Source organism: Serratia sp. LACPHL-BACT-2024-00286 (assembly GCF_043109535.1).
Taxonomy (GTDB): domain Bacteria; phylum Pseudomonadota; class Gammaproteobacteria; order Enterobacterales; family Enterobacteriaceae; genus Serratia; species Serratia sarumanii.
Genome location: NZ_JBICNA010000001.1, coordinates 1,237,324 through 1,293,040, shown reverse-complemented (window position 1 = coordinate 1,293,040; position 55,717 = coordinate 1,237,324). Strand labels below are relative to the sequence as shown.

Sequence of the window (55,717 nt, the reverse complement as noted above, 5' to 3'; positions counted from 1 at the left end):
TTAATCTAGCGTTCGATACTGCTAATTCGAACATTGTTAATATTGATAAATCATTCCGTGGTCGCTTATTGGCGGGTATAAACGGAAATCCAGAAGGTAAGAATGTAAATGCTGTAAATAATGATGACGTATCAAACCTTAACGATATGAGTTACCCATCATACCGCCAAGGTAATATCCTCCCAATGTACAATAAACTCATGTCCAAGGGTGTTGGAAATATTATTTATATCCATGCTGGATTTGCGGCTGGTGGTCGCTCATTCATACAAATCAGCAGGGGGACTGTGCCATATGAAAACGGCCTGAAATTTGTTCGAATGGCTAAGAGTGCTGCGGACGGTGTCGGTAAGCAATATATATTTAAGTTTCTGTCTCATGAGCATGGAGAAACTGATTCCGATAATGGTGATTGCCGAAATCCGGGAGACTATCTCGCAAAAGAAAACGTCTATTTCCCCGGCATTCAAATCGACTTTAAAGGCATTACCGGCCAGACAGACGATTTCCTGATTGTTATCGGGCAGGTCGGCAGTCGCAGCAACACCAAAGCTGGAGCCGTTGATGAAGAGGGTAACCCGACGGGCGAAAGCATCGTGGTTCAACCGTATTCAGTTCCAGCGGTTGACCAACTCGCATACGTGCGCCAAAACCCCGACACGGCGATTATGTACGGCCCTAAATACATGCTGAACTGGCTCTATAACGACAACTCGCTCAGTCATCTGAACGCAAAAGGGAAAGTGCTACAGGGGGAATATACTGCACAGGCCATTCACTGGCATCTGTACAACGCAGAGAAAAAAGGCACGTGGACTGGGCTGAAAGTAAAAAGTCTTTCCGTCTCAGGAAATATTGTTGATTTGCTCTGTGATGTCCCATATACGCCGATCGTCATTGATACCAACTTCATCGCTGATTGTTTGAATCAAGGAATTAGTCTCGAGAAAAACTCCGCATCAGTTCAGAGCGTCACCGTCGTCGACGGTAACATTATTCGCGTTGAGTTTGATAAAGCTCCCGCGCCTGACGATTACATGCTGATCGGCTTTACTAATACCGCGCTAAGTTCAAGCGGCTATGTTTATCCATTGACGTGTTTTCGTGATTCATCCCCAATTAAATCACGATAGATCACCCGAAATAACGAACCTTTCCCCCTTTACAACTGGCTGTGCCTCGATCGCCTGCCTATTTCCGGAGGATTTTAAAAATGACAGCAGCTATTAATACTGGGAAAAGTTATTCTGGTTTCCGCCCAGCCCTGGACTTATCAGCTTCCATTCTTGATCCGTCGGCGCTATTTAGCGCCTATAAAACTCGCGTGGTGGCCGATGGTGGCTCTATTCCAGACGAGCCGGGTTGTCTTACGCGGTTTGAGTTCCTTGTGAATAACGGGATGTATAGTCGAGCGACGTTCTGTGCAGCGCCGGCGTTTGGTTTAAAAGTCGATGGTGCTGGAAATGTCCAAACCGTTTATAACCTGCTTGGCTCTGCTGGGGATTTGATCGCGGGTTCCCAAGGAACTCCACCGCTACCCATGACCTACGATGCCACTGCGCGCGCGGTTATCATTCAGGTCACATCGGGTGGGGGCTGGTATCTCAAAAGCCGCACGAATCTTGTTATCCAGAAAAGTTCGACTTATTTGATTGCAGGCCGCATGAGCGACCTCAATCGTGCCGACAATAACGGAATTACTGCCGGATACAATCTGACAGGTTTACCGATGGCGTATCTTCGGACGATGATAACGAACAACAGCGCAGTTACTGAGGCGTGGCGATATGGGTCACGCGATAGCGCATGGCCTGCGGGTAGTGGTGGCGCGCTCAATGCCGCAACGAATATCTATGCTGACTACGTGCCATCTGCGGGCCTGTTCAAAGTGGCTCAAGGGGTTATTGAGGGGTACGAGAAAGGGAAGTTGCTTGCGACCTCCGCGCCGGCGGCGACGGGAAAACTGGCTGATTTGAGCAGCTACACTACGCCGATGTTGATCGGTGGTACACAGTTGGCGAATAACATCGTCAGCGCGTGCTACGGGGCATTCCAAGACATGCTTTGTCTTCACACTGCCGACGAATCCGACGCGATTCTTGCTTCACGCTTGGGTATGTAACGCTGGGCCGGGTGGAAACCCGGCTATTCATAGAAACTATCTTTCTTTACCGATCAATATCCTACCGTTCTAACAAAAATCCGAACTTTCCCCCGTCAAAATCTTGCGCATATACTGTATAAAAACACAGTAACAAGGCAACATTATGACTTTCTTTTATCCAACACCAAACCCAACCAAGCTCAAAATCCCGCTGTTCGCCGATAAGGTGCCGGCGGGGTTTCCCAGTCCTGCGGCAGATTACGTCAGTTCGCGCATCGATCTGAACGAATATTGTATTAGCCATCCCAATGCGACCTATTTTCTCTATGCGACAGGTGATTCAATGCTTGAGGCCGGGATCACTGAGGGCTCTATGCTTGTGGTTGACCGTAGCATCAGCCCTGCACATGGCGATATTGTGATTGCCAGCATAGCCGGCGAGTTCACAGTGAAGCGCCTCTGTTTGCACCCCCGCGCACAATTGGAACCCATGAACCCGAAGTATGAGCCGATCTTGCTCCATGACGGCGGCGACGATCTGGAGGTGATGGGCGTTGTTGTGTCTTCGATAACGAGGCTCAAGTGATGTATGCGCTTGCTGATGTGAACAGCTTCTACGCGAGTTGTGAAACGTTGTGGCGCCCAGATCTGCGAGGGCGTCCTGTTGTCGTTCTGTCGAATAATGACGGATGCGTCGTAGCAAGAAGCAAGGAGGCGAAGGCGTTAGGGCTAAAAATGGGAGAGCCCTATTTCAAAATTAAGCGTGAATTTGAGCGCGCGGGAGGCATCGCGTTTAGCAGTAATTATGAGCTATACGCCGACATGTCTCAGCGTGTGATGGCTGTTTTAGAAGAGATGGCACCACGCGTAGAAGTATATTCAATTGACGAAAGTTTCCTCGATCTGACTGGCGTTCGTAACTGTATCGATCTGGATACTTTTGGCCGCCAGGTGAGAGCGAAAGTGTTTCGCAATACAGGGCTAACTGTGGGCGTTGGCATAGCCCAAACCAAGACGTTAGCAAAGCTGGCAAACTTCGCGGCGAAAAAGTGGGACAAGACTGGCGGAGTAGTGGATCTGTCCAATGAAGGGCGCCAGCGCAAATTGATGGACCTCGTGTCTGTCGATGAGGTCTGGGGTATCGGGCGCCGGATATCGAAAAAGCTCAACATGATGGGGATTGAAACGGCACTACAACTGGCCGATGCAAGCACAACGATGATCCGCAAGCATTTCAGCGTTGTGATAGAGCGAACGGTGCGAGAGTTACGCGGCCAGCCTTGTCTTGAGCTGGAGGAGTTTGCGCCGACAAAACAACAGATCATCTGCAGCCGCAGCTTCGGTGACCGGATCACCGAGTATGATCAGATGCATCAGGCAATTTGCATGTATGCGACGCGTGCCGCTGAGAAGTTGAGGGAAGAGCACCAGTATTGTCGGCATGTCAGCGCGTGGCTCAAAACCAGCCCATTCGCCATCAATGAGGAATACTATGGCAACACCGCAAGCATAAAATTGAGCACACCAACGCAGGATACTCGGGACATTATCGCTGCGGCTATGCGTTGCCTTGATGCGATTTGGCAACCCGGCCATCGGTATCAAAAAGGCGGGGTGATGCTGCAGGATTTTTATAGTCAAGGAGTGGCTCAGTTAGGGCTGTTCGATGAGTACAAACCACGGCATAACAGTGAACAACTTATGGGCGTGATTGATCGGATCAACAATTCGGGCAGGTCGAAACTGTGGTTTGCTGGTCAAGGGGCGCACCAGGCGTGGTCAATGAAACGTGAGCTACTGTCGCCGGCATACACGACACGGCTGAGTGATCTTCCGCGAGCGCGAGTATATTAGCCTTTGTGATTGAGAGTTTTAGTACCTAAATTATTCCGAATTGCTCCGAGGGTTCTGGTAACTATTTGAAATTAAAGGCAGGGAATGCAAGGTATAGCAAGGGATTGCAAAGACTAAATGCTTGGTAACACATTGTTAAAAAAGGATATTTTCATTCTCTTTCGTATAAAGGAATCGTATTCGGTCTTTTTTTGTGTGATTGATTTATAAGGGAATTCCACTTAAAGCGCCAATAAAACTTCGGTTTCTCTTTCCAGTCGTAACACCTCAGCTCCTCACTCCCCATCCGCACATATCGCTAATTTAGCCGCACCAAAAGTCATTACGTCATTTATGGCACTGATAAGCTCCGGTCATTGCTCCCATCACCGGTTAAATGAGAGTGGCATTATGGGGAATATCAAGGCATTAGGCGTTATAAAAGGAAACCTGTGTTGAACGATCGGTTGAGCCAGTTGAAGAGGGCGCTGCCCGGTTATCTCGAGGCGTGGCGTGAGGGGGCTTTACCCTCTGACTGGGGGCAGATGGCCAACCCCGAAGTGGTTGCCGCCCTGTTGGCGGAGTGGGAGGCGCTAAGCGAATTGGCGTCGCTGTTCGAAACCGCGACTGAAACCCCAACCGATCCCGCCGCGTTTTGGCAGGCGCGCGCCGAGCTGATGGCGCAGCGCAATCGTGAGCTCAATGACCAACTGGCGACGCCAATCCGTTTGCCCGGCGCACGGGTAGCCTTCTTTGGCTATGTGAAAACGGCGGTGATGGACGCCAGGCAGGTGAAGGCGGCAATTCGCGATGCCGGTTTTACCATTGCGGGCGACAGCCAAAATGAGAACACGGCTTAACGCGGCTTCTTCTCAAATTTCTCGGCAAAAAAGAACCGCAGCAATTTATGGGTCCACAGCAGGATGGCGCCGACCACCACCAGCGAGACGACGAAATGCGACAGGTTTTTCGGCGCGGCGTAGCCGTGAGTAAAAGAGACCCCTGCGCCGCTGAGCAGCAGGGTGGCGATCCAAAAGCCGAGCAGCAGGCACAAGGTACGGAACAGTTTAAACATTGTTATCACCGAAATGCTGAAAGCGCCGACTGAACGGAAAGACTCAGCCGGAGCTCTGATTAGTTAAAACAGCTGAGCGTGAGCAGGTATTGCCGCCTTTATTGCTGTGCTGCTGCTGTTGTTCTTGTTGCCACCGTTGTTGTTGACGCGTCCATTGCTGCCGCGGTTGTTGGCAAAGTTACCTGCGCCGGCGATCAGGTGAAAATATTTAGCCTCGATCTCTTGCATAAAACTCCCTCTTTATCGATTCGGTTAAATGGCGTATAGCTTGCGCAAGCCAGCTGTTTTTAACAGAAAAAACGGCGGGGATAATTACCGGTTCGGATAAGAACAGGGGATTTATTTGCAGGTATTTACCAGGCTGATAAGCGTGCCGGAGATTGATATTCCTGCGTGAGTCATTTCGCTTAACAAGACGTTCTTTACGATGAATGGCGCCGCCACCGGCGCGCAGCAAGGTTCAATTCACCCGGCCAATTTGTTAGGATCGCCCGACCTACATGACTATTGGTGCAGTACATTGAAAATTAAAGCGTTGTTATTTGTTGCGTTGGCCGCACTGGCCGGCTGCAGCCAGGAGGGAACCTCGATGAATCAGCCCGCAAACGAGAAAGGCGGCCAAACGGAAGTGTTGCTGGTGAACAGTGCGCTGGTGGACTGCGTGGGCGTCGCCCCGATGAAGTGCATGCAGGTGCGCCGCTCCGCGCAGCAGCCGTGGGAGTTGTTCTATACCGGCATCGAAGGTTTCACCTTCGAACCGGGCTATCAGTATCGGCTGAAAGTGCGCGTTACTCCGGTAAAGAACGTGCCGGCCGATGCCTCATCGCTGCGTTACACGCTGATTGAGCAGTTGGAAAAGAACAAGGCGTGACCCTCGACAGGCCGGGTAATCGCAATCCGGCCTGCCATGATTATCCCTTTACCATCATGACATGCCTCGGCGGCGGGCTTGCCGACTGGTCTGTTCACTGCGCTTGTTTTCGCACTTTCTTAAGTATATTGAGAAAATCAGGTATATTGTCCTTCGGTTTTTAGCTACCAAGAAAAAATTACTATGATTATCAAACCTAAAATTCGTGGTTTTATCTGCACCACCGCTCACCCGGCAGGCTGTGAAGCCAACGTCCGTGAGCAAATCGCCTACGTTAAGTCGCGCGGCGAACTGAAAAACGGGCCTAAAAAGGTGCTGGTCATTGGTGCATCCACCGGTTACGGTCTGGCCTCGCGCATCAATGCCGCTTTCGGCAGCGGTGCGGCCACCATCGGCGTATTTTTCGAGAAGCCTGGCAGTGAAGGCAAAACCGGTTCCGCCGGTTGGTACAACTCCGCCGGTTTCGACAAGGCAGCTAAAGAAGAAGGCCTGTACGCGAAAAGCATCAACGGCGACGCATTCTCCAACGAGTGCCGTCAGACCGTGATCGATCTGATCAAAAAAGACCTGGGTCAGGTTGACCTGGTGGTTTACTCGCTGGCTTCGCCGGTGCGTAAGATGCCGGAAACCGGCGAAGTGGTGCGTTCCGCACTGAAGCCGATCGGCGAACCGTACAAATCCGTCGCGCTGGACACCAACAAAGACGTGCTGGTTGAAGCCGTGGTCGAGCCGGCCAACGAGCAAGAAATCGCCGACACCGTGAAGGTGATGGGCGGCCAGGACTGGCAGCTGTGGATGGACGCGCTGGACGAAGCGGGCGTGCTGGCGGATAACGCGCAGTCTGTCGCTTACTCCTACATCGGTACCAATCTGACCTGGCCAATCTACTGGCACGGCACGCTGGGCAAGGCGAAAGAAGATCTGGATCGCGCGGCGCACGCCATCAACCAGAAGCTGCAGGCCAAAGGCGGCGCGGCTTACGTTGCGGTGCTCAAGTCGGTGGTGACTCAGGCTTCCTCTGCCATTCCGGTGATGCCGCTGTATATCTCCATCGTGTTCAAAATCATGAAGGAGCAGGGCATTCACGAAGGCTGCATCGAGCAGATCCAGCGTCTGTTCGCCACCAAGCTGTACAGCGGCGCGGCGCCGGACACCGACGAGAAACACCGCCTGCGTCTGGATGACTGGGAACTGCGCGACGAAGTGCAGGAAACCTGCCGTGCCATCTGGCAGCAGCTGAACGACAACAACATCAACGAACTGACCGATTACCAGGGCTACAAGGCGGAATTCCTGCGCCTGTTCGGCTTTGGCCTGCAGGGCGTTGACTACGACGCCGATCTGAGCGGCGAAGCCAACTTCGACGTGATCGAGCTGGTCTAAGCGCGTCGAGCGGTCAAACAAGGTCGGGTTAGCCCGGCCTTTTTTATTGCCTGCGAATTATCGGGTGGCTAAGCGAAAATGTTTATTTTGGGTTAACAGACGAACCGGGTGATTGACATCGGCAGTCGGATGGTGAAATAACGGCGGTTATTAAACTAAAGAAAGTCATTTTTTTATTTACCCTTGCCGCCGGCTGCGGGTATTTTATTTCCTTTAAGGAGGAAATTATGACATGGCGTTATTGTGCCACGGTATCGTTGTTTTTGTTGAGCGGCTGCAGCGCGATTCAGCCGACGTCGACGTCCCCAGACTGGTCTCAGCCGCAGCCTGCCACGCGGGAGCAGCGGCAACGCATCATGGCGGGTGAGTCCGCCTCCTCGGTATTACATGAAGGAAACGTCGGCATTGGCGGCACCTTTGATGGGGCGAAAATATTCGATCGTTAATCCGCTAAATATATTCAGCCAAATTAATGCGCGCATTCTGCCGATATTGTCGGAGGGTTTACCTTTCCTGCGTTATTCTGCCGTGGCCCAACCATTCATTGCGTTAACAGACAATTCGTTTTCCTTATAGGGAGCCGCCGGTTTATTTCGGCGTAATCAAAGGAGTTGCCCATGGCGAAGGAGATGGCCGCGATCTTTCTCTTGCTGTTATTGCCGCTAAGCCAAAGCGCCGGCGCGGCGCGTTACGACAGGCCGTGCGAAGGCGTGTCGCCGGTGCTGTTTCAAAAGCGCCTGAAAGCGTTGGCGCAGGATCTGCGGCAGGAAATGAGTGAGGAAGCGACGCCGACAGAGCGCGATGCGGAGGAGTTGGCGCGCTTGGCGGAGTGCGGTATCGAGCCCGGCAAAGCGCCCGTCACCGGCGGGCAGCGCGCGCCCCGTTCAGAGGAAAAGCCGCCGGCATCGCCAAACGGTTGTTGAACCGGCGTGCGCGCAGAGTCAAGCGATGTAAAAGGAGTCATTGATGAAAAGGATTGTGTTGGCCGGCGTGGCCTTGTGTAGCTGCTGCTTCGCGCAGGCGCGGGTGGATTTGGAATACCATGCGGCGCCGCCGAAGGACAGTAAGGTCACCGAGGAGTACCAGAAAAAGCGCGACGCATTGCGCCACAAGGTGTGGAATGTCGATAACCTGACGCTGGCCAACGAGCAGGCGATTGCGCGCGAACAGCAGCGCGAGGCGGCAGAGACCGCCGAGCGGCAGCAGCGGAACCTGGAGCAGCAGCAGAAAAAGCAGCGCTGCCTGCGGAGACACTCGAAAGATCCTCACCGCGAGGCGAAGTGTTACACGCACAGCTTCTAACATTAATCGTCCGGGCGCCATCAGCGCCCGGCGTCGTTTAGGCCGGGCGGCAATGCTCCTTCAGCATGGCGATCGCGTCCGGTTTCAGCTGATACAGATAGACCGGGCGGCCGGTGGCGCCGTACAGAATACGGGTGCCGAGAATACCGCTCTCCGCCAGATAGATGAGGTACTTGCGGCAGGACACCCGCGAAATGCCGATGGCGTTGGCCAGATTGTCGGTGGAAAACTCGTTATCGTGCTGCTGTTCGATCCACTCGCAGACCGTGCTCAGGGTGATGCTGGTCAGCCCCTTCGGCAGCTTTTTGCTCTCCTGGCCGCCGGGCTGGCGGCGCAGCAGGCTGTCGACGTCGGCCTGCGAAAACTCGCGCTGCGCCAACAGCTGCGACTGCTGCCGGTAGTGGCTCAGCGCCTCCTTGAAGCGGCTGAACTGGAACGGTTTGATCAGATAATCCACCACCCCGTAGTGCAGCGCTTTTTGCACCGTGTTCACGTCGCTGGCGGAGGAGATGATGATCACGTCGGTCTTCTCGCCCAGTTCGCGCAGGCCGGGCAGCAGATCCAGCCCGTTCTCCTGCTGCATGTAGATATCCAACAGCACCAAATCGATGCTGACGCCGGCATCGGCCAGCAGCGCGCGCGCCTGGCTCAGAGTGGCGACCGTCGCCTGGCAGTGAAAACCGCCGACCTGGCTCAGGTAGTATTTGTTCAGCTCCGCCACCATCGGGTCGTCGTCGACAATCAGTACGTTAATCATGGGTTCTGCTCTTGGCCTGATAGGGAAGGTGCACGAAAAATTGGGTCAGCTCGCCCGGTTCGGACTCGAAATCGATGTTGCCGCCCAGTTTCTCCAGATGGCTGCGGATCAGCGCCAGGCCGATGCCGCGTCCGGTTCCCTTGGTGGAAAATCCGTGTTCGAAGATGCGCGCGCCGATCGCCGGATCGATGCCGGGGCCGTCGTCGCTGACGATACAGTGTAATTGATCGTCGTGATGATGGAAGCTCAGGCCGATCTCGTGGCCCTCAACGCCGTCGATGGCGTCGATGGCGTTTTCGATCAGGTTGCCGAGCACGCTGATCAGCACGTGGGTGGTTTCCGCATCGTCGGTTTCCGGCAGCAGGCTGGTTTCCTCGATGGTCAGCTCAACACCGGCTTCGTGGGCGCGGCTGATTTTGCCGATGAAGAAGCCCGCCACTTCCGGCGAGTGGATCTTGCGCAGCAGCGCGCCGATCTCTTCCTGATAGTTGCTGGCGGTATTGATGATGTAGTTTTCCAACTGCTGGTAGGCCTTCATGTGCAGCATGCCGAGTATCACGTGCAGCTTGTTCATAAATTCGTGCGACTGCACCCGCAGCGCATCGGCGTAGTGCGCCATGCCGCTCAGGCGCTGCAGCAGGCGGCTGACCTCGGTCTTGTCGCGGAAGGTGGCGATGGCGCCGGTCACCTGGCCGTTGACGATCACCGGGACGGTATTGGTCAGCAGTTCGCTGCCGTTGAAGCCGATCTGCCGATCGCGCAGCGGTTTGCCGCTGGCCAGCACCTCCGCCAGATGCAGCTGCGCCGGCCAATGCTTGCTGGCGGCTTCCAGCAGCAGGTTTTCCACCGGGCCGCTCTGGCGCAGCAGGCGCTTGGCCTCGTCGTTGACGATGGTGATGCGGGATTCATTATCGACCGCGATCACGCCTTCTTTAATCGATTGCAGCATGGCGTTGCGCTGTTCGAACAGGTTGGAGATTTCGTAAGGCTCGAAACCCAGCATGATGCGCTTGAGTGCGGAGACCAGGAAGAAGGTGCCCAGGCTGCCGACCAGGGCGGCGAAGGCGATGGTCCAATAGATGATCCAGCGGCTTTCCGCCACCACCCGCTGCACGGTGTCCAGCGCGATGCCGAGCGCCACCACGCCGATTTGCTGTTTCTGCGCGTCATACACCGGCACGAACACCCGCAGCGCCGGGGCCAGCGTGCCGCGGTTGATGGCGCTGTTGACGGTGCCTTGCAGCGCGGGCGCCAGATCGTCGCCGATAAAATGCTGGCCGATCAGCCAGGGTTTGGGGTGCGAATAGCGGATGCCCTGCATATCCACCACCACCACGAACAGCAGCTCGTTTTGATGGCGCACCTGCTCGGCGAAGCGTTGAATGGCGCCGCTTTGATCGCGCCGCTGCAGGCCGTCAACCACGGTGCTGGAGAGCGCCAGCGTATTGGCGACGGCGATGGCTTTCTGCTGCAGCTGATCTTGCCCCTCGCGGCTCATCTGCACGAAAAACAGTGCGAACACCACCAGCAGCACCGAAGCGATGATGGCGGATACCATCAGCGTGATGGAGGTGCTCAGCTTGAGCGGCACCCGTTGTTTTGGCATGGCGGTTCTCCGAATGGCGATATCACGGCGTATTCTAGCGAGGAATGAGGCAAGCTGCAGTTACCGGCAGCAGGTTATAGCATGCTGCCGGGGAGCGGGGGGCTTATTTTAGTTACAAAAGCGGGTCACTGCTGGTGGTAGATCTCCAGCGCCTGTTGGCCGCTGGCGCCCTGATGGATGATTGCCATCAACGCGCGCACCACCTGCGACGGATTGCTGTGTTGATAGACGTTGCGGCCGTAAACCATGCCGGAGGCACCCTGGGCCATCAGCGCGGCGGATTTCTCCAGCACCGGCCCCAGCTCCCCCTTGCCGCCGCCGCGCACCAGCGTCGGGCAGCGCGCCGCTTCCACCACGCGGTGAAAATCTTCCACCCGCTCGGTTGGATCGGCCTTGATGATGTCGGCACCCAGTTCGCGCGCCAGCCGCACCAGCGGCACGATCTTCTCCACGTCGCCGAGCGAGCCGTAGGCGGCGCCCTGGCCGGCCGGGGCCATCACCAGCGGTTCGATCATCAGCGGCATGGCGTATTGGTCGCAGGCGTGGCGCAGGCGGCCGATGTTCTCCACGCACTGGCGGAAAATGCCGGGCTCATCCGGGATCATATACAGATTGACCACCACCGCGGCGGCGTCCATTTGCAGCGCCGCCAGGATTGGCGCCTCCGGATTGTGCAGCACTGCCCACATCTCGCGGTGGCGGGCGGCGTTATAGGCGTTGCCGACGTCGGTGCGCATCACCAGCGCCGGTTTTTCGCGCTGCGGCGCGCGCTGCAGCAGATCCGCCTGGCCGTAGTTGACCTGAATGGCGTCGGGGCGCGCGGCGATCAGGTTGCCCATCACCCGTTCGATATCTTCCAGGCCGATCAAGAAATCCGGTTCGTTGGCGATGCCGTGATCGATCGCCACGTCCAGGCACTTGCCGTTGTTGAACAGGCGGTTCATCCGCACCTTGCTGCTGAGCTGCATGTCAGGTCCTCTTGAGATAGGGATATGTCCATTATTGCCGAGTAAGGATGGTCGGGAAACGCGGAAACCGCAAACTGCGCGGCCGCTCGCAGTTTTTGCCGGCGCACGAAAGGGGCACGCTCGCCGGCGGCTTGCACTTCATTTGTTAGATCCGTGTCATGTTTTTGTTAATAAGCCATTCCAAAATGCATGTTTCGCTTGTTTGGGTTAAAAAGTTTCAATAATCTCAATTATGAAATAAACATTTAAAAAAGCGGTAAGGACGCCGTTTGTTGTGCCAGGGGTTTATTTCAATTGGTTGTTTTTAATCTGTTTTGAGACATCGATCACCATTTTTACAACGGCCTTGATACGGCGATAACGCGGTAAATTCGCCGTATCAAAGGGATAACACCGACCGTATTGTTGTTTGAATGTAAAAAATATTTTTCATTAGCTGTCAACCAACAGACCTCTTCATTCTAACGATTAAAGGGTAACGAACATGAAGCTGAAGAAACTGATCGCCGCCTCGGTACTGATGTGCATGCTGCCGGCCAGCGTGCTGGCGAAAGACATCAAGATCGGCGTTTCCATGGCTTACTTCGATGACAACTTCCTCACCATTCTGCGCCAGTCGATGCAAAACAAAATGAAGGCCGACGGCAACGTCAGCGGCCAGTTCGAAGACGCCAAGGGCGACATCGCGCAGCAAATTCAACAAATCGAAAACTTCGTCAGCCAGGGCGTCGACGCCATCATCCTCAACCCGGTGGATACCCAGGGCGTCAAGCCGATGATCAAGCTGGCCGAGAAGGCCAAGATCCCGCTGGTGTTCGTCAACCGCAAGCCGGAAGTGGCGCTGCCGGCCGGCATGGCCTACGTCGGCTCCGACTCCAAGCTGGCCGGCAAGCTGCAGATGGAGGAACTGGCCAAGCTGATGAACGGCAAGGGCAACGTGATGATCCTGATGGGCGAGCTGTCGAGCGAAGCCACGCGCGACCGCACCCGCGGCGTGGAAGAGGTGGCGGCCAACTACCCCGGCATCAAGATTATCGATAAGCAAACCGCCAAATTCTTCCGCAAAGAGGCGGTAGACGTCACCACCGACTGGATTTTGTCCGGCCAGCAGATCGACGCCATCGCCTCCAACAACGACGAAATGGCCATCGGCGCTATTTTGGCGCTGAAGCAAGCCAAGAAATCCGGCGTGCTGGTGGCCGGCGTTGACGGCACGCCCGACGCGCTGGAGTTCATCAAGAAGGGCGATCTGGCGCTGAGCGTGTTCCAGGACGCCAAAGGCCAGGGCGAAGGCGCGGTGCAGACCGCCGTTCAACTGGTGAAAGGCGAGAAAGTGGAGAGCAACGTGCTGATCCCTTACCAACTGATCACCCAGGCCAATTACCAGCAATTCGCCGATAAAAACAAGAAATAAGCCTTGAAGCCCGCCGCGGGCGCCGGTGTGGGGCGAGCGCGGCGGAAAACGTGGGTCAGTGCGGAGGTAAGCGGTATGTACCCTTATGTTCTTGAGGCCGAAGGCATCAGCAAGCAGTTCCCCGGCGTCAAAGCGCTGGATAAGGTCTCGATTAAAATCAAACCCGGCAGCGTGCACGCGCTGATGGGGGAAAACGGCGCGGGCAAATCGACGCTGATGAAATGCCTGATCGGCATCTACCACCCGGACGAAGGCTCGATAAAAATCAAAGGCCGGCCGGTCACCTTCAGCGACACGCTGCAGGCGCTGCATTCGGGCATTTCCATGATCCACCAGGAGCTGAACCTGGTGCCTTACATGACGGTGGCGGAAAACATCTGGCTGGGGCGCGAGCCGGCGCGGCTGGGGTTCGTCAACCACGAACAGCTGAACGAACAGACCCGCGAACTGCTGGCGCGGCTGAACATCAAACTGCAGCCGGACACGCTGGTGGGCGAGCTGAGCATCGCCAATCAGCAGATGGTGGAGATCGCCAAGGCGGTGTCCTACAACGCCGACGTGCTGATCATGGACGAACCGACCTCGGCGCTGACCGAAGGCGAAGTGGTGCACCTGTTCGCCATCATTCGCGAGCTGCGCGAGCAGGGCAAAGGCATCATCTATATCAGCCACAAGATGGACGAGATCTTCGCCATTACCGACGAAGTGAGCATTTTCCGCGACGGCACCTTCATCGCCTGCGACAAAACCGAAAACCTGACCAAACAGTCGCTGATCACCATGATGGTGGGGCGCGAACTGACGCAGATGTTCCCCAAATTCAACAACAATATCGGCGAGGAAGTGCTGCGGGTGGCGGGGCTGCGCCGCAGCGGCTGGTTCCATGACGTGTCGTTCAGCGTCAAGCGCGGCGAGATCCTCGGCGTCGCCGGGCTGGTGGGCGCCGGGCGCAGCGAAGTGATGGAAAGCCTGTTCGGCATGCACCCGGCGGACGGCGGCGAGATCTTTATCGAAGGCCAGGCGGTGAAGGTGGATTCCCCGGCGAAGGCGATCGAGAGCGGGCTGGCGTTCCTCACCGAAGACCGCAAGAAATCCGGCCTGTTTCTGGTGCTGTCGGTGGTCGAGAACATGAGCATCGTCAACCTGTCGGAATACATCGGCAAGAACGGTTTCGTCAGCCATGTGCAGATGGCCAAAGACTGCATGGAGCAGATTAAAAAGCTCAACATCAAAACGCCGACCATGGATCAGATCATCAATAACCTCAGCGGCGGCAACCAGCAGAAGGTGCTGATCGCGCGCTGGCTGCTGGCGCAGCCGAAAATCCTGATCCTCGACGAACCGACGCGCGGCATCGACGTGGGGGCGAAAGCGGAAATCTACCGCCTGATCAGCGAGCTGGCCAACCGCGGCGTCGCCATCATTCTGGTCTCCTCCGAGCTGCCGGAGATCCTCGGCATGAGCGACCGGGTAATGGTGATGCACGGCGGCCGCATCACCGGCATTTTGGACAAAGACGACGCGGACCAGGAGAAGATCCTGGCGCTGGCCTCAGAATAACGAAGGGTGAACATCATGAGTAACGTAAAGATTGAGAAGCCGCTCTCCGCCGATTCAACGGGCAAGGGAACGCTGTTCTCCGGGCTGAGCGGCAAAATGCCGAAGGATACCGGCATCTTCATCGTGATGATCGGCATCGCGCTGATCTTCGAAATCCTCGGCTGGTACATGCGCGATCAGTCGTTCCTGCTGAATCCGAACCGCCTGCTGCTGATCGTGCTGCAGGTGGCGATCATCGGCATCATCGCGGTGGGCGTCACCCAGGTGATCATCACCACCGGCATCGATCTCTCCTCCGGCTCGCTGATTGCGCTGACCGCGGTGGTGGCGGCCAGCCTGGCGCAGACCTCGGACAGCATCTCGCCGATGTATCCGGGGCTGCTCGATCTGCCGGCGGCGATCCCGATCGGCGCGGGGATCGGGGTGGGCATCGTCTGCGGCTTTATCAACGGCTTCCTGATCACCCGCACCGGCATTCCGCCGTTCATCGCCACGCTGGGGATGATGGTGTCGGCGCGCGGCCTGGCGCAGTACTACACCAAGGGTAACCCGGTCAGCTTCCTGTCGGACGGCTTCACGTCGATCGGCCAGGGGGCGATGCCGGTGATCATCTTCCTGGTGATTGCGGTGATCTTCCATATCGCGCTCAAGCATACCCGCTACGGCAAATACATCTACGCCATCGGCGGCAACATGACCTCGGCGCGGGTTTCCGGCATCAACGTCAACAAGTACCTGGTGACGGTTTACACCATCGCCGGCGGCCTGGCGGGGTTGGCGGGTGTGGTGCTGGCGGCGCGCGTCAGCAGCGGCCAGTCGAGCATGGGGATGTCGTATGAGCTGGACGTCATCGCCGCGGCGGTGATCGGCGGCAGCAGCCTGATGGGCGGCGTCGGGCGCATCACCGGCACGCTGATCGGCGCGGTGATCCTGGGCCTTATCAAAAGCGGCTTCACCTTTATCGGCGTCGACTCTTACATTCAGGACATCATCAAGGGCGTGATTATCGTCGCCGCCGTGTCGATCGACATGAGGCGCAACCGTAAAAAACACTGATTGCCGTGAATTGCCGCCGGCGTCAGGGTTGGCCGGCGGCGTTTTTTTTACCTGGGGGGCACATCATGAACTACCTGAAAGGGCTGTGGCTGGCGGTGGCGCTGTGCGCGTCTACCCCGGCATGGGCGCAAACCATCGGCGTGTCGATGGCCTATTTCGACCAGAATTTCCTCACCATCATCCGCCAGGCGATCGACAAGGAGGCCAAGGCGCGCGGCATCACCGTGCAGTTCGAGGACGCGCGCGGCGACGTCGGCCGCCAGACCGATCAGGTGCAGAGCTTTATCAGCGCCGGGGTGGACGCGATTATCGTCGATCCGGTCAACTCGGCCAGCACGCCGGTGATGACCAAAATGGTGCAGGCCGCCGGCGTGCCGCTGGTGTACGTGAACCGCACGCCGGGCGATGCCAAACTACCGCAGGGCGTGGTGCTCGTCGGCTCCGACGAGCGGGAATCCGGCACGCTGCAGATGGAAGAGCTGGCGCGGCTGGCCGGCTATCAGGGCAACGTGGCGGTGATGATCGGCAACCTGACCGACGCCGGCGCGCTGCAGCGCACCAAAGACGTGGAGCAGGTGGTGAGCAAGTACCCGAAAATGAAGGTGGTGCAGAAGCAGAGCGCCAACTATTCACGCAGTGAAGGCATGGATCTGATGATGAACTGGCTGACCAACGGCGAAGCGATCGACATCGTCGCCGCCAACAACGACGAGATGGCGATCGGCGCAATCATGGCGCTGCAGCAGGCGGGCAAGGCGGACAGGAAAGTGCTGATCGGCGGCATCGACGCCACGCCGGACGGCCTCAAGGCGCTAGCCTCCGGCAAGATGCAGGTCACGGTGTTCCAGGACGCGGTCGGCCAGGGCAAAGCCTCGGTCGATGTGGCGCAGCGCATGATCAACGGGGAAAAGCTCGAACCGTATTACTGGATCCCGTTCGAGCTGGTGACGCCGGCCACGATGCAGAAGTATGCGGCCAGGCCGTGAGTTAACCGTCAGATTCGCGTTGCCGGGGCGCTGCTTGCAGCGCCTTTTTTATTGGCGTCAGTTATATGTCCGCTTGCGGCCAGCGCGGCGCCGGATCTTGCTTCACACTGAGGATCTTTAAACCGTGTGAGGATGAGCGATGAACGCATTAAACGGCAAGGTGGCGGTGATCGGCGGCGCCAGTTCGGGGATCGGCAAAGCGGCGGCGCTGCTGTTCGCCCGCCAGGGCGCAGCGCTGGTGTTGGGCGCGCGGCGCGAGCCGCTGTTGGCGGAGCTGGTGGAGGACATTCGGCGCGAGGGTGGCCGGGCGCTTGCGGTGGCGGGCGACGTGCGCGACGAAGCCTTCGCCGAACGGCTGACGGCGACGGCGGTCGACGAATTCGGCGGGCTGGATATCGCCTTCAACAACGCCGGCACCTTAGGGCCGCTGGGGCCGTCGCTGGCGTTGAGTGCCTCAGAGTGGCGCGAGGTGCTGGAAACCAACCTGTCCAGCGCCTACTACGGCGCCAAATATCAAATCCCCGCCATGCTGGCGCGCGGCGCGGGCTCGGTGATTTTCACCTCCACCTTCGTCGGCCACACCGCGGCGTTTCCCGGTACGGCGGCCTATGCGGCCGGCAAGTCGGGGCTGATCGGCCTGACGCAGGCGCTGGCGGTGGAATTCGGCGGGCGCGGCATTCGGGTGAACGCGCTGCTGCCGGGCGGCACCGATACGGCAATGGGCCGGCAGATGAGCAATACTCCGGAGGCGTTGGCGCAGGTGGCCGAACTGCACGCGCTGAAGCGGCTGGCGGTGCCGGAGGAGATCGCGCAGGCGGCGCTGTATCTGGCGTCTGACGCAGCTTCATTTGTCACCGGCACCGCGATGCTGGTGGATGGCGGGGTGTCCATCCAGCGCGGCTGAGACCACGGGCGCCGTGGCCTCAGTGGGCGTCAGAAAGCGGACAGATGGCGGCGCACGATCTCGCGGCCGATCTCCAGCGAGGCGGTCGCTGCCGGAGAGGGAGCATTGCACACGTGCAGCGAGCGTTTACCCTGCACGAAATGGAAGTCGTCCACCAGCTTGCCGTCGGCGGTCAGCGCCTGGGCGCGCACGCCGGCCGGGCCGGGGCGAATATCCTGCTCCTGCAGCGCCGGGATCAGCCGACGGGCGTTCTCGGCAAAGCGGCGGCGCGACAGCGAACGGCGCATTTCCGCCAGCCCTTCGCCGAGGTAGTTGCCGGCGATTTTCCAAAAGCCGCGATAGCCGAGCACCTCGCTCAGATCGCACAGGCTGAAGTCGCATTTGCGGTAGCCTTCGCGTTTGAAGGCCAGCACCGCATTGGGGCCGACGTCGCGCTTGCCGTTATACATACGGGTAAAATGCACGCCGAGGAAAGGGAAATCCGGGTTGGGCACCGGGTAGATCAGATGGTTGACCAGGTGGTTTTTCGCGTCGTCCAGCACATAGTATTCACCGCGGAACGGCACGATCTTCATGCCGGTTTCGTAACCGGCCAGTTTGGCGATGCGATCGCTGAACAGCCCCGCGCAGTTGATCAGCAGTTTTCCCTCGAAGGTATCGCCGGCGGCGGTGACGGTGACGCCGCCGGCGTGTTCGCGGATGGCCTCAACCTGATGGCCGTAGGCGATCTCGCCGCCGCGCCGCACGATGATCTCCGCCAGCTTGGCGGCCACCTCCGCGTAGTTGACGATACCGGCATCGGGCACCAGCAGCGCTTCAAGGCCATTGACGTGCGGTTCGCGCTCCCGCAGCTGCGCCTGCGACAGCCGGGTGACCTGCAGGCCGTTTTGCAGGCCGCGCTGATAGATGTTCTCCAGCCGATCCAGTTCGTTTAGCTGGGTGGCGACAATCACCTTGCCGCATTGGTCGTGATACAGGTCGTGTTCGCGGCAGAAGGCGAACATGCTGCGGTTGCCCTGTTTTGCCAACTGCGCTTTCAGGCTGCCGGGCGTGTAGTAGATGCCGGAATGCACCACGTTGCTGTTGTGGCCGCTTTGGTGCGCCGCCGGGCCGCGCTCTTTTTCCAGGATCAGAATGCGCCGCTGCGGATCCGCTTCCTGCAGCGCATTCACCACGCCGAGCCCCACCAGGCCGGCACCGATAACGATCGCGTCGTACATCACGGCTCTTGCTCCTCGTTTTCCAGGCGGCGTAATTTGCCGCGTACGTTGTTCAGATGGCTTTGCATGGCGGCGGTGGCCGCCGCCGCATCGCCGTCGCGAATGGCGATAAATACCCGCTCATGTTCGTCGATCACCCGCTGGCGCTCGGCCTGCCGCCCTAGGTTTTTGCTGAGCGAGTACACCAGCACCCCCAGATACAGCTCGTGCATGTTATCGAGGATCTGCACGAAAAACGGGTTATGCGAAGCCTGCATGATGGCGCGGTGGAACAGGTAGTCCTGCCGATAGCCGATCTGGCCGTCGTTCAGCGTACAGTCACGAAAGGCGAGGTGCGCCTGTTCGATCGCCTGCAACTCCTGTTCGGTGCGGCGCTCGGCGGCCATGCGCGCCGCCTGTTGTTCCATGACTTCGCGCATTTCCAGCAGCGCTTCCACCTCGCGGCGGTCGGCTACCTCCATCACCAGCGGTTCGTATTTGCTCAGCAGCGAATGCTGTTCCACCCGGTGGCCGCCGCCCTGGCGTGAGGAGATGATGCCGCTGACCTCCAGCACGCCGAGCGCCTCGCGCACCGGCACCCGGCTGACGCCGAACGCGTCTGCCAACACGTTTTCCGACGGCAGTTTCTCGCCGACCGGAAAGGTGCCGTCGTTGATGCCGGCTTTCAGCTGCGCCAGCACCTGATGAGAGGCTTTCTGGCGCGTGACCTTGCGGATCATGACGCGCCTCCCGGCAGTGCGGCGCGCTGTTTATAGCGCAGCAGGTGCATGGCGGCGGCGGCGGCGATCAGGGCCGCGCCGCCCAGATCGGTCATCAGGCCCGGTTTGATCAGTAAAATCGCCGCCGCGGTAAACAGCACCCGCTCCAGCCAGTGGGTCTTCATCAGCCAGAAATTGGCGCTGGCGATCGACAGGGCGTAGATCCCCACCAGCGCGCTGATCACCATATGCAGCACCGACAGCGGGTTGAGATCGTCGCCCTGCATCAACAGCATCGGGTTGTAGACCAGAATGAACGGGATGATAAAGCCCGGCAGCGCCAGGCGCACCGCGTCCCACGAGGTTTGCATCGGATCGGCGCGGGCGATGCTGGCGGCGGTGTAGCTTGCCAGCGCCACCGGCGGCGTGATGTTGGACAACGCGCCGAACCAGAACACGAAGAAGTGCGCCGCCAGCGGCAGCACGCCGGCTTTGATCAGGATCGGCGACACGGTCACCGCCACCACGATGTAGAGCGCGGTCGAGGGTAGCCCCATGCTGAGCACGATGCACACCAGCATCACCACCAGCAGGATCATCCACAGGGTGTTGTCGGTCATGGCGACGATGTTGAACGCCAGCGTGGAGCCGATGCCGGTCATGGTCACCACGCAGATGATCACGCCGATGGCGGCGCAGGCGATGGTGACCTGGATCGAGCCGCGCGCCGCGTCGTTCAAGGCCAGCGCGATTTTTTTCGGCGTCATGCGCACCGAACTGTCGGGGGTGAGCCAGCTGGCGACGATGATAGAAATGATGCCGAGGAAGCCGGCATAGATCGGCGTTTTACCCAGCAGCAGCGTGCCGATGACGATGACGAGCGGCAGCAGCAACAGCCCGCGCGCCTTCAGCACCGCGCGCACCTGAGGGATGTTCTCCTTGTTGATGCCCTTCAGGCCCTGTTTCTTGGCCTCCAGGTCGATAGCCATGATCAGCGCGGCGTAATAGAGCAGCGCCGGCACGATGGCGGCGATGACGATGGTGGTGTACGAGATGCCGAGGAAGCCGGCCATGATAAACGCCGCCGCGCCCATGATGGGGGGCATGATCATGCCGCCGGTGGAGGCGGTGGCTTCCACGGCGCCGGCGAAGCGGGACGACAGCCCGATGCTTTTCATCAGTGGAATGGTGAAGGTGCCGGTGGTGGCGACGTTGGCCACCGCGCTGCCGCTCAATGAGCCGGTCAGTGCCGACGAGATCACCGCCACCTGGGCCGGGCCGCCGCGGCGGCGTCCGGCGGCGGCCAGCGCCAGATCGTTGAACAGCGCGGTTGCGCCGCTGACGCTGAGAAAGGCGCCGAACAGAATAAACACCACGATGGCGGTGGAGGCGGTGGACAGGGTGATGCCGAAAATCCCCTCGCTGGTCATGAACAGCCGATACAGCAGGCGTTCCACCGAGAAGCCCCCGTGGCCGAAAATGCCCATGAAGTACTGCCCGAACAGCGCATAGAGGATGGCGAAAGTCGCCAGGCCGGGGATGAAATAGCCGGTGGTGCGCCGCGCGGCTTCGAACAGCACGCCGATACCGATCGCCGCCATCACATAATCGGTGGCGTTGGGGATGCTCTTGCGCACCACGTGCAGATCGACGTAGTTAACGTAGAAATAGCCGTAGCTGACCAGCGTCAGGATGATGAACAGATAGTCCCAGCGGTTGAAACTGCGGGTGGCGTGCCGGGCCGAGAAGGGGAACAGGATAAAGCCCAGGATCAGAATGCCGCTCAGGAACGTGGTGTTGCGGTAGAACTCCTGCGTGTTGGACAGCGCGTTGGCGTAGATGGCATAGGCGGAAATGGCGATCGCCAGGACGGTTGCCAGCTGCAAATAGATGCCGCTCAGCGGCCGGTTGCCGGCGCCGGCTTCCTTGTCCAGATCGACGGCGGGCTGCGGTGAAGAAGGGTGAGTGCTCATACGTCCTCCTGGGTTAGGGGTTGGCGGCCAGCGCGGCGGCTTCCGGCGGGATCAGATAATCGGGTATCTCGACGCCGGCTTCGCGGTAGTAGCGATAGGCGCCGAGGTGCAGCGGCACGGAAACGCCTTTCAGCGCATTCTCCAGCGAGATGTATTTGGCCGAGCTGTGTACCTGGTGCACTTCCGGCAGGTTCTCGAACATCGTTTTGGTCAGGTCGTACACCAGCTTTTCATCGAGCCGGCTGAGGGCCACCAGAATATTGGGCTGCGCGATGGTGGCGACCGCTTTGGGCTGGCGGGGGTAGGTCTCCGCCTTGATGTCGAAGCGGAACCAGGAGTTGGCGATGGCGTTGATGCTGGCCAGCTGTTCGTCGGTGACTTCCAGGATGCGTGCCGGCACGCCGCTGGCATACATGTCGGTGACGGCGGCGGCCGGCACCCCGGCGGGCAGGGCGCCGCCGTCCAGGCGCCCGTCGCGCATCGCGGAAACCGTGTCGCCGTAGCCGAGGTATTCCGCCGACAGCGACTTCTTGGTCAGGTTGACGCCCTGTAGGATGATCATCGTCGACTGTTCGGTGCCGCTGGCCTGCGGCCCGACGGAAAAGCGCGTGCCGGCGATATCGTTCAGCGTGCCGTCTTTGACCCGGCTTTCCAGCATTACGAAGTGTTCGACGTTGGGCCACAGCATGGAGATGGAGCGCAGATCGCCGTAGGCGCGGCCGTCGAAGTTGCGCACGCCCTGATAGGCTTCGACGGCGATCAGGCTCTGCAAAATCGCCAGCTGCGCCTCGTCTTTTTGCAGCAGGTCGATATTCTCGATCGAACCGGCGGAGGATTGGCCGGTGACCTGTATCCCCTGGCGTTTCAGCCGGTTGCTCCAGACGTTGGCCAACCCGACGCCCATCGGGTAGTAGGTGCCGCCGGTGGAGGCGGTGGCGACGGAGAGGAAGGTTTTATCGGCGTTCTCCGCTTTACCGGCGATGGCCAGCAACGCGGCGCCGACCACGGCGCAGGTAACAAGCAACGCTTTGATTTTTCTATTTTTCATTATTTTCCCCAGCGGTTTTTTGAAACAAATAGAAAACATTTGCGCAAACTTGTATACAACATGGCAGCTTTATTCACCTAAAGCGCCGTGCTTGATTTGTGATCTGAGTGGGCGAAAATTGAACGGCGCGGCGGAGGGCGGAAATGAAAAACCCGCGGCGGGCGCCACGGGCATGCGGGGGAGGGTTACCAGCCTTTGACGGCGTCGCCCTTGTAGATGTCGGCGGCGCTGGCCGCCACTTCATCGGTCTGATAGGCCTTGACCAGATCCTTCACTTTCTCGCTGTCTTTGTTGTCGATGCGGCTGGCGAAAATGTTGACGTACGGCGAGTTTTTGTCTTCGACAAACAGCCCGTCCTTGGCCGGCGACAGGCCGATCTGGCTGGAATAGTTGGTGTTGATGATCGCCAGCGTCACTTTCTGATCGTCCAGCGCGCGCGGCAGCTGCGGCGCTTCAATCTCGACGATCTTCAGCTTTTTCGGGTTGCCGACGATGTCCAGCGCGGTCGGCAGCAGGCCGACGCCGTCTTTCAGGGTGATCAGCCCCTGTTTTTGCAACAGCAGCAGCGAGCGGCCCAGATTGGTCGGATCGTTCGGCACCGCCACCTGCGCGCCGTCCGGCAGCTGGCTGAGTGCGGTTATCTTCTTCGAATAGCCGGCGATCGGGTAGACGAAGGTGTTGCCCACCGCGGCCAGCTTGTAGCCGCGCTCCTGCATCTGCTTGTCGAGATACGGCTTGTGCTGGAAGGCGTTGACGTCCAGATCGCCGTTATTCAGCGCTTCGTTCGGCAGCACGTAGTCGTTGAAGGTCACCACCTCCACGTCCAGATCGTATTTCTGCTTGGCGACCTTTTGCACCACCGCCCACAGCGACTGATCGATGCCGGCGCTGATGCCGACCTTGATGTGGTGATCGTCCTGTGCGGTTGGGCCACAGGCGGTCAGCAGCAGCGTGCCGGCGGCGGCCAGCGCCAGGGTGAGGTTTTTCAGCGTAAATGTCATTTTCCCAGGGTCCTTGTCAACATTGCCTGCTAATTTTGGCTGGCAGAATAGTGGCAGTGACTGTAGGTAATCGCTGGGATAAAACAAAATACTGATTCACTATGACTCATAGCGATTAGCTATGAGCGGCCGCCGCCTGGCGCGGTGCGGATTGTTTTGACGGCGAATCGGCGGGCTTATTATGATAGCCGTTGGCCCGCGAGGGCAGACTAGGTACTGAAACGAAGGAAAAAACAATGCGATTGAACACTTGGAGCAAGGCGCTGCTGCCGCTGGTGGTGTTGGCCTGCGTCTCGGCGACTCAGGTTCGGGCGGCGGAGAGCGATACCGGGCCGATCCCCAAACAGCTGCTGGGCAACTGGCGCGTCAGTAAAATTGTGCCGACGCAGACCACCGGCTGCTGGGATCAACAGCAGGCGCAGAGCCTGATCGGCGGTAAAATCAGCTATAAGGCGGATGCATTCAGCTGGAACGGCACGGCGCTGAAAAGCGAAGGCGCCACCGTCAGCACCGTAGAAGCGCAGGAGTTCGTCGAGGACAATTCCGGCAGCAGTTCTTACATCGATTTCCCGATGCTGGGCATCAGCACGCCGTCGGTCGAGCGCGTGGCCATTCAGCACGCGGATACCGTCATCAAAGGCATCACCGATCAGGGCACCGATGGGGTGCCCGGCGATAACGTGCTGGTGAAAGACGCCAACACGCTGATCCTGTCTCTGTGCAACGTCTGGTTTGAGGCGCAGCGCGAGAAGTAATTTTTGCCTTCCGCCCCGGCAACGGGGCCTTCCCGCCGTTGTCTCTCCCGCCGCGCGCGCCGTTTCTGAACTAAAATTAACCATAACGATATGACTCTGACGTGATATCGGAGCCTCGGCTCTACCGAGTCCATGACAGGAGGCGCTATGTGTTACCACCATATTGTCATCGCCACCGATCTGAGCGATGACGGCAAACGATTGGTCGAAAAGGGGGCGCTGTTAGCGGAGGCGCTGAAGGCCAAACTCTCGCTGATCTATGTGGACGTCCACTATGACACTTACCATGCGGCGATCGGCTTTTCGGAGCACAGCTATGAGGGCGCGTCGTTCGAAGAGAAGATCCGCAAAGAGCTGGAACCCACCACGCAAAACGTCAATTATCCGATCGCGGAAGTGATTATCGGGCGCGGCGGCTTTGTTGACGAACTGCGCACGGCAGTGGTGGACAAGAATATCGATCTGCTGGTGTTCGGCCACCACCACGATTTGTGGAGCAACCTGTTTTCTTCCACCCGCAACGCCATCAACCAGCTGAATATCGACGTGCTGGTGATCCCGATCCGCTCATAAACGCGGGCCACCGCCGGGCAACGATGGCGGTGGCCGCTGCGGCTTATTGCGTGAAGAAGTCGTTATACAGCATGTACAGGTGCGCCGCGCTCCAGGAGAAGTTCGGCGCGCCCTGTTGCTTGCCGGTGAGTGGGTTGTAGTTCTCGCGGATCGGCCCGTCGGCGACCAGGCCGTCGGCGTGGCGGAAGAAAGCTTGCGCCATCGCCACCGCATCGTCGCGATAGCCGTAGCGTTCCATGCCCTTGAGGCCGAAATACAACTGATCGACCCACACGCGGCCGCGCCAGTAGATGTCCGCGCCGAACGCCGGATTGGTCAGCGCCGCGGTGCCGAGCGGCACGTAGGTATTGAACTCGCGCGGATCCTTCATCACCCTGACCACCGCATCGGCGTGCGGCTGGCTGGCGGCGCCGTTGAACAGCGGCGACCAGCCTTCCGGCCCTTTGCCGCGTTCGACGATCGGTTTGCCGGCGCAGCCGTTGGCCAATGGCCGCTTTTCGATGCGGATGTCATAGAAGAAACCGCTGTGCTTGTCGAACATGCAGGTGTTGATGTAGGCCGCCAGCCGGTCGGCTTTGGCGCGGAAGGCGGCGGCCTCGGCGCCGTGGCCGAGAATATCGGCCATCTCCGCCAGATAGCGGTTGTCGCTGTACATGTAGCTGGCCTGATCCACCGATTCCTGCAGCAGCGAGTAGCCGAGCAGCGTGCCGTCCGGCGCGCGGTTTTCGGCGAATTTTACCTGCCAGTCTTCGCGTTTGCCGGCCTGCGCCAGGTAGCGCGCCAATTGATCCGGATCGATAAAGCCGAATACCGCCGCGTCGTCGCGGCCCGACTCCCAGGAGGCGGCGGTCTGCGCCGGGATCTCGATGCTGTCGTACTGCCCCTCGCGCACGATGCGATCGTAATTGTCGAGGCCGGCCAGCGTTTGCTCGCGCTGCCCACGTTTGACGGTGAACAACATGCGTCCGTCGGGGGTATTGTGCGCTTTGTCGCGGGTGGCGCCGTACTCCGGCACGCCGTTGCCGTTGTGGTCACGGTTGCGCAGCCACCAGTCATGGTAGGCCACCAGCTTCGGGTACATCTCCGCCAGCCAGCCCTTATCGCCGGTGACGCGATACACCTCCATCACCGCCCAGGCCGCCAGGCTCGGCTTGGTGTTGCGCTCGTTCCAGTTGCCGCCGTCGCCGCCGCGCTCCGGGCTGGGGTTGTAGGCGATAAGATCGGGCAGGAAACCGGCGTCCCACGGGCGCAGGGCATCGCCCGGCCGGATCTGGAAGGCGAACACCGCGCGGATGTTGTCCTTGGCCACGTCCGGGTTGAAGTGCGCCATGGCGTAGGCCTGTTTCCAGGTGTCCCACGGCCAGGTCTGGTTGCCGGAGAACCAGCGTCCGGTCACCGAGGGGGTGACCGAGTCGAACTTCATCGCCCCGGCGGCACCGCGCCAGTTGCCGTTGAGCGTTTCCATCGCTTTGACCGCCACGCGGGTTTGTTCCGCCGTGGCGTGCGGGTTGCTGAGCCCTGTGGCGAGATAGCGTTCCCAACGCTGGGCCGACGCGGCCATATAGCGCTGCGGGTGAGCGAGGATGTCGGCGATGGCGCGTTGTTCGCGCCGCGCTTCTTCGGCGGTAAGCAGGTGCGAGTAGGTGGTGTACAGGGTGGTGGAGCCGGCGATGCGCGCCGTGGCGCGGAAGCGATGGCCGTCGACCGTGGTGCGCTGCGGCAGCGATTTGTGGATCTGGTACTCGGACTGGCCGGAGGTCATCAGCTGCGACGGCGCGCGCACTTTGCCGAAGTTGACGCGCAGGCCGTCAGCCGTTGGCACAATGCGGCGCGTGTAGTCAGGAAATGCCTGCGCGAGGGTCGCCGGCGGCTGCGGCTTCTGCTCTTTGGCCGCGTAGCGCTCCAGCAATTCACCGTCCCACACCAGCTCCAGCGGCGTGTCGGTCAGGATTTGGGTTTCCAGCAGCGAGGTGCGCGCGCCAGCGAAGCGCAGCGTCAGGTTGACGGTTACGCCCGGCGCGCTGAGCCGCTGCACCAGCGCGCCGGGCAGGCTGTAGGCCGTCATGGTGAAATGCACCGGCTTACCGTCTCGATAGACGCTGAGCCGATCGAAATTGTTGGCCATAAAGTTGATGTACTCTTCGGTCAGCAGCGCCGGGCCGGGGAAGCCGCCCATGCCCTCCGGCCCGCTCGGCAACAGGTGGCCGTGCCAGGCGCCGAGATCGAAGAACGGATTGAAGCGCTGGTGATCGTCGAAATCATAATCGAGCATAAAGTGCGGCGCGCCGCGGCGGTCGATGACGTTTTTATAGCGCTCGGCCAACGGGGCGTCGGCGTCGGGCGTTTTCGGCGCGCAGCCCGTCAGCGTCAGCGCGAGGGTGAGGGCAGTGGCCAGCGGGGTCAGGGGAGTCATGTTCATCGTAGGAGCCTCAACGGTTACCAATAGAAATATTGCATCAGGAACACCGAGTTGCTGGCGCCGGTGCTGTCGTTGCGCATGAAGAATTTGCTGTCCAGCGCGGTGGCCAGCTTGCCGCCGGCGTATTCATACCAGACGCCGAACTGGGCGTATGAGGTGGCGGTATCCGCCGTATTATCAAACCGGTGGCGGGCGTAGCTGTAGGCGGTGGAGAGATACAGCCCTTTGGCGGTTTCCGTCATCGCGCTGAGCATCAGGCCCGATTCGCTGCCGGGATGGCCGCCGCTGTCGCCTTTGCCGGTGTGGTGCCAGACGCGGCCGGCCAGGTGTTGGCCGCGCAGCCCCAGCAAAAACAGCTGCCCCAGGCCGTCGGTCACTTCCAGACCGTTCAGCAGCGTCAGATTGTCCTGCAGGTCGTACTGGGTGTAGCCGTTGATCATCGCCCGATAGGTGTACTTGTCGGAATAGCGATCGTATTTGCCGAAGTGCAGCAGCGCCTTGCTCTCGTCGATGCGGCTTTCCGGCGCCGCCGTCACGCTGTAGCGAAAGCGCCCGGTCAGGTTTTGCAGCTTGGCGGCGTAGCTGAGATCGCGGGTGTTGGGGATCACGTAGCCGTATTCCGGCGTGAAGTCGCCCCACCATTGCAGGTCGTCGAGCGACGAGTCGTTGCGCACGCTGAGCATCATCTCGGTGCCGTCGTCGGTGCGGTAACCGCCGTAAAAGCGGTTCAACCCGCCCTCGAAGCCGCCCCAGCCATGGCCCGGCGTCCAGGCGTGGCCCTGGCTGTCCGCCTGCACGGTCCAGCCTTCGCCGTAAATCAGGCCGAACCAGTGGCCCCGTTTGATCTCCAGGCCGCCTTCGATATAGGTGCCGTCGCTGTATTTATGTTGATGTTCGCCGTTCAAATAGACGCTGCCGCCGATGCCGAGCTCGCCGTAAAAACGCAGGGCGGTCGCGGCGCTATCGGGTAGCGGCGGCGGTGGGAGCTGATTGCGCTCCGCCGGGGTCACCGGTTCCTGCGCCGCCCAGGCGGGCGCGTTAACGAGCAGCAACAAGGGCAACAGGGCGTGATGGCTTAGTGGTTTCATGGGGCATAGGCCTGATGTTGGATGGATCGGAACGTCAGCCGAGCGGCGGCTCACGCGAGGTCGCTCCCGGCTCCCTGGGAGAAGAGAAAAAGTCCGCCTTCACGGGGCGGTAAACGGCAGGTATATTAGTAAAATTTTTAGTAAAAAATATGCTTTAATCAGTAAATCGTTAACTTGATCACAGCGGGTGAAATGGGTATCTTTCGCTGCAGGCGCCCGGCAACGGCTGGCATGAGCGTGTTCTGGCCCGGTCTGGGAAGGAGAGGAGGCGGGCGGCGCTGTACGCCGCGGCGCTATCCGATTAAGCTACCGTTTTTCGTCTGTGCATTGGGACTCTATGGCCACACTGAAGGAAATTGCTGAAGCCGCTAATGTGTCCGTCGCCACCGTTTCGCGCGTGTTGAATGACGACCCCACCCTGAGCGTGAAGGCGCAAACCCGCCAGAAGATCCTGGAAGCGGCGGAACGCCTCGAATACAAGATCGCGCCTTCCAAACGGCAAAGCGGGCAACGCCTGCATTTCGCCGCGCTGTTCACCTATACGCAGGGCGTGGAGATCAACGATCCCTATTACCTGGCGATGCGCTACGGCATCGAGACGCAGTGCGAAAAGCTGGGCGTGGCGCTGAGCGCCGGTTACGACTTCAACGGCGACAAGGCGCTGCCGGCGGCCGACGGCCTGCTGGTGATCGGCCGGCCACAGCCCGCGCTGTATGAGCAGCTCAGGCAGCAGGAAACGCCGGTGGTGTTCATCGACGGCGTGGTGGAGGATGAGCGGTTTGACTGCGTCAATGTCGACCTGTACAAGATCAGCCGCAAGGTGATCGACTACTTCATCGGCCGCGGCTATCAGCGCATCGGCTTTATCGGCGGGCGTGACCATCCGGCCGGCATCGACCAGCGCGAGCAGGCATTCGTCGAGTATGGCCGGCAGCAAAATGTGGTGCGAGCGCAGGACATTTACCACGGCGATTTCAGCAGCCAGTCGGGCTACCAGTGCGCGAAAGCGATGTTGCAGAGCCAGAATGGCTATCCGCCGGCGCTGCTGGTGGCGACCGATTCGATCGCGATCGGCGTGCTGCGCGCGCTGCACGAACACGGCATTCAGGTGCCGGGGCAGATCGCGCTGATCAGCGTCAACGATATTCCCACCGCCCGCTTTATTTTCCCCGCCTTGTCCACGGTGCGCATCCCTTCGGAAACCATGGGCGCACAGGCCGTCAACCTGCTGGCGGAGCGGTTGCGCGATGAGCGCGCCGTCCCGCTGTCGATCTTCGTTCCCAGCTCGCTGCAGCTGCGCGACACCACCGTCGCCTGACCGGCCCCCGCCTCGGCGGGGGCGTTGGCGCTCAAAATTAACGTCATGATAAAAAAAGGCCTTTGAGATTTATTGTGATCCTGTCGTCATTTGGTAAATATCAACTGTAGTTTTTACTAAATATTTACTATCGTTTCCGCATTGCACAGGTGTCGGGAGACGTGACGTGAATAATTGGGAAAACATTGAAAAACAGTCGGAGCACCGGTTGGCGCCGCGCGCGAGCTTCTTCAGCTACGCGGACGCCGGGCAGGCGCTGAGCTTCGATCGCAACGCCAGCCGGCGTTTCCGACTGCTGAGCGGCCGCTGGCGCTTTCGCTTCTTCGAGCACCCGGCGCAGGTGCCGGCGGCGTTTTACCGGGAGCCGATGAACGACTGGGGCGATATGGCGGTGCCGGGCATGTGGCAGCTGGAAGGGCACGGCCACCTGCAGTACACCGATGAGGGCTTCCCGTTCCCGATCGACGTGCCTTACGTGCCGACCAATAACCCCACCGGCGCCTATCAACGCCACTTTACGCTCGACGCCGGCTGGCAGGATCAGCAAGTGCTGATCAAATTCGACGGCGTGGAAACCTACTTCGAGGTGTACGTCAACGGCGACTATGTCGGCTTCAGCAAGGGCAGCCGACTGTGCGCCGAGTTCGACATCAGCCCCTATGTGCGGCAGGGCGAGAATCTGCTGTCGGTGCGGGTGATGCAGTGGGCCGACTCCACCTACATCGAAGATCAGGACATGTGGTGGATGGCCGGCATTTTCCGCGACGTCTATCTGATCGGCCAGAGCGCTACCCACCTTCACGATCTGACGCTGGTCACCACCTTCGATGAGCGCTATTGCGACGCGCAGTTGGCGATCGATGCCGAGCTGCGCCATCTCGGTGTGCAGGCCGCCGAGGGCTGTCGCCTGCAGGCGCAGCTGTTCGACGGCGAACGCTGCGTGGCGGAGCAGTGGCGCGACGATCTGCGCATCGAGCGGGCGCTGAACTGCCGTTTCGAACTGCCGGTCAGCTGCCCGCAGCAGTGGAATGCGGAAAATCCCTATCTGTATCAGCTGTTGCTCAGCCTGTATGACGGCGCCGGCAACCTGCTGGGCGTGGTGCCGCAGCGGGTGGGGTTCCGCGAGATTGCGGTGCGCGACGGGCTGATGTACGTCAACGGCCGCTACCTCAAGCTGCACGGCGTCAACCGGCACGATCACGATCACCGCAAAGGGCGCGCCGTCGATATGGCGCGGGTGGAGCGCGATATCGTGCTGATGAAGCAGCACAACATTAACTCGGTGCGCACCGCCCATTACCCCAACGATCCGCGCTTTTACGAGCTGTGCGATCTCTATGGCCTGTTCGTGATGGCGGAGACCGATTTGGAGAGCCACGGCTTCGCCAACGTCGGCGATCTGAGCCGCATTACCGACGATCCGCGCTGGGAGCAGGCCTACGTCGAACGCATCGAGCGCCACGTGGCGGCGCAGAAAAACCACCCGTCGATCATCATCTGGTCGCTGGGCAACGAGTCCGGCTACGGCTGCAACATTCGCGCCATGGCCCGGCGCTGCAAGGCGCTCGATCCGACCCGTCTGATCCACTATGAAGAAGATCGCGACGCCGAAGTGACCGACGTGATCAGCACCATGTATTCCCGCGTGGCGATGATGAACGCCTTCGGCGAATACCCGCACCCCAAACCGCGCATCCTGTGCGAATACGCCCACGCGATGGGCAACGGCCCCGGCGGGCTGTTCGAATACCAGTCGGTGTTCAACCGCCACGCCAGTTTGCAGGGACACTACATCTGGGAGTGGTGCGATCACGGGCTGCTGAGCCACGACGAACAGGGGCGCGAGCGCTACCAGTACGGCGGCGATTACGGCGACTACCCGAACAACTACAACTTCTGCATGGACGGCCTGATCTACCCGGACCAGCGCCCCGGCCCCGGCCTGCGTGAATACCAGCAGGTGCTGTGCCCGGTGGAGGTGACGGCGGAGGAAGGCGCAGGCGACGTGCTGCGGGTGAAAAACCGCTATTGGTTCAGCTCGCTGGCGGACATCACGCTGAAGGTCAGCGTCAAGACCGACGGCCGCCAGGTGGCGAGTTACGAATTCAAGCTGCCGCACCTGCAGCCGGGCGAGAGCGAAGACATGCACCTGCCGGTGTTGGCGCTGGGGCAGGGGGAAACGCTGATCGACGTGGCGGTGCATAAGGATAGCGCCACCCGCTACAGCGAGAGCGGCCAGCGGCTGGGACATTATCAGCATCTGCGCCGGGCGGCGACGCGGCGACCGGCTCCACCACCGGCCGATGCGCCGGCGCTGCAATGCCGCGAGGAAAATCATCGGCTGATCGTCAGCGGCGGCCGGTTCCAGCTGGCGTTCTCGCTGCTGAGCGGCGAACTGCTGTCGTGGCGGGTAGACGATGAAGAAGTGGTGGGGCGCGCGCCGCGCATCACCTTCTTCAAACCGGTGATCGATAACCATAAACAGGAATATGAGGGGATTTGGCTGCCGCATCACTTCCCCATCATGCAGCAGCACTTCCGCCGCCTCACTCGGCAATGGCAGGGCGAGGATCTGCTGATCGAGGTACATAGCCTGATCGCGCCGCCGGTGTTCGACTTTGGCATGCGCTGCACCTACCGCTGGCGCATCTCCCCGCAGGGCTACGTCAGCCTGGATCTGGCCGGTGAGCCTTACGGCGATTTCCGCCAGATTATCCCGAAAATCGGCCTCGATTTCGGCATCAGCCGCCGTTTCGAACAGGTGGAATACTACGGCCGCGGGCCGGGCGAGAACTACCGCGACAGCTGCCGGGCCAACCTGATCGGCCACTACCGGCAGCGCGCCGACGCGCTGTTCGAACACTATCCGTTCCCGCAGGACAACGGCAATCGGCAGGACGTGCGCTGGCTGAGTTTGCAGGACGCGGCGGGCAAGGGGATCTTCATCCAGCCGCGGCGGCCGATCAATTTCAGCCTGTGGCCCTACAGCGCCGAGATGCTGCACCAGGCCCAGCACATCAACGAGCTGGCACCGAGCGACTGCCTGACGCTGAACCTGGACGACCAGATCCTCGGCCTCGGCTCCAACTCCTGGGGCTCCGAAGTGCTGGATACCCACCGGGTCTATCTGGCGCCGTTCAGCTACGGTTTCACGCTGGTGCCGTTCGACGGGCGGCAAACGCAGGGCGCCGCGCTCGCCGGTTATGACTTCGCGCCCGCTCACCACCACCCGCAGTCTGCGGAGGAAAACGCATGATCATTCTCGAATCCCTGGCGGAGTTCCAGCGCATCTATCACAGCGGCAAGAAGTGGCTGCGCTGCATGGATGCGATCGCCAATATCGATCGCATCAGCCCGAACGTGTGCCATTCGATCGGCGACTCGCTGACGTATCGGCTGAGCGTCGGCGCCGGCCGCCAGCACGGTTGGCTGGAGGGCAACCGCCGCTACTTCGACGTGCACTATTACCTCGAGGGGGAAGAGACCGTCGAGGTTGCCGACAAACGGGCGCTGACGACGGTGGCGCCCTATCAGGACGAAACCGACCGCGAGTTTTTCAGCGGCGAAGGCGAGAGGCGCCGGGTCGGCAAAGGCAACGTGGCGATCTTCGAAAACCACCAGGCTCACCGCTTCACAGAAAGCGGCAAGGTAAAAAAAGTCATTTTAAAAGTGACGGTGGAAGACAGCTATTTTGTTAACAAATAGCGCACTCGCCGATCGATAACAACAAACCGAAGTCCCCTACACCATTCGGAGAATCTCTATGGCTGCGTCGAACAGAAACACCATCGGCAAGTTTGGCCTGCTGTCGATGACGTTTGCGGCAGTGTTCAGTTTCAACAACGTGATTAACAACAATATTCAGCTCGGGGTCGCCTCGTCGCCGGTGTTCCTGGTGGCGACCATCATTTACTTCATTCCCTTTTGCCTGATCATCGCCGAGTTCGTCTCGCTCAACCGCAACTCCGAGGCCGGCGTTTATGCCTGGGTGAAAAGCGCGCTCGGCGGGCGCTGGGCGTTTATCACCGCCTACACCTATTGGTTCGTGAACCTGTTCTTCTTCACCGCGCTGCTGCCGCGCGTCATCGCCTACGCTTCTTACGCGTTCCTGGGCTATGACTACGTGTTTACCCCGCTGACCACGGCGATCATCAGCATCTTCCTGTTCGCCTTCTCGACCTACATCTCCAACAGCGGCGCAAAACTGCTGGGGCCGATGACCTCGGTGACCTCGTCGCTGATGCTGCTGCTGACGTTTTCCTACATCGTTCTGGCGGGCGCGGCGGTGCTGGGCGGCATCGAACCGGCCGACCCGATCAACGTGCAGGCGATGACGCCGAACTTCAACTGGGCGTTCCTCGGCATTACCGCCTGGATCTTCCAGGCGGCGGGCGGGGCGGAGTCTGTGGCGGTGTACGTGAACGATGTGAAAGGCGGCAGCCGCGCCTTCGTGAAGGTGATCATCGTTTCCGGGCTGTTCATCGGCGTGCTGTATTCGGTGTCTTCGCTGCTGATCAACGTGTTCGTCCACCGCGCTGACCTGCATTTCACCGGCGGCACGGTTCAGGTGTTCGAAGGCCTGTCGGCGCACTTCGGCCTGCCGACGGTGCTGATGAACCGCTTTGTCGGCATCGTCTCCTTCACCGCCATGTTCGGCTCGCTGCTGATGTGGACGGCGGCGCCGGTGAAGATTTTCTTCACCGAGATCCCGAAGGGCATTTTCGGCGAGAAAACCATTCGTTTGAATCGGCACGGCGTGCCGACGCGCGCCGCCTGGATCCAGTTCTTCATCGTCATCCCGCTGATGCTGATCCCAACGCTGGGTTCCAGCAGCGTGCAGGATTTGATGAACACGCTGATCAACATGACCGCCGCCGCCTCGATGCTGCCGCCGCTGTTCATCATGCTGGCCTATCTGAATCTGCGCCTGAAGTACGACCGGGTGGCGCGCGATTTCAAAATGGGCTCGCGCCTGCAGGGCATCGCCATCGTCAGCGTGCTGATCGCCATCTTCACCGTCGGCTTCTTCGCCTCGACGTTCCCGACCGGCGCCAGCATCATGACCATCGTGTTCTATAACGTCGGCGGGCTGGTGGTGTTCCTCGGCTACGCCTGGTGGAAGTACAACCGCTACGCGAAAAGCCTGAGCGCCGAGGCGCGCTACCATGAAGACATGCCTTTGGCGCGCCTCGCGCTCGAAGCGCAGGAAGGGGCGCAGGCCGGGCAATCCGCGCTGACCACGCCCGTTTGCAATAAACCGCTGTAATTTCTCCTCTATCGGCTCCGTGCCCCGGCGCGGAGTCTCGCTTTGCGCAAAAATCCTGCCCTGGCGCTTGCATAATACATAAGTGAATACTAATGTGTTTGTATGAACGAAAATGACATCTTCAAGGCGCTGGCCGATCCGACTCGCCGCACCATCTTCGACAAGCTCGCCGTCGGCAGCATGAACGCCAGCGCGCTGCGCGAAGGGCTGCCCATCAGCCAGTCCGCGATGTCGCAACACCTGGCGGTGCTGCGCAATGCCGGGCTGGTGCGCGAGACGAAGCAGGGGCGCTACGTCAATTACCAGGTCGACCCGGAAGGGCTGGCGCAGATCGCCGATTGGCTGGCGAAGTACCGCGCCTGGTGGCCGGCGCGCATCGACGCGTTGCAAACCTTGCTGAAGGATATGGATCAATGAACAAACAGGCTGAGCAGCCGCCGCGCGATCGGCTGATATTGGAATATTCGCTCGATGCGCCGCCGGAAAAAGTGTGGCGAGCGCTCAGTATTCCCGAGCTGCGCGAGCAGTGGCTGCCTCCGGGGGATTTGGCGCAGGCCGAACCGCTGGCCGCCACGCCGGGCGAAGCGGTGAGCTACCGTCTGCGTGACGACCGGCCGCCGTTCCTTGAAAGCGTGGTGACGCTGCAGATAGTGCCAGACGCCGCTGGCGGCAGCCTGCTGCGGATTATCCACCAGCTCGACGCCGCCAATGACGGTTCGGTGACGATGATGCTCGCCGCCTGACGCGTTAAATTCATTTCCCTTTTGCCAACCCAGGAGTTCACCGATGCGTGAGAAGATGATGCTCGTCCCGATGGTGGTGGAACAGACCAGCCGGGGAGAACGTTCCTTTGATATTTATTCGCGCCTGCTGCGCGACCGGATCGTTTTCCTCAATGGCGAAGTCAACGACGACGTGGCCGAAATGCTGTGCGCCCAACTGCTGTTTCTGGAAGCGGAAAACCCGGAGAAACCGATCCACCTGTACATCAACTCGCCGGGCGGGGTGATCACCAGCGGGCTGGCGATTTACGACACCATGCAGTATATCCGCGCGCCGGTGCATACGCTGTGCATGGGCACCGCGCGCTCGATGGGCTCGTTCCTGCTGATGGCCGGCGAGCCGGGGCACCGCATGGCGCTGCCCAACGCCAGCCTGCACGTGCACCAGCCGCTGGGCGGCTTTCAGGGACAGGCCTCCGACATCTTGATTCATGCCGAAGAGATGAAACGCACCAAAGACACGGTGATCCGGCTGTACGCCAAACATTGCGGCCTCAGCTACGAAGAGGTGGAGCGGGTGTTGGATCGCGATCGCTTTATGACCGCCGACGAAGCGGCGGCCTGGGGGTTGATCGATCGGGTGTTGCGGGAGCGGTAAACGGCTCAGCGGGGCTCGGCGGCCTGCGGCGTGTGCCAAACCCGTTCAAGCCCGAATTCGACCATCGCGAAATAGAGGCTGAAATAGCGCTCCGCCATGATAAAGAACGAACTGTTGAGTTCGATCACCACGTTATTGGTGGTGGTCAGCAGGCCGGATTTTTCCGCCGCCTGCAGAATGCGATTCACGTGCGCGCGTGAGACGGAGCACGACTTGGCGATTTTCGCCGAGGAGAGCAGCAGAAAGGGGGAATCCTGCCGGATGCTTTCGATATGCAGCATCAGCAGCACCATGTGGCCGGCGTCCTTGCTGATAAACAGCCCGGATTGCGGCACCAGATCGATCAGGTAAATCTCCTTGAGCATCAGCTGCCCGTAGGCGGCGAAAAAGGTGGGCAGAAAGTCGGGCGCCGCCAGCAGCGCCGCGATAGGCATCTGTGGCGCCAGCGCCTGGTAGGGCAGCGCCATCGAGGCGATCAGCGCCTGGGTTTCCGCCAGCGCGTGCGGCGTAGGCTTATAGCGCAGCTGGCGCTTGTCATGTTCACAGGGTTTGACCTCCAGCCGGCGGCCGACCCGCAAAAAGAACAGAAAGGAGTCCAGGGAGTTCTCGCTGATGATGTTCTTCCCTTTAAAAAAGGCTTTGATGTCTTTCAGCCCGGCGGCGGGCTGGTGGTAGTAAATGGACAGGATGGTGGAACAAATGATGAACCGGCTGTTCCTGAAGATGATTTTGTAAAACAGCGGATGCTTCTTGTAGGTCTCCTTCAATAATTCCCCGTGTTTGACGATGGCGGTATGAAATGCCGGTGACTGCCTGATGTTGTTGGCCTGTTTCTCCAGGTGAAACTGTAGCTGGAATCTGCTTAGACTCATTTTTCCCTATTTCCTGTACTTAAAAAATGTACTGCTTTTTATCGTTATGGGGTTGCTGTGTAGGACTTGACGATCTGCTGGCCCTGGTCGTTGATGAAGGTGGCCTGAACGGTGATCTGAGAAGGGAGCGTCGGTGCCGCAACGCCGTCGAGGTGATAATCCCGCATGCTGAACGGCGCGGTCATCATGTCGCTTTCTTGCCGCACCGGGTAATCGCGCCTGCCGGTTTGCACGGCGATGCGGGCGAAGGAGAGATAAAACGCCGACCGGTTGTGACAGCGCAGCAGATAGCCGCCCGGCGATTTTTGCAGCGAGAACGAGACGGTCTCGGCCGCGTTTTCGGCGTTTCCCTTTAGCGCTTTGGGGCGGTAGAAGATTTTCATCTGCGTGTTCATCGCCAGCGTCACGCGCGACGTCAGCGGCGGCCTGGTCGGCTGGCTGGGCGGGATCTCATACAGATTAAGCCAGAACACCGACTCCCGGTCGGTGGGCAGGTTCGCGCCGGCAAACAGGATCCGCAGCCCTTTCAGCGCCGAAGGCGGCAGGGCGAATACGCTGGGCAGGGTGACAAACGGCGCGCGCGACAGTTCGGGGGCGGCGTTGACGTCGCCGTTATCGACCCAGGTTTGCGCCACGATCGGATAGCCGTTGGTGTTGAGCAACATCAGGGTTTTTTCCGTGTCGCCCTCGCGGAAAATCACCCGAGTGGCGGAGGCGATGATGCCCGCCTGCGCGCCCATGGCCGCCAGCGCCAGCAGCAGGGCGCATCCCATCGTCAGATATTTCTTTCTCATCATTGCACCTTAACCCAGACGTAGGCCCTGGCGTCCACTTTGCCGGCGGTGACCGTTTGCCCGGGCAGCCGGGCGAGCGTGGCGGTGAGCTGGGTGGTGTAGTGGGTGAACCCCGCCGCGGTGCTGCCGCCGCCGCTGGCGCCGTTGAGCACCGGATACCAGCCGGCGTCGTTGCCCTGCGGGCATTGCCCGGCGCTGCAGCGCGCCCAGCCGACGAAGTTCATCGGCGCGCCGTTGCCGGCGTTGGCGAGCGCGATGCCCACGCCGGTGGCGACGCTGCTGTCGGTGCCGTAGCCGCTGGAGAGCAGGTAGCTCACGCCGCCGTTGGCGCTGACTAGCCCCAGCTGCTGCGCCGCGACATAGCTTTCATACGGCACCTGCAGGCCGAGGGCGGTATTGTTGCTGCTGACGCCGGACACGGCGGCATTGTCGCATTCGATATTGATGGTGAACTGCGCCTGTGAGGTTTGCCCGGCGGTCAACTGGCTGACGGATATGGTCGGCAGGATCACCAGCGGCGTGACGTTGCGCGCCACGCAGGTGGCGGTATAGGTCAATGAGGAGATTGGTGCGGTGCCCATGCCCATTGCGTTCCAGCGCCCGGTGCCCCAGGTGGCGTAGTTGGTGGCGGAGTCGCTGCCGATAGGATCCGAGGCGATGCCGGGCCCCTGAAAGGTGACATAGCCGTTCGGCTGCGTGCAGGTATAGTTCGAATTGCCGGTGGTCGAGGCCATGCCCACCAGCGGGTTGCCGGCGCTGTAGCCGCAGTAGTTGCTGGCGCCCGCGCCCGGCAGCGAGCTGATGCGGATCAGATCGGCGCGGATGGCGCTGAAGTCTTTCACCCGGATCTGAATTTTGCTGCCGACGGTGGCGTAGCGGGTAATCGGCGCCGACTGCCAGTAGCGGGTAAAAACCTTGCCGGAATCCAGATGGGTCAGGCGGATGCCGACGTAGGGGAAGTAGGTGGCGTAGTAGTTGGGGTTACCGTCTTGGGCGCCCAGATCGTAATAGCCGCCGACGCGATCGTCGCCGTTGGTGGCGAAGACTTCATAGATTTGCCCCGCATCGCCGGCGTCGCACTCATACAACACTTTGTTGGGATCGGGATAGCGCGTGCCGGAGGTGAGATCGAACACGCTGGTGCCCAGCGGCGTGCCGACGGGCTGCAGGTAAGTGCTGGTCAGGTTAACCCGGCCCAGCGCCGTGCCCACCCCGCAGGGATCGCAACCGGAATCGATCCAGGGGGCGACCCGGGTGCATTGCGCCAGCGCGGCGGGCGCGCCGCACAGCGACAGGGCGAGCAGAGCAAGGGCGGCGATCGGGTAAGAAATGCGTTTCATCGTCTCTCCTGAGAATCAGTGTGAACGGGCTAGCGGCACGGGGCGCTGAGCCGTTGAATCGGGCCGTCTTCCCCGGCGGGCAGGCGGTAATGCAGCGTGCACTGTTGGCCGGGCGCGTCGCCCCAGTTCAGCGTCAGCGCTCCGGCATTCCGGTCGCTGCGCAGATACACCTGATTGGCTTGGCCGACCATGCCCACGCTGTTGCCCGCCGCGTCGAGGACGTTGGCGCCCATCGGGATCGGCGCGTTATCGGGCCGCTGCGCGGTGATCAATAGCGCCTGGCCGCGCACGGTGTTGAAGCGCAGGCGCACCGTGGCGCCGGCGTACGGGGCGACGCGCCGCTGGCCGTCTTCCAGCTCCGCTTTGTCGTTCATGCCCTCGGGGTTCAGCGCGACGGTGTTGTAGTGATAGGGCACCAGCGACGGCGCCAGCGCGTAGCCAAAGCGATCGACGCGCGCCCCCTGGCCGTCCATTACCCGTGCGCCGCTGGCGCCGGGCGCCTCGATCAGGGCGAAGGTGTCGCCGACATACGGCCCTAATGTCACGCCGCCGCGGTGCGCCACCACTGCCCCCTGCAGCGACAGGGAACCTTGTCGATACTGGCGCGCGGTGGAGAACGAGCCGGTGACGTTGGCGTAAGGCAGACGGGTTTGCAGGTTGCCGCCCCAGATGCTTTGTTGGCGATCGTCGTCGGTGGTGAAGTTCAGGCCGTAGCTGACCGGCTGTTCGTCGCCGACGCTGCCCGACAGCGCGGCCTGATAGTTGCCGCCCTGGCCCTGGCTGTGGTTGGCCAACAGCGAGACGCTGGGGGCGGATGACGAACGCCCGAGCGGGAAGCTCAGCGACAGGGCGGTGACGGTCTGCGCGCTCTGCGCCAGCGGCGCGCTGTAGACGTTATCCAGCGGCCCGTAGCCGCGGTAGTCGCCGTTGCTGTAGCCCAGGCTGCGGGTGCGGGTGACGGAGAGGTTAAGCGCCACGCCGTTGCCGAAGGTTTTCCCCCAACCCAGCTGGAGCTGATTGTCGCGGCCGCGCTGATCGCGGTAGTCCTGAGTCGAGCCGGACATCGTCAGGCTGCCGAACGCGCCCATTCCCTGATTGACGGCGACCTCGAAACGCGACCGCTGGCGGTAGGAGTCGGACTGCCAGTTTTGGCCGGTGGTGGCGGCGCGGCGCACGCCGAGCACGTCGCTGAGATCGCGAAAGCCTTCGGTGGAGTAGCGGTAGCCGGCGATGGACAAGGTGGTGTCCGTCGGGCTGAAGGTTCGGCTGTAGGAGAGGTGCAGCATCCAGCCGGCGGCGCCGCCGTCCGGCAGGCTGGCGTGGGAATAGGTGGTATCCATGCCGAAGGCGCCCAGCCAGCTGCTGTACACGCCGCCCAGCATCATCGCCTGATAGCCGTCCGCCAGCTGGTTGCCGAGGTTGAAGGTCAGGGCGTTGGTCAGGCCGTGCTGCCAGGTCACTTCGCTGAACAGATCGTTGTCGCCGACGTAGCGGGAACGGCCGACGATCGCGGAGTAGCGCGACTGGCCGGGGCGGATGGATTCCGGCACCGCGGCGAACGGCACGGTGAAGGTGCTGACGCTGCCGTCGGCTTCCGTCACCACCACGGTGAGATCGCCGGCGTAGTTGGTGGCGTACAGATCGTTGATGGCGAACGGCCCCGGCGCGACGGTGGTTTCATACAGCGTGCTTTTGCCCTGCAGCACCGTCACGCGCGCGTTGCTTTTCGCCACGCCGCGCACCACCGGCGCATAGCCGCGCTGCGAATCCGGCAGCATGCGGTCGTCCGAACTGAGCTGAATGCCGCGAAAGCCCAGGCCGGAGAAGAAGTGCCCGTCGGTAAAGCCTTCGCCCAACAGCATTTCGCTGCGCCAGGGCAAGATCGCGCGCTGCACGTAGCGGCGGCTGGTGTCCAGATGGCCGCCGAACTCCCGATCGTAGCGGTAGCTGGACTGCTGGCGGTAGCGCCATAGCCCGAGGTTGAAGCCGCCGTTCAGGTTGGCGTAGGTCGAGTCGAGATCGCGGGTTTGCCCCTGTCGGTAACTGACGTGGTACTGGTTGAGGTTGTAATTGACGAAGGCCATCGATTCGCCGCTGTCCAGGCTGGCGGGATTGACGCTGCCGCGCGGCCGGCCGTTCAACAGCGCCTGCGGAATGCTCAGATCCAGCCGCAGCCGCGAGATATCGGCGTTCACCGTGATGTCCTTCAGATCCCGGCCGGGCAGCAGGCATTCCGCTTCGGCGGCCGTCGGCGGATTTTTCAACCCGAAGCGCGCCAGCTGCGGCCGATCGAAACAGGGTAGCACCCGCTTGCCTGCGCGTACGAAGCGAATTTGATCGCGTTCGAGAAACTGGCCATTGAGGTACAGATCGATCTGATAGCTGCCGGGAGCGACGGCGTCCTGTTGGTTGAACTGGCTCAGGGCGCTGTTGCTCAGCACGCTGCCGCGCAGCAGCGCGGGATCGAAGGTATAGCCGTCGGCGGCGGCGCAGCCCAGCGGCAGCGCCAGCAGCGCGCAACACCAGCGTGCGGGCAGCGGCGCCGCCTTGCGAGCATCGAACATGAATACCTCCCTGTCTGGTTTCAGCGCGCGACGTCCAGGGTGCGTGAGATTTCCACCCCATAGTCATTGATGACGCGCAGTGCGACCTGCCGCACCTCCCCATTCACCGGCCAACTGGCCTGTGAAAACGGCGGGATCAGATCCGCCTGCGGGATGGCGATGCGCTTCGCGCCGCTCAGGATCGCGGCCTGGCTGACGTTGGCGTAGTAGCCGGTCGGGTTGTCGACGCGCAGCGCGTTGCCGGCCTGGCGCAGGCTGAGCCGATCGATGACGTGGTTGGCGTCGCCGGCCAGCCCGGCGGGGCGATAGAACACCTTCAGCCGATTGGTGACCACCAGCAGCAGTTTGTTCTTGTCGCTGTCCGTCTGGCGCACGGCGGGCACCTGCAGGAAGTTGAGATAGAACAGCGATTCGCGATCGCGCGGCAGCGGCTGGCCGACGAACGACAGCCGCACCATCTGCCCGCTGTGCGGATTCATGCGGAAGATCTGCGGCGAGGCGACGAAAGGTGCATCGGCGTTTTCCGGCGTGGATTTGGGGTTATTGATGTCGAGCCAGATCTGCATCAGCGCCGGGGTACCGTCGTCATTGGTGAACTGCAGCGTTTTTTCCCGCGCCTCGGCGGGGTAGATCACGCGGTTGCCGAGCAGCGTCACGCTGGCCGAGGCGTGGGTAGCGGCAAAACTCACCAGGCAAAGCGACAGGGCGGCCCATCGGCGGGCGGAGCGGGTTATCTGCGGCATAAACATGAACCGATAAAGGGAGCGAGTCATTCAGCGCCGCCCGGCGAGAGGCGGCGCTGGCATCAACAGGTATGGCGCCTGACGCCGGCTTATTTGTAGCTAATGGCGAACTGTGCGGTGGCGATCACCGATCCGGCCGCCACGCCGGTGTCTTCCGCGTAGTAGCGAGCCACCAGGTTCTGCGAGGTGGAGGTGGCGTCTTTCGCCAGCGTCATCGCCGACGTGGTGACGGTCGAACCGCTGGCGAACGACAGCGGCGTAGTGGCGTCGCTGTCCAGCAGTTGAATGGACACCTTGGCCGCATCGCCCGCGTTGCCCAGATTGCCGTTGGTGGTCGGGTTGTTGCCCGCCAGCACGGTTTTGATCGCCGTATCGCTGGTTGCCGCCGCACAGCCGGTCACGTTGACGGTGAAGGTGGTATCGCCGGCGGTGGCGCCTTTGGTGGCGAGTTTGCTGGCGGCGACGGTCGGCAGCAGAACGACCGGATTGGATTGGTTACCGTTAATATTCACCGAGCAGGTTTGCGTGCTGACTTCGCCTTTAAATTGCACCGTATTGGACGAAGCGGCCGCACAGGCGCCGGAGAGAGCCAGCATGGATAATGCGACTAATTTAACATTCATGTGAAATGCCCTTTAATTTACTTTAGATAAAAGCTTTCCTGACAGTAATAAATTACTGACGTGCGGTTGTTGATTAATCATGTTGCGCAATTGTTTTTTAAACGCGTCGGCAAACATGGATTTTCATCCTAACAAACTAAGAATTTTCCCTATAGATGTTTTGAATGAAGTAATAAGGTTGTGGTGCCCGTTGTTACATTTTTTTTCATTTGCGCTTATATCATACAAAATAGAAAATAGATCTATATCATTGCGTTGCGTTTTTATTGGATCGCCAGTTTTTTATGTGGAAATAATTTGAAACATTCATGCCTTTTTTGCGTATTAATCAACATGCTGACGGTTGCGTGATTATTTGAAAAACATGTTATCAAGATGTTTTATATCGGTGTGCTTTGCAGGCGAATTACCCCAAAAAAGAGCAGCGACAAGCCGCCTGAGGTGTGGAAGCATGCTTTCATGCTGATAAGGAGAATTAAAGTGAGAGTGATTTATATCGACGGTTCACCGCTGTGCCGGCTGGGTATGAAAACATTACTGGGCGGCGGCGTGATAACCTTATCCTCACCCAATATGAATATTATTAAAAATATAATTCCGGCGCCTGATTTAATTATTACGGAGTTTCCTCAGGAGATTTACCGGTTCGAGGCGTATTTAAATTTCATTAAATATTCACGTGGTGAATATAAAGATGTCCGGTTACTGTTCTTTATCGATAAGACTTCGCCGCTGATCCTGGCGTTTATCGCCGCGGCGCAGCCGGATGCGATTTTGCACAAACGGGAAACGCTGCAGATGGTGCGGGAAACCTGCGCGGCGCTGGTCTGCCGTGAGGAGGAAGGTGAGCGGCGCGTGATGAACCGGCAGCAGGCGGCGGCAATCACGCCTGGCGAGGCGGCGGTGCTGTGTGAAACCGCGCGCACGGAAGATATTCGCCTGACCGCGCGGCGGTTGAACCTGCACCCGAAAACCGTTTATTCGCACCTCAACAATGCCGGGAAGAAGTTCGGCACCCGCAATCGGGTGGAATTGCTGAAGATGATTGCGCTGCTGTAGCGCGCCGTTAACGGGTTTTGCAGCGGCAGTGTTTCGGGCTCTCGGCGTGGAAGGGGGAAATGGGGGAGTCTGAGTCAGGGGCGATAAAAACAAAAATCCACGCCGAAGCGTGGATTTTTCCGTTTCCGGCAGCCGAGAGCAATGCTGCGGGGAAGGGCTTAGACGTTGAACAGGAAGTTCATTACGTCGCCGTCTTTGACGATGTAGTCTTTACCTTCGGAGCGCATTTTGCCGGCTTCTTTGGCGCCTTGCTCACCCTTGTAGGTGATGAAGTCATCATAAGAGATGGTTTGCGCGCGGATAAAGCCTTTTTCGAAGTCGGTGTGGATCTTGCCGGCCGCCTGCGGAGCGGTGGCGCCGACCGGGATGGTCCAGGCGCGCACTTCTTTCACGCCGGCGGTGAAGTAGGTCTGCAGGTTCAGCAGTTCATAACCGGCGCGGATCACGCGGTTCAGGCCCGGCTCTTCCAGGCCCAGCTCGGCCATGAACTCGTCGCGATCTTCGTCTTCCAGCTCGGCGATGTCGGATTCCACGGCGGCGCACACGGCAACCACCACGGAGCCTTCGGCGTCGGCGATTTTACGCACGGTGTCCAGGTACGGGTTGTTCTCGAAGCCGTCTTCGTTGACGTTGGCGATGTACATGGTCGGCTTCAGAGTCAGGAAGCTCAGGTATTTGATCGCCGCTTTGTCTTCGTCGCTCAGATCCAGCGCGCGCAGCATGCCGGCGTTTTCCAGGTGCGGCAGGCATTTCTCCAGCGCCGCCAGCTCGGCTTTGGCGTCTTTGTCGCCGCCTTTGGCTTTCTTCTGTACGCGGTGGATGGCGCGCTCGCAGGTGTCCAGGTCAGACAGCGCCAGCTCGGTGTTGATCACATCGATGTCTTCGGCCGGATCGACCTTGTTGTTGACGTGAATGATGTTGTCGTTCTCGAAGCAGCGCACCACGTGGCCGATGGCTTCGGTTTCGCGGATGTTGGTCAGGAACTGGTTGCCCAGGCCTTCACCCTTGGACGCGCCTTTCACCAGGCCGGCGATGTCGACGAATTCCATGGTGGTCGGCAGAATGCGCTGCGGCTTGACGATCTCGGCCAGCTTATCCAGACGCGGATCGGGCATCGGCACCACACCGGTGTTCGGTTCAATGGTGCAGAACGGGAAGTTGGCTGCTTCAATGCCCGCTTTGGTCAACGCGTTGAACAGGGTGGATTTGCCTACGTTAGGCAGGCCGACGATACCGCATTTGAATCCCATGTTGTAATCACCTTAAATATCTTAACTATCAGCCGGTTAGGTTTAATCGACTGCATAAAGGGCAAAATAATGCCGCCATTATACACGTAATGGGCGTTTATCTCGATCAGACTTGTTTGGCCGGGGCGAGCGCAGCGCCCGCGGCCGGTTTTTGATTGAGATTTGGATCACATTTACCCATACTGGCCGTTCCGATTAACCGACAGGAAACGCGCCGGATGTATTTCTTGCCTACGCCACCCTGAGCTGTGCCCGCCTGCAGTCTGCCGCACCTTGCGGTACCCCATACCCGCTACGCGGGGAGATGATGTCATCTGTCATAAGTGAATAATGCATGTTTAACCTGAGTAACGTCAGGATCGCGGACGTTAAAAATGAAGTCCTGGCGGGCTTTGTGGTGGCGGTTTCGATGATCCCCGAGGCGGTCGGCTTTTCGCTGGTCGCCGGTCTTTCGCCGATCGTCGGTTTGCACACCGCGTTTATTATCGGCCTGGTCACGGCGCTGTTCGGCGGCAAGCCGGGCATGGTTTCCGGCGCCGCCGGCTCCATTGTGGTGGTGCTGATGAGCCTGGCGGCGCAGTACGGCATGGGCTACGTGCTGTGGGCCACGCTGTTTGCCGGGGGCATTCAAATCCTGATCGGCGCCTTCCGGCTGGGCAAGTTCATTCGTCTGGTGCCGCTGCCGGCGATCCACGGCTTCGTCAACGGTCTGGCGATCGTCATCATGCTGGCGCAGCTGAAGATGATCGCCGGGCAGGGGCCGCTGATGTACGGCCTGGTGGCGCTGGCGATTGCGGTGGTGGTGCTGTTCCCGCGCCTGACCAAAGCCATTCCGTCTTCGCTGGCGGCGCTGCTGGTGGTTTCGGCGTTGGCGATCGGCCTCAATCTGCACACGCTGCGGGTGGGCGATCTGGCGGACATTTCCGGCGCGCTGCCGCACTTCAGCCTGCCGACGGCGCCGTTCACCCTGGAAATGGTGCGGGTGGTGCTGCCCTATGCGGTGGTGATTGCCCTGGTTGGTTTGATTGAATCGCTGCTGACCATGACGGTGCTGGATGAAATGGGCGGCAAGAAGGGCAACGGCAATCGCGAAAGCATCGCGCAGGGCGCCGGTAACGCGGTGTGCGGCCTGTTGGGCTGCTTCGCCGGCTGCGCGATGATCGGCCAGTCGATCATCAACTTCACCTCGGGCGGGCGCGGGCGCCTCTCCGGCACGGTGGGCGCCATCCTGCTGATTCTGTTCGTGGTCAGCCTGTCGCGCTATATCGGCCTGCTGCCGGTGGCGGCGCTGGCCGGGGTGATGCTGGTGGTGTGTTACAACACCTTCGAGTGGAGTTCGCTGCGCCGTTTGCGCCGTATGCCGAAGGCGGACGCGCTGGTGATGCTCGCCGTCACGCTGATCACCATCTTTACCGATCTGGCGGTGGCGGTGATCAGCGGGGTGATTATCTCGGCGCTGGTGTTCGCCTGGCAGCAGGCGCGCATTCGCGTGCGCCAGCGGCAGGTAACGGGCGACGTGGCGGTGTATCAGCTCGATGGCCCGCTGTTCTTCGGCTCTGCCGCCGCTTTCGCCGAGCTGTTCGAGCCGCAAAGCGATCCGCAGAACGTGGTGCTGGATTTTGCCGGCACCCGGGTGATGGATTCCAGCGGCGTAGAGGCGATCGATAAGCTGACGGCGCGTTACCTGGCGGCGGGGAAAAGCATTCGGCTGCGCCACCTGAGCGGCGACTGCGTGCGTTTACTTAAGCGCGCCGGGCCGTTTTGCAGCCATGAGCTGGACGATCCGCAGTATTACGTGGCGGAAGAGGGCTTCACCGCCGATGACCGCCGCGTGAGCGAGGAGACCTTCAACCCGCGCGGCTAGAAGCAGGCAGCGGGCAGGGCGCCCGCTGCGGCAAGGTTCAGGCCTGCGCCTTGAAGCTGTGCAGGCGCTGAACGGTTTTTTCCAGCCCGTCCTTCATCAGCATCTCGGTGCAGCGCAGTGACTCGTCGATCGCTTCGTCGATCATCTTCTGCTCGCTGGCCGGCGGCTTGCCGAGCACGAAGCCCACCACCTTGTTCTTGTCGCCCGGATGGCCGATGCCGATGCGCAGGCGGTAGAAGTTCGGGTTGTTGCCGAACTTGTTCTGGATGTCTTTCAGGCCGTTGTGGCCGCCGTTGCCGCCGCCGAGCTTGATTTTGGCGACGCCGGGCGGCAGATCCAGCTCGTCGTGCGCCACCAGGATCTCGTTTGGTTCGATGCGGTAGAAGTTGGCCATCGCCAGCACCGCTTTGCCGCTCAGGTTCATGAAGGTGGTCGGCACCAGCAGGCGCACGTCGTTGCCCGCCAGGTTCAAACGAGCGGTATAGCCGAAGAACTTGCTCTCTTCTTTCAACTGCTGATTGTGGCGCTGGGCCAGCAGATCGACGTACCAGGCGCCGGCGTTGTGGCGCGTTTGGGCATATTCCGCGCCCGGGTTGGCCAGGCCAACTATCAATTTAATACTGCTCACTGGGAGATTCACTATGATCAGGGTAATGGAAAGGGCCTTAGTCTACCTGCCGGGGCGGCGAATGACAAAATCCGATCCCGCCGTCGCCTTAGGTAAGAAAGACGAATGATTCATTAGCTGAATAATTCAATTTGTCCGCTAATTTTCAGCGGCGCGTTAAGAAGTGTCAATAATTCTTTACCATTTGTGATCGCCTCCGCAATCCCCTTGCCGCAACAAGGACTATACTTAACTTATCAAAGTGGGTTAACAAGTTGCAGCGTTATCCCGGTTGGCACATGGCAATCATGGAGGTGGCATATGAAACGTAGAAGCGCGGACAGAATGGGCAACTTTTTTATGAGGCTGGGGCTGGTCGTGATGATCGGCGGTGTCGGATACTCCATTATTGCTGAAGTATCCCAGTTCAATTTACCGCAATTTTTCGCCCACGGCGCCATCATGAGTATCTTCGTCGGCGCGCTGTTGTGGCTGGTGGGCGCGCGTATCGGCGGCCGCGAGCAGGTGGCGGATCGCTACTGGTGGGTAAAACACTTTGATAAACGGTGCCGCAACGACCAACATCGTTCGTCGCATTGATTAAAAAATCAGAAGGGAAGCGAGAGCAGGGCAAGGGAAAATCTGCCGTGCATTAAGGTTTGAGGTCATGTTGGACTACGAGTAGAAAACCCGTTGTTGCTCACGCACCAACGGGTTTTTCTTTTGTCGGGCACGCTATCTTTCCGGCGCGGTGGGCGCCGCACCGGAAAGACGACGCATCAATGCTCGAACATTGCAGAGATCGACTCTTCGTTGCTGATGCGGCGGATGGCTTCAGCCAGCATGCCGGACAGGGTCAGAGTGCGAACGTTTTTCAGTGCCTTGATTTCCGGCGACAGCGGAATGGTGTCGCAGACGATCACTTCATCAATCACCGAGTTCTTGATGTTGTCCACGGCGTTGCCGGAGAAGATCGGGTGCGTCGCGTAGGCGAATACGCGCTTGGCACCGCGTTCTTTCAACGCTTCAGCCGCTTTGCACAAGGTACCGCCGGTGTCGATCATGTCGTCGACCAGCACGCAGTCGCGGCCTGCCACGTCACCGATGATGTGCATCACCTGAGAAACGTTCGCGCGCGGGCGGCGTTTGTCGATGATGGCCATATCGGTGTCGTTCAGCAGTTTGGCGATGGCGCGGGCACGCACTACGCCGCCGATGTCCGGGGAAACCACGATCGGGTTTTCCAGGTTCTGCTGCAGCATGTCTTCCAGCAGGATCGGGCTGCCGAACACGTTGTCTACCGGAACGTCGAAGAAGCCTTGAATCTGCTCAGCATGCAGATCCACCGTCAGAACGCGGTCAACCCCTACGCTGGAGAGGAAATCGGCAACCACCTTGGCGGTGATCGGCACACGCGCGGAACGCACGCGGCGATCCTGGCGGGCATAGCCGAAGTAAGGGATAACGGCGGTAATACGACCTGCGGAGGCGCGACGCAGGGCGTCGACCATCACAACCAGTTCCATCAGGTTGTCGTTGGTCGGAGCACAGGTGGACTGGATGATGAAAATATCACCGCCGCGTACATTTTCGTTGATTTGCACGCTCACTTCGCCGTCGCTAAAACGACCTACAGCGGCGTCACCAAGGCTGGTGTACAAACGGTTGGCAATACGTTGTGCTAGTTCCGGGGTGGCGTTACCAGCAAAAAGCTTCATATCAGGCACGAGAAGAACCTCAGGCTTGCGTCCAGAGAAGATATTGTCATACGACATCGCCAAGGGGCAGTCGGCGACGCCGGCGCAATATACATACGGGTATGTAAAACTAAAATTGAGACCGCAGGCAGCGCAGGGATAACAGGGCCAGGTGTGCATGACCCTGCGCAGCGAAACGTTGAGCTACGACTCAAACCGCCCGGAACGAATGCGATGTAGTGGGGAGACGTTAACGCCGCGCGCTACAAAACCACACAACCACTCCGGGGCTTGATTTAACACCTGACGGGCGGCGATTTCTGTGTCGAATTCAGCAAACACACAAGCACCTGTGCCAGTCAGGCGTGACGGGGCGTATTCTAACAGCCATGAAAGAAGCTGTTCAACCTCGCGAAAACGTTTTCTTGCGATCGGTTCGCAATCATTTGCGTACGGCGCCTGCAACAGCTCACTTAAGGAGCGAACCGGGGTGTCTCTTTTCAATTCGGGGTCGCCGAAGATAACCGGCGTCGGGATGCCGACGCCGGGATGCGCCACCAGATACCACTTTTCCTGCGGCTCGGCCGGTTGCAGGCGCTCGCCGATGCCTTCGGCGAAGGCGGCGTGGCCGCGCACGAACACCGGCACGTCGGCGCCGAGGCTGAGCCCCAGCTCGGCCAGTTGGTCGTCGCCAAGACCGCAGCGCCACAGTTCGTTCAGCGCCACCAGCACGGTGGCGGCGTTGGAGGAGCCGCCACCCAAGCCGCCGCCCATCGGCAGGCGTTTGTCGATGCTGATGTCGGCGCCGCGCGGTGCGGTCTGCAGGCCGCGTTCATCGCAATAGCGCTGCAGAAGGCGGGCGGCGCGCACGATCAGGTTCTGCTCGTCCGGCACGCCGTCGACCGGCGTCAGCAGATGAATGCGATCGTCCTGGCGCGGGTCAATGGTCAGGGTGTCGCCGTAGTCCAAAAACTGGAACAGCGTCTGCAGCAGGTGATAGCCGTCTTCACGACGGCCGGTGATGTACAAAAACAGGTTGAGTTTCGCGGGGGAGGGCCACTGGCGGATCATTTGAGCGTCCAGTTGTCCATTTTCAGCTTGATGCGCTGGTCGCCCTGCTGCAGCTCCAGGCGGTTTGGCAGCGTCGGCTGCACCTCGTTGCTGTAGCCCTGGTAATCCACTTTCCAGGTCTGGCCGCCTTGCTGGTAGGTCAGCTTGCTCAGGCGATATTGGTCATCCAGCGCAAAATCGCTGGCTTCGCCCGGCAGGCCGAGCATCCACTGGCGCAGGTTGTTCAGCGGGATCGCCATGCCGGTCAGCTTGCGGATCATCTCTTCCGGGTTGTCGCTGACGTAGCGTTTGCCCTGGTTGTCGGTCAGTTGCACCACGTTTTTCTGCACGTTGAGATCCATTTCCGTGCTGCCGAGCGGGTTGGTCAGCAGCAGGCGGTAGCGCTCCGGCGAGAACTGCTGCCAGAAGAAGCGGGCGTAGACTTTTTTCTGATCAGACAAGTAGGCGAAGGAGCCGCGGGTCTGATAGGTGCTGAGCTGCTGCACCGCCTGCTCATGGGCGCGCCACTGCGGTGAGGTCGGGCTGGTGGCCGGGCCGGTCGGCTTGGTGGTGGTACAGGCGGCCAGCACCAGGCTGGCCAGCGGGATCAGACGGAGCAAACTAACTTTGCGTATTGGCATAACTTTCTCTTGTCCTTTTGTCCTTGCGGGCATGCGCGACGAAACCCGGATTCAGCGCTCACGCTAACGGGGCGGCGGCGGCGCGTCAATTTTTTGCTGCATCGCGTTGAATCTTGCCGCTTTTACCGGCGCAATGCCAACCCGGCACGCGCGTCGGGGTCGCCATTAAGCGTAACACAATCGCCTGAAGGCGGGGGAGGTGCGCCCGATAAGCGGTGCCTTCGTTGCGCAAACGCCGCCGTTGTGTACGCCGAATAGCGTGCGCGTTATCGCAAACTGCGCTAAAATTTAAGCAATCGACCTACCTCATGACTATTTATCCTGCTGTATTTATTGCTTATTCATTAATTGATGTCATCTATGACAGCGATTGAACGGAAGATGCGGTTGTTACTTTTATTGATCCCGCGCATCAAGTAGAATGCCGTTCAACGAGAACCCGTACCAAGATAAGTATTACTCGAAGCAATGACCCTGCTGGCGTTAGGTATAAATCACAAAACCGCTCCGGTTTCTCTGCGTGAAAGGGTGACCTTCTCGCCAGAGTCCATCGATGAGGCGCTGACCAGCTTGCTCCAACAACCGTTGGTGCAGGGCGGCGTCGTGTTGTCCACCTGCAACCGCACCGAGCTGTACCTCAGCGTAGAGCAGCAGGAACACATGCACGAGCAGCTGGTCGCCTGGCTGTGCGCCTACCACAACCTGCGCCCGGAAGAGGTGAAGAAAAGCCTGTACTGGCATCAGGGCAACGACGCGGTCAGCCACCTGATGCGGGTGGCCAGCGGGTTGGACTCATTGGTACTGGGCGAACCGCAGATCCTCGGCCAGGTGAAAAAGGCCTTCGCCGAGTCGCAACGCGGCCAGTCGCTGTCCGGCGAGCTGGAGCGTCTGTTCCAGAAATCCTTCTCCGTCGCCAAGCGCGTGCGCACCGAAACCGACATCGGCGCCAGCGCGGTCTCCGTGGCGTTCGCCGCCTGTACGCTGGCGCGCCAGATCTTCGAATCGCTGGCCGATCTCAACGTATTGCTGGTGGGCGCCGGCGAAACCATCGAGCTGGTGGCGCGCCACCTGCGCGAGCATAAAGTGCGGCACATGATCATCGCCAACCGCACCCGCGAGCGCGCGCAGCTGCTGGCGGACGAGGTCGGCGCGGAAGTGATCACCCTGCCTGAGATCGACGAACGTCTGGCGGACGCCGACATCATCATCAGTTCCACCGCCAGCCCGCTGCCGATCATCGGCAAGGGGATGGTGGAGCGCGCGCTGAAGGCGCGCCGCAACCAGCCGATGCTGCTGGTGGATATCGCCGTACCGCGCGACATCGAGCCGGAGGTCGGCAAACTGGCCAACGCCTATCTGTACAGCGTGGACGATCTGCACGCCATCATTCAAAGCAACCTGGCGCAGCGCAAAGCGGCGGCGGTGCAGGCGGAGTCGATCGTGCAGCAGGAAAGTACCAACTTCATGGCCTGGCTGCGCTCGCAGGGCGCGGTGGAAACCATCCGCGACTACCGTTCGCAGGCCGACCAAATTCGCGCAGAGATGGAGGCCAAAGCGCTGGCCGCCATCGCGCAGGGCGCCAACGTGGAGCAGGTGATACACGAGCTGGCCCATAAACTGACCAACCGTCTTATTCATGCCCCCACCAAATCCCTCCAGCAGGCCGCCGGCGACGGCGACGTGGAGCGGTTGCAGTTATTACGCGACAGCCTCGGGCTGGATCAGCATTAGTTTTCTCTATTAACAGGGTTTATTACCACGCATGAAGCCTTCTATTGTTGCCAAACTGGAAGCGTTACAAGAGCGCCATGAAGAAGTGCAGGCGCTGCTCGGCGATGCCGGTGTTATCGCCGACCAAGACCGGTTCCGCGCGCTGTCGCGAGAATACGCGCAGCTGACCGACGTCAGCCGCTGCTTCCTGGAATGGCGTCAGGTGCAGGAGGATCTGGAGACGGCGGAAATGATGCTGGACGATCCGGAGATGCGCGAGATGGCGCAGGAAGAGCTGAAACAGGCGCGGGCGGCCAGCGAAGAGCTGGAGCAGCAGCTGCAGGTGTTGCTGCTGCCGAAAGATCCGGACGATGAGCGCAGCTGCTTCCTCGAAGTGCGCGCCGGCACCGGCGGCGATGAGGCGGCGATCTTCGCCGGCGATCTGTTCCGCATGTACAGTCGTTACGCCGAAGGCCGCCGCTGGCGCGTCGAGGTGATGAGCGCCAACGAAGGCGAGCACGGCGGCTTCAAGGAAGTGATCGCCAAAGTCTCCGGCGATGGCGTGTACGGCCAGCTGAAGTTTGAATCCGGCGGCCACCGCGTGCAGCGCGTGCCGGAAACCGAATCCCAGGGGCGCATCCACACCTCCGCCTGCACCGTGGCGGTGATGCCGGAAGTGCCGGAAGCCGAGCTGCCGGACATCAACCCGGGCGATCTGAAAATCGACACTTTCCGCTCCTCCGGCGCCGGCGGCCAGCACGTTAACACCACAGACTCGGCGATCCGCATCACCCACCTGCCGACCGGCATCGTGGTGGAGTGCCAGGACGAACGTTCACAGCACAAAAACAAAGCCAAGGCGATGTCGGTGCTGGGCGCGCGCATTCGCGCCGCCGAGATGGCCAAGCGCCAGCAGGCCGAGGCGTCCACTCGCCGCAACCTGCTGGGCAGCGGCGATCGTTCCGACCGCAATCGCACCTACAACTTCCCGCAGGGGCGGGTGACCGACCACCGCATCAACCTGACGCTCTACCGTCTGGACGAGGTGATGGAAGGCAAACTGGACATGCTGATCCAGCCGATCGTGCAGGAGTATCAGGCCGACCAGCTGGCTGCGCTGTCCGCCGAGCAAGAGTGATGGACTATCAACACTGGCTGAAAGCCGCCGCCGCGCGTTTGACCCACAGCGACAGCGCCCGGCGCGACGCGGAAATCCTGTTGGGTTTCGTGACCGGCAAGGCCAGGACCTTCCTGATGGCGTTCGGTGAAACCCTGCTGACGCCGCCGCAGCAACAGCAACTGGAGACGCTGCTGGCGCGCCGCGAGCGCGGTGAGCCGGTGGCCTATCTGGTGGGCGAGCGCGAGTTTTGGTCGCTGCCGCTGTCGGTTTCGCCCGCAACGCTGATCCCACGCCCGGATACCGAATGCCTGGTGGAATTGGCGCTGGCGCGTCTGCCGCCGCAACCCTGCCATTTCCTCGATCTCGGCACCGGCACCGGCGCCATCGCGCTGGCGCTGGCCAGCGAGCGCCCGGATTGTTCGGCAATCGGCGTCGATGTGCAGCCGGAGGCGGTCGCGCTGGCGCAACATAATGCGCGCAAGCTGAAGATCGACAACGTCCGATTTTTACAGGGCAGCTGGTTTGCGCCGGTGGCGGGGCAACGCTTCGCGCTGATCGCCAGCAATCCGCCCTATATCGACGCCGCCGATCCGCATTTGTCGCAGGGCGACGTGCGCTTCGAGCCGGGCAGCGCGCTGGTCGCCGCCGATCATGGGCTGGCGGATCTGGCCGCCATCGTGAGCCAGGCGCCGCACCATTTGCAGCCGCAGGGTTGGCTGCTGTTGGAACATGGCTGGCAGCAGGGCGAGAGCGTGCGCGCGCTGCTGCAGGCCGCCGGATTTTCCGCTGTCGCCACCCACCGCGATTACGGCGACAACGACCGCGTGACGCTCGGCCAATGGCCGGGATAATCGCCACTGATAATAACGACGCCCGGGCCATTTAAGGGAGCATCATGACTGCATACACCGCGTTGAAACATTTCCATTTGCTGACGGTCGCCATCAGTATTACCTTGTTTGTGCTGCGTTTCTTTTGGCAGTGGCGCCGCTCGCCGATCATGGGCCGCCGCTGGGTCAAGGTAGCGCCGCACCTGAACGACACGCTGCTGTTCGTCAGCGGCATCGCGCTGGTAGTGACGTTCGGGTTTTATCCGCTGCTGGGTATGGACTCATGGCTGACCGAGAAGCTGTTTGGCGTTATTATCTATATCCTGCTTGGCTACGTCGCATTGGGCAAGAAGACCAAAAGTCAGCGGCTGCGAACCGTGGCGTTCGTGCTGGCG

General features: G+C 60.2%; 54 protein-coding genes (2 of these 54 running past the window's edge). 31 read left to right on the top strand and 23 right to left on the bottom strand.

All coding sequences use genetic code 11. From position 1 onward, the window contains the following. From ACF8MC_RS06135 to ACF8MC_RS06115, 5 genes are all read left to right on the top strand, one after another. Positions 1-1,133: the end of a hypothetical protein gene (locus ACF8MC_RS06135; RefSeq protein ID WP_353038805.1), read on the top strand. Its footprint begins 1,186 nt before the window's first position; only the last 1,133 of its 2,319 coding nucleotides appear in the window; its start codon lies beyond the left edge, outside the window; it ends in the stop codon at positions 1,131-1,133. An 80-nt stretch (positions 1,134-1,213) separates the two neighbouring features. Continuing rightward, a complete protein-coding gene (locus ACF8MC_RS06130) occupies positions 1,214-2,122 on the top strand; it encodes a hypothetical protein (RefSeq protein ID WP_287146060.1) in 909 nt (302 codons plus the stop codon). 145 nt (positions 2,123-2,267) lie between these two features. Then, on the top strand, positions 2,268-2,690 hold the full coding sequence (gene umuD, locus ACF8MC_RS06125; protein ID WP_033637997.1) for a translesion error-prone DNA polymerase V autoproteolytic subunit: 423 nt from the start codon (positions 2,268-2,270) through the stop codon (positions 2,688-2,690). After that, entirely contained in the window at positions 2,690-3,958 is a 1,269-nt protein-coding gene (gene umuC, locus ACF8MC_RS06120) for a translesion error-prone DNA polymerase V subunit UmuC (RefSeq protein ID WP_287146057.1), read from the top strand. Before umuD ends, umuC begins: the two co-directional genes overlap by 1 nt. Before the next feature lie 434 nt (positions 3,959-4,392). Beyond that, entirely contained in the window at positions 4,393-4,797 is a 405-nt protein-coding gene (locus ACF8MC_RS06115; protein ID WP_164097468.1) for a hypothetical protein, read from the top strand. On the opposite strand, the gene ACF8MC_RS06110 is transcribed toward ACF8MC_RS06115, so the two are convergent. Next, on the bottom strand, positions 4,794-5,012 hold the full coding sequence (locus tag ACF8MC_RS06110; RefSeq protein ID WP_004940942.1) for a hypothetical protein: 219 nt from the start codon (positions 5,010-5,012) through the stop codon (positions 4,794-4,796). The two genes, ACF8MC_RS06115 and ACF8MC_RS06110, sit on opposite strands and share 4 nt — an antisense overlap. 63 nt (positions 5,013-5,075) lie before the next feature. Next, a complete protein-coding gene (locus ACF8MC_RS06105; RefSeq protein ID WP_154609290.1) occupies positions 5,076-5,240 on the bottom strand; it encodes a hypothetical protein in 165 nt (54 codons plus the stop codon). A 292-nt stretch (positions 5,241-5,532) separates the two neighbouring features. On the opposite strand from ACF8MC_RS06105, the gene ACF8MC_RS06100 reads away from it, so the two are divergent. The 5 genes from ACF8MC_RS06100 to ACF8MC_RS06080 all read left to right on the top strand — a co-directional run bounded on the left by ACF8MC_RS06100 (position 5,533) and on the right by ACF8MC_RS06080 (position 8,568). After that, positions 5,533-5,883 (top strand): DUF4377 domain-containing protein, encoded by a 351-nt coding sequence (locus tag ACF8MC_RS06100; protein ID WP_164105076.1) that lies wholly within the window; start codon positions 5,533-5,535, stop codon positions 5,881-5,883. Positions 5,884-6,066: 183 nt separating this feature from the next. Further along, positions 6,067-7,266, top strand: coding sequence for an enoyl-ACP reductase FabV (fabV, locus tag ACF8MC_RS06095; RefSeq protein WP_060438789.1), 1,200 nt, complete (start codon positions 6,067-6,069; stop codon positions 7,264-7,266). A 227-nt stretch (positions 7,267-7,493) separates the two neighbouring features. After that, positions 7,494-7,712, top strand: a complete 219-nt coding sequence (locus ACF8MC_RS06090) for a hypothetical protein (RefSeq protein WP_033646423.1) — start codon at positions 7,494-7,496, stop codon at positions 7,710-7,712. Between the two features lie 171 nt (positions 7,713-7,883). Next, entirely contained in the window at positions 7,884-8,189 is a 306-nt protein-coding gene (locus ACF8MC_RS06085) for a hypothetical protein (RefSeq protein WP_047568025.1), read from the top strand. 43 nt (positions 8,190-8,232) lie between these two features. Next, the gene (locus tag ACF8MC_RS06080; RefSeq protein WP_033638120.1) at positions 8,233-8,568 is read left to right on the top strand and encodes a hypothetical protein; all 336 of its coding nucleotides are present in this window, start codon (positions 8,233-8,235) and stop codon (positions 8,566-8,568) included. Between the two features lie 37 nt (positions 8,569-8,605). Here ACF8MC_RS06080 and dcuR read toward each other — a convergent pair whose 3' ends face one another. The 3 genes from dcuR to ACF8MC_RS06065 all read right to left on the bottom strand — a co-directional run bounded on the left by dcuR (position 8,606) and on the right by ACF8MC_RS06065 (position 11,899). Next, positions 8,606-9,325 carry a two-component system response regulator DcuR gene (gene dcuR, locus ACF8MC_RS06075; RefSeq protein ID WP_033638121.1) on the bottom strand — a complete coding sequence of 240 codons (720 nt, stop codon included), beginning with the start codon at positions 9,323-9,325 and terminating at the stop codon, positions 8,606-8,608. Beyond that, positions 9,318-10,931, bottom strand: a complete 1,614-nt coding sequence (locus ACF8MC_RS06070) for a sensor histidine kinase (protein ID WP_164105077.1) — start codon at positions 10,929-10,931, stop codon at positions 9,318-9,320. The genes dcuR and ACF8MC_RS06070 overlap by 8 nt, the downstream gene beginning before the upstream one ends. A 125-nt stretch (positions 10,932-11,056) precedes the next feature. Then, positions 11,057-11,899 carry a class I fructose-bisphosphate aldolase gene (locus tag ACF8MC_RS06065; protein WP_047727766.1) on the bottom strand — a complete coding sequence of 281 codons (843 nt, stop codon included), beginning with the start codon at positions 11,897-11,899 and terminating at the stop codon, positions 11,057-11,059. A gap of 484 nt (positions 11,900-12,383) precedes the next feature. On the opposite strand from ACF8MC_RS06065, the gene ACF8MC_RS06060 reads away from it, so the two are divergent. The 5 genes from ACF8MC_RS06060 (at position 12,384) to ACF8MC_RS06040 (ending at position 17,819) form a co-directional block, all read left to right on the top strand. Continuing rightward, positions 12,384-13,313, top strand: a complete 930-nt coding sequence (locus tag ACF8MC_RS06060) for a sugar ABC transporter substrate-binding protein (RefSeq protein ID WP_033638124.1) — start codon at positions 12,384-12,386, stop codon at positions 13,311-13,313. A gap of 75 nt (positions 13,314-13,388) precedes the next feature. Further along, a complete protein-coding gene (locus tag ACF8MC_RS06055) occupies positions 13,389-14,873 on the top strand; it encodes a sugar ABC transporter ATP-binding protein (protein WP_033646419.1) in 1,485 nt (494 codons plus the stop codon). Between the two features lie 15 nt (positions 14,874-14,888). Further along, entirely contained in the window at positions 14,889-15,929 is a 1,041-nt protein-coding gene (locus tag ACF8MC_RS06050) for an ABC transporter permease (RefSeq protein WP_392423156.1), read from the top strand. Positions 15,930-15,994: 65 nt separating this feature from the next. Further along, the gene (locus tag ACF8MC_RS06045; RefSeq protein ID WP_164105078.1) at positions 15,995-16,915 is read left to right on the top strand and encodes a sugar ABC transporter substrate-binding protein; all 921 of its coding nucleotides are present in this window, start codon (positions 15,995-15,997) and stop codon (positions 16,913-16,915) included. A 139-nt stretch (positions 16,916-17,054) separates the two neighbouring features. Next, a complete protein-coding gene (locus ACF8MC_RS06040; protein ID WP_049235098.1) occupies positions 17,055-17,819 on the top strand; it encodes an SDR family oxidoreductase in 765 nt (254 codons plus the stop codon). A 29-nt stretch (positions 17,820-17,848) separates the two neighbouring features. Here ACF8MC_RS06040 and lhgO read toward each other — a convergent pair whose 3' ends face one another. The 5 genes from lhgO to metQ all read right to left on the bottom strand — a co-directional run bounded on the left by lhgO (position 17,849) and on the right by metQ (position 23,759). Continuing rightward, positions 17,849-19,039, bottom strand: coding sequence for an L-2-hydroxyglutarate oxidase (gene lhgO, locus ACF8MC_RS06035; protein ID WP_164105128.1), 1,191 nt, complete (start codon positions 19,037-19,039; stop codon positions 17,849-17,851). After that, a complete protein-coding gene (locus tag ACF8MC_RS06030) occupies positions 19,039-19,758 on the bottom strand; it encodes a FadR/GntR family transcriptional regulator (protein WP_033638129.1) in 720 nt (239 codons plus the stop codon). Before ACF8MC_RS06030 ends, lhgO begins: the two co-directional genes overlap by 1 nt. Next, positions 19,755-21,710 (bottom strand): TRAP transporter permease, encoded by a 1,956-nt coding sequence (locus tag ACF8MC_RS06025; RefSeq protein ID WP_060420644.1) that lies wholly within the window; start codon positions 21,708-21,710, stop codon positions 19,755-19,757. The genes ACF8MC_RS06030 and ACF8MC_RS06025 overlap by 4 nt, the downstream gene beginning before the upstream one ends. Positions 21,711-21,723: 13 nt before the next feature. After that, positions 21,724-22,758, bottom strand: a complete 1,035-nt coding sequence (locus ACF8MC_RS06020; protein ID WP_033638131.1) for a TAXI family TRAP transporter solute-binding subunit — start codon at positions 22,756-22,758, stop codon at positions 21,724-21,726. Positions 22,759-22,943: 185 nt separating this feature from the next. Next, positions 22,944-23,759 carry a methionine ABC transporter substrate-binding lipoprotein MetQ gene (gene metQ, locus ACF8MC_RS06015; RefSeq protein ID WP_033638132.1) on the bottom strand — a complete coding sequence of 272 codons (816 nt, stop codon included), beginning with the start codon at positions 23,757-23,759 and terminating at the stop codon, positions 22,944-22,946. Positions 23,760-23,995: 236 nt separating this feature from the next. Here metQ and ACF8MC_RS06010 point away from each other — a divergent pair, with 236 nt between their 5' ends. After that, positions 23,996-24,514, top strand: coding sequence for a hypothetical protein (locus ACF8MC_RS06010; RefSeq protein ID WP_033638133.1), 519 nt, complete (start codon positions 23,996-23,998; stop codon positions 24,512-24,514). A gap of 147 nt (positions 24,515-24,661) precedes the next feature. Then, positions 24,662-25,087 (top strand): universal stress protein, encoded by a 426-nt coding sequence (locus ACF8MC_RS06005; RefSeq protein ID WP_033638134.1) that lies wholly within the window; start codon positions 24,662-24,664, stop codon positions 25,085-25,087. A gap of 43 nt (positions 25,088-25,130) precedes the next feature. On the opposite strand, the gene ygjK is transcribed toward ACF8MC_RS06005, so the two are convergent. Together ygjK and ygjJ are read right to left on the bottom strand one after the other, a co-directional pair. Continuing rightward, positions 25,131-27,506, bottom strand: a complete 2,376-nt coding sequence (gene ygjK / locus ACF8MC_RS06000; protein ID WP_164105079.1) for an alpha-glucosidase — start codon at positions 27,504-27,506, stop codon at positions 25,131-25,133. Positions 27,507-27,523: 17 nt separating this feature from the next. Then, positions 27,524-28,594, bottom strand: coding sequence for a protein YgjJ (gene ygjJ, locus ACF8MC_RS05995; RefSeq protein ID WP_164105080.1), 1,071 nt, complete (start codon positions 28,592-28,594; stop codon positions 27,524-27,526). Between the two features lie 337 nt (positions 28,595-28,931). Between ygjJ and ebgR the strand changes: the two genes are divergently transcribed. The 7 genes from ebgR to ACF8MC_RS05960 all read left to right on the top strand — a co-directional run bounded on the left by ebgR (position 28,932) and on the right by ACF8MC_RS05960 (position 36,558). Continuing rightward, positions 28,932-29,912, top strand: a complete 981-nt coding sequence (ebgR, locus tag ACF8MC_RS05990; RefSeq protein ID WP_033638137.1) for a transcriptional regulator EbgR — start codon at positions 28,932-28,934, stop codon at positions 29,910-29,912. A 166-nt stretch (positions 29,913-30,078) separates the two neighbouring features. Further along, a complete protein-coding gene (gene ebgA, locus ACF8MC_RS05985) occupies positions 30,079-33,168 on the top strand; it encodes a beta-galactosidase subunit alpha (protein ID WP_164105081.1) in 3,090 nt (1,029 codons plus the stop codon). After that, positions 33,165-33,617 (top strand): beta-galactosidase subunit beta, encoded by a 453-nt coding sequence (locus ACF8MC_RS05980; protein WP_043147250.1) that lies wholly within the window; start codon positions 33,165-33,167, stop codon positions 33,615-33,617. The genes ebgA and ACF8MC_RS05980 overlap by 4 nt, the downstream gene beginning before the upstream one ends. 58 nt (positions 33,618-33,675) lie before the next feature. Next, positions 33,676-35,178: an amino acid permease gene (locus ACF8MC_RS05975; protein WP_041034703.1), complete on the top strand. Its 1,503-nt coding sequence runs from the start codon at positions 33,676-33,678 to the stop codon at positions 35,176-35,178. Between the two features lie 102 nt (positions 35,179-35,280). After that, a complete protein-coding gene (locus ACF8MC_RS05970) occupies positions 35,281-35,595 on the top strand; it encodes a helix-turn-helix transcriptional regulator (protein WP_049235107.1) in 315 nt (104 codons plus the stop codon). After that, entirely contained in the window at positions 35,592-35,921 is a 330-nt protein-coding gene (locus ACF8MC_RS05965) for an SRPBCC domain-containing protein (protein WP_033646406.1), read from the top strand. Before ACF8MC_RS05970 ends, ACF8MC_RS05965 begins: the two co-directional genes overlap by 4 nt. Positions 35,922-35,964: 43 nt before the next feature. Further along, complete coding sequence (locus tag ACF8MC_RS05960) at positions 35,965-36,558, top strand: ATP-dependent Clp protease proteolytic subunit (protein ID WP_033638144.1); 594 nt, start codon at positions 35,965-35,967, stop codon at positions 36,556-36,558. 5 nt (positions 36,559-36,563) lie between these two features. On the opposite strand, the gene ACF8MC_RS05955 is transcribed toward ACF8MC_RS05960, so the two are convergent. The 6 genes from ACF8MC_RS05955 to ACF8MC_RS05930 are packed head-to-tail and all read right to left on the bottom strand — an operon-like array spanning position 36,564 to position 43,494. Continuing rightward, positions 36,564-37,430 carry a hypothetical protein gene (locus ACF8MC_RS05955; RefSeq protein WP_103773953.1) on the bottom strand — a complete coding sequence of 289 codons (867 nt, stop codon included), beginning with the start codon at positions 37,428-37,430 and terminating at the stop codon, positions 36,564-36,566. Positions 37,431-37,474: 44 nt separating this feature from the next. Beyond that, on the bottom strand, positions 37,475-38,224 hold the full coding sequence (locus ACF8MC_RS05950; protein WP_164105082.1) for a molecular chaperone: 750 nt from the start codon (positions 38,222-38,224) through the stop codon (positions 37,475-37,477). Further along, complete coding sequence (locus ACF8MC_RS05945; protein WP_033638147.1) at positions 38,224-39,564, bottom strand: fimbrial protein; 1,341 nt, start codon at positions 39,562-39,564, stop codon at positions 38,224-38,226. The genes ACF8MC_RS05950 and ACF8MC_RS05945 overlap by 1 nt, the downstream gene beginning before the upstream one ends. A 29-nt stretch (positions 39,565-39,593) precedes the next feature. Then, a complete protein-coding gene (locus ACF8MC_RS05940; RefSeq protein ID WP_164105083.1) occupies positions 39,594-42,128 on the bottom strand; it encodes a fimbria/pilus outer membrane usher protein in 2,535 nt (844 codons plus the stop codon). Between the two features lie 20 nt (positions 42,129-42,148). After that, positions 42,149-42,901, bottom strand: a complete 753-nt coding sequence (locus ACF8MC_RS05935) for a molecular chaperone (protein WP_239506347.1) — start codon at positions 42,899-42,901, stop codon at positions 42,149-42,151. A gap of 59 nt (positions 42,902-42,960) precedes the next feature. Further along, positions 42,961-43,494: a fimbrial protein gene (locus tag ACF8MC_RS05930; protein ID WP_015377562.1), complete on the bottom strand. Its 534-nt coding sequence runs from the start codon at positions 43,492-43,494 to the stop codon at positions 42,961-42,963. A gap of 375 nt (positions 43,495-43,869) precedes the next feature. Between ACF8MC_RS05930 and ACF8MC_RS05925 the strand changes: the two genes are divergently transcribed. Beyond that, positions 43,870-44,553 carry a helix-turn-helix transcriptional regulator gene (locus tag ACF8MC_RS05925; protein ID WP_226871995.1) on the top strand — a complete coding sequence of 228 codons (684 nt, stop codon included), beginning with the start codon at positions 43,870-43,872 and terminating at the stop codon, positions 44,551-44,553. A 158-nt stretch (positions 44,554-44,711) separates the two neighbouring features. On the opposite strand, the gene ychF is transcribed toward ACF8MC_RS05925, so the two are convergent. Continuing rightward, positions 44,712-45,803 carry a redox-regulated ATPase YchF gene (gene ychF, locus ACF8MC_RS05920; RefSeq protein WP_033638156.1) on the bottom strand — a complete coding sequence of 364 codons (1,092 nt, stop codon included), beginning with the start codon at positions 45,801-45,803 and terminating at the stop codon, positions 44,712-44,714. A 334-nt stretch (positions 45,804-46,137) separates the two neighbouring features. On the opposite strand from ychF, the gene ACF8MC_RS05915 reads away from it, so the two are divergent. Then, the gene (locus tag ACF8MC_RS05915; protein WP_164096380.1) at positions 46,138-47,667 is read left to right on the top strand and encodes a SulP family inorganic anion transporter; all 1,530 of its coding nucleotides are present in this window, start codon (positions 46,138-46,140) and stop codon (positions 47,665-47,667) included. 37 nt (positions 47,668-47,704) lie between these two features. Here the strand turns inward: ACF8MC_RS05915 and pth are convergent, their stop codons facing one another. Continuing rightward, entirely contained in the window at positions 47,705-48,295 is a 591-nt protein-coding gene (gene pth / locus ACF8MC_RS05910; protein ID WP_004941053.1) for an aminoacyl-tRNA hydrolase, read from the bottom strand. Between the two features lie 300 nt (positions 48,296-48,595). Between pth and ychH the strand changes: the two genes are divergently transcribed. Next, the gene (gene ychH, locus ACF8MC_RS05905) at positions 48,596-48,874 is read left to right on the top strand and encodes a stress-induced protein YchH (RefSeq protein WP_353038792.1); all 279 of its coding nucleotides are present in this window, start codon (positions 48,596-48,598) and stop codon (positions 48,872-48,874) included. Positions 48,875-49,053: 179 nt separating this feature from the next. On the opposite strand, the gene prs is transcribed toward ychH, so the two are convergent. From prs to lolB, 3 genes are all read right to left on the bottom strand, one after another. Then, positions 49,054-50,001: a ribose-phosphate diphosphokinase gene (prs, locus tag ACF8MC_RS05900; RefSeq protein WP_004941061.1), complete on the bottom strand. Its 948-nt coding sequence runs from the start codon at positions 49,999-50,001 to the stop codon at positions 49,054-49,056. A 174-nt stretch (positions 50,002-50,175) separates the two neighbouring features. Beyond that, complete coding sequence (gene ispE, locus ACF8MC_RS05895) at positions 50,176-51,042, bottom strand: 4-(cytidine 5'-diphospho)-2-C-methyl-D-erythritol kinase (RefSeq protein ID WP_033638162.1); 867 nt, start codon at positions 51,040-51,042, stop codon at positions 50,176-50,178. Further along, positions 51,039-51,662 (bottom strand): lipoprotein insertase outer membrane protein LolB, encoded by a 624-nt coding sequence (lolB, locus tag ACF8MC_RS05890; protein WP_025302493.1) that lies wholly within the window; start codon positions 51,660-51,662, stop codon positions 51,039-51,041. Before lolB ends, ispE begins: the two co-directional genes overlap by 4 nt. Before the next feature lie 468 nt (positions 51,663-52,130). Here lolB and hemA point away from each other — a divergent pair, with 468 nt between their 5' ends. The 4 genes in view from hemA to ACF8MC_RS05870 are tightly spaced (at most 41 nt apart) and all read left to right on the top strand, a layout consistent with a single transcriptional unit that may run on beyond the window. Beyond that, positions 52,131-53,393 carry a glutamyl-tRNA reductase gene (gene hemA / locus ACF8MC_RS05885; protein ID WP_033638164.1) on the top strand — a complete coding sequence of 421 codons (1,263 nt, stop codon included), beginning with the start codon at positions 52,131-52,133 and terminating at the stop codon, positions 53,391-53,393. Positions 53,394-53,424: 31 nt separating this feature from the next. Beyond that, the gene (prfA, locus tag ACF8MC_RS05880; RefSeq protein ID WP_033646391.1) at positions 53,425-54,510 is read left to right on the top strand and encodes a peptide chain release factor 1; all 1,086 of its coding nucleotides are present in this window, start codon (positions 53,425-53,427) and stop codon (positions 54,508-54,510) included. After that, complete coding sequence (gene prmC / locus ACF8MC_RS05875) at positions 54,510-55,343, top strand: peptide chain release factor N(5)-glutamine methyltransferase (protein ID WP_049235120.1); 834 nt, start codon at positions 54,510-54,512, stop codon at positions 55,341-55,343. Before prfA ends, prmC begins: the two co-directional genes overlap by 1 nt. Before the next feature lie 41 nt (positions 55,344-55,384). Continuing rightward, positions 55,385-55,717, top strand: partial view of a SirB2 family protein gene (locus ACF8MC_RS05870; RefSeq protein ID WP_170310367.1) — the 5' portion only. 69 nt of this gene lie beyond the right edge of the window; only the first 333 of its 402 coding nucleotides appear in the window; the start codon lies at positions 55,385-55,387; its stop codon lies beyond the right edge, outside the window.

What these genes read in the sequence shown, in the direction of transcription:
- ACF8MC_RS05975 (WP_041034703.1), top strand. Translation starts at nt 33,676, where the DNA reads ATGGCTGCGTCGAACAGAAACACCATCGGCAAGTTTGGCCTGCTGTCG.
- ACF8MC_RS05945 (WP_033638147.1), bottom strand. Translation starts at nt 39,564, where the DNA reads ATGAAACGCATTTCTTACCCGATCGCCGCCCTTGCTCTGCTCGCCCTG.
- dcuR (WP_033638121.1), bottom strand. Translation starts at nt 9,325, where the DNA reads ATGATTAACGTACTGATTGTCGACGACGACCCGATGGTGGCGGAGCTG.
- metQ (WP_033638132.1), bottom strand. Translation starts at nt 23,759, where the DNA reads ATGACATTTACGCTGAAAAACCTCACCCTGGCGCTGGCCGCCGCCGGC.
- ygjK (WP_164105079.1), bottom strand. Translation starts at nt 27,506, where the DNA reads ATGAACATGACTCCCCTGACCCCGCTGGCCACTGCCCTCACCCTCGCG.
- ACF8MC_RS06025 (WP_060420644.1), bottom strand. Translation starts at nt 21,710, where the DNA reads ATGAGCACTCACCCTTCTTCACCGCAGCCCGCCGTCGATCTGGACAAG.
- ACF8MC_RS05925 (WP_226871995.1), top strand. Translation starts at nt 43,870, where the DNA reads ATGTTTTATATCGGTGTGCTTTGCAGGCGAATTACCCCAAAAAAGAGC.
- umuD (WP_033637997.1), top strand. Translation starts at nt 2,268, where the DNA reads ATGACTTTCTTTTATCCAACACCAAACCCAACCAAGCTCAAAATCCCG.
- umuC (WP_287146057.1), top strand. Translation starts at nt 2,690, where the DNA reads ATGTATGCGCTTGCTGATGTGAACAGCTTCTACGCGAGTTGTGAAACG.
- ACF8MC_RS06130 (WP_287146060.1), top strand. Translation starts at nt 1,214, where the DNA reads ATGACAGCAGCTATTAATACTGGGAAAAGTTATTCTGGTTTCCGCCCA.
- ACF8MC_RS05915 (WP_164096380.1), top strand. Translation starts at nt 46,138, where the DNA reads ATGTTTAACCTGAGTAACGTCAGGATCGCGGACGTTAAAAATGAAGTC.
- ACF8MC_RS05935 (WP_239506347.1), bottom strand. Translation starts at nt 42,901, where the DNA reads ATGACTCGCTCCCTTTATCGGTTCATGTTTATGCCGCAGATAACCCGC.
- ACF8MC_RS06055 (WP_033646419.1), top strand. Translation starts at nt 13,389, where the DNA reads ATGTACCCTTATGTTCTTGAGGCCGAAGGCATCAGCAAGCAGTTCCCC.
- ACF8MC_RS05950 (WP_164105082.1), bottom strand. Translation starts at nt 38,224, where the DNA reads ATGAGAAAGAAATATCTGACGATGGGATGCGCCCTGCTGCTGGCGCTG.
- ACF8MC_RS06060 (WP_033638124.1), top strand. Translation starts at nt 12,384, where the DNA reads ATGAAGCTGAAGAAACTGATCGCCGCCTCGGTACTGATGTGCATGCTG.
- ACF8MC_RS06065 (WP_047727766.1), bottom strand. Translation starts at nt 11,899, where the DNA reads ATGCAGCTCAGCAGCAAGGTGCGGATGAACCGCCTGTTCAACAACGGC.
- ACF8MC_RS05980 (WP_043147250.1), top strand. Translation starts at nt 33,165, where the DNA reads ATGATCATTCTCGAATCCCTGGCGGAGTTCCAGCGCATCTATCACAGC.
- ACF8MC_RS06020 (WP_033638131.1), bottom strand. Translation starts at nt 22,758, where the DNA reads ATGAAAAATAGAAAAATCAAAGCGTTGCTTGTTACCTGCGCCGTGGTC.
- ACF8MC_RS05930 (WP_015377562.1), bottom strand. Translation starts at nt 43,494, where the DNA reads ATGAATGTTAAATTAGTCGCATTATCCATGCTGGCTCTCTCCGGCGCC.
- ACF8MC_RS06030 (WP_033638129.1), bottom strand. Translation starts at nt 19,758, where the DNA reads ATGATCCGCAAGGTCACGCGCCAGAAAGCCTCTCATCAGGTGCTGGCG.
- ygjJ (WP_164105080.1), bottom strand. Translation starts at nt 28,594, where the DNA reads ATGAAACCACTAAGCCATCACGCCCTGTTGCCCTTGTTGCTGCTCGTT.
- ACF8MC_RS05970 (WP_049235107.1), top strand. Translation starts at nt 35,281, where the DNA reads ATGAACGAAAATGACATCTTCAAGGCGCTGGCCGATCCGACTCGCCGC.
- ACF8MC_RS05955 (WP_103773953.1), bottom strand. Translation starts at nt 37,430, where the DNA reads ATGAGTCTAAGCAGATTCCAGCTACAGTTTCACCTGGAGAAACAGGCC.
- lhgO (WP_164105128.1), bottom strand. Translation starts at nt 19,039, where the DNA reads ATGTACGACGCGATCGTTATCGGTGCCGGCCTGGTGGGGCTCGGCGTG.
- ebgR (WP_033638137.1), top strand. Translation starts at nt 28,932, where the DNA reads ATGGCCACACTGAAGGAAATTGCTGAAGCCGCTAATGTGTCCGTCGCC.
- ACF8MC_RS06080 (WP_033638120.1), top strand. Translation starts at nt 8,233, where the DNA reads ATGAAAAGGATTGTGTTGGCCGGCGTGGCCTTGTGTAGCTGCTGCTTC.
- ACF8MC_RS06090 (WP_033646423.1), top strand. Translation starts at nt 7,494, where the DNA reads ATGACATGGCGTTATTGTGCCACGGTATCGTTGTTTTTGTTGAGCGGC.
- ACF8MC_RS06085 (WP_047568025.1), top strand. Translation starts at nt 7,884, where the DNA reads ATGGCGAAGGAGATGGCCGCGATCTTTCTCTTGCTGTTATTGCCGCTA.
- ispE (WP_033638162.1), bottom strand. Translation starts at nt 51,042, where the DNA reads ATGATCCGCCAGTGGCCCTCCCCCGCGAAACTCAACCTGTTTTTGTAC.
- ACF8MC_RS06040 (WP_049235098.1), top strand. Translation starts at nt 17,055, where the DNA reads ATGAACGCATTAAACGGCAAGGTGGCGGTGATCGGCGGCGCCAGTTCG.
- fabV (WP_060438789.1), top strand. Translation starts at nt 6,067, where the DNA reads ATGATTATCAAACCTAAAATTCGTGGTTTTATCTGCACCACCGCTCAC.
- prmC (WP_049235120.1), top strand. Translation starts at nt 54,510, where the DNA reads ATGGACTATCAACACTGGCTGAAAGCCGCCGCCGCGCGTTTGACCCAC.
- ACF8MC_RS05960 (WP_033638144.1), top strand. Translation starts at nt 35,965, where the DNA reads ATGCGTGAGAAGATGATGCTCGTCCCGATGGTGGTGGAACAGACCAGC.
- ACF8MC_RS05940 (WP_164105083.1), bottom strand. Translation starts at nt 42,128, where the DNA reads ATGTTCGATGCTCGCAAGGCGGCGCCGCTGCCCGCACGCTGGTGTTGC.
- ychF (WP_033638156.1), bottom strand. Translation starts at nt 45,803, where the DNA reads ATGGGATTCAAATGCGGTATCGTCGGCCTGCCTAACGTAGGCAAATCC.
- hemA (WP_033638164.1), top strand. Translation starts at nt 52,131, where the DNA reads ATGACCCTGCTGGCGTTAGGTATAAATCACAAAACCGCTCCGGTTTCT.
- prfA (WP_033646391.1), top strand. Translation starts at nt 53,425, where the DNA reads ATGAAGCCTTCTATTGTTGCCAAACTGGAAGCGTTACAAGAGCGCCAT.
- ACF8MC_RS06045 (WP_164105078.1), top strand. Translation starts at nt 15,995, where the DNA reads ATGAACTACCTGAAAGGGCTGTGGCTGGCGGTGGCGCTGTGCGCGTCT.
- ACF8MC_RS06070 (WP_164105077.1), bottom strand. Translation starts at nt 10,931, where the DNA reads ATGCCAAAACAACGGGTGCCGCTCAAGCTGAGCACCTCCATCACGCTG.
- ACF8MC_RS06005 (WP_033638134.1), top strand. Translation starts at nt 24,662, where the DNA reads ATGTGTTACCACCATATTGTCATCGCCACCGATCTGAGCGATGACGGC.
- lolB (WP_025302493.1), bottom strand. Translation starts at nt 51,662, where the DNA reads ATGCCAATACGCAAAGTTAGTTTGCTCCGTCTGATCCCGCTGGCCAGC.
- ACF8MC_RS06050 (WP_392423156.1), top strand. Translation starts at nt 14,889, where the DNA reads ATGAGTAACGTAAAGATTGAGAAGCCGCTCTCCGCCGATTCAACGGGC.
- ACF8MC_RS06110 (WP_004940942.1), bottom strand. Translation starts at nt 5,012, where the DNA reads ATGTTTAAACTGTTCCGTACCTTGTGCCTGCTGCTCGGCTTTTGGATC.
- ACF8MC_RS06010 (WP_033638133.1), top strand. Translation starts at nt 23,996, where the DNA reads ATGCGATTGAACACTTGGAGCAAGGCGCTGCTGCCGCTGGTGGTGTTG.
- ychH (WP_353038792.1), top strand. Translation starts at nt 48,596, where the DNA reads ATGAAACGTAGAAGCGCGGACAGAATGGGCAACTTTTTTATGAGGCTG.
- ACF8MC_RS06105 (WP_154609290.1), bottom strand. Translation starts at nt 5,240, where the DNA reads ATGCAAGAGATCGAGGCTAAATATTTTCACCTGATCGCCGGCGCAGGT.
- ACF8MC_RS05965 (WP_033646406.1), top strand. Translation starts at nt 35,592, where the DNA reads ATGAACAAACAGGCTGAGCAGCCGCCGCGCGATCGGCTGATATTGGAA.